52 protein-coding genes, 2 tRNA genes and 1 riboswitch (1 of these 55 cut by a window edge) are annotated in these 55,591 nt (G+C 72.9%); of the genes, 14 read left to right on the forward strand and 40 right to left on the reverse strand.

What is annotated here, in order from left to right; translation table 11 throughout:
* Nucleotides 1-141: 141 nt before the first annotated feature.
* The 6 genes from ABEB07_RS22000 to ABEB07_RS22025 form a co-directional block, all read right to left on the reverse strand.
* Nucleotides 142-1,635, reverse strand: coding sequence for an MFS transporter (locus tag ABEB07_RS22000; protein WP_345669929.1), 1,494 nt, complete (start codon nucleotides 1,633-1,635; stop codon nucleotides 142-144).
* 177 nt (nucleotides 1,636-1,812) lie between these two features.
* A complete protein-coding gene (locus ABEB07_RS22005; RefSeq protein ID WP_425589051.1) occupies nucleotides 1,813-3,240 on the reverse strand; it encodes a DUF445 domain-containing protein in 1,428 nt (475 codons plus the stop codon).
* Nucleotides 3,241-3,467: 227 nt separating this feature from the next.
* Nucleotides 3,468-4,421, reverse strand: coding sequence for a DUF1707 SHOCT-like domain-containing protein (locus ABEB07_RS22010; RefSeq protein WP_345669930.1), 954 nt, complete (start codon nucleotides 4,419-4,421; stop codon nucleotides 3,468-3,470).
* Nucleotides 4,422-4,454: 33 nt separating this feature from the next.
* Complete coding sequence (locus ABEB07_RS22015) at nucleotides 4,455-5,558, reverse strand: ABC transporter ATP-binding protein (protein ID WP_345669931.1); 1,104 nt, start codon at nucleotides 5,556-5,558, stop codon at nucleotides 4,455-4,457.
* A gap of 18 nt (nucleotides 5,559-5,576) precedes the next feature.
* Nucleotides 5,577-6,452 carry an ABC transporter permease gene (locus tag ABEB07_RS22020; RefSeq protein ID WP_345669932.1) on the reverse strand — a complete coding sequence of 292 codons (876 nt, stop codon included), beginning with the start codon at nucleotides 6,450-6,452 and terminating at the stop codon, nucleotides 5,577-5,579.
* A complete protein-coding gene (locus tag ABEB07_RS22025; RefSeq protein ID WP_345669933.1) occupies nucleotides 6,445-7,245 on the reverse strand; it encodes an ABC transporter permease in 801 nt (266 codons plus the stop codon). The genes ABEB07_RS22020 and ABEB07_RS22025 overlap by 8 nt, the downstream gene beginning before the upstream one ends.
* Before the next feature lie 989 nt (nucleotides 7,246-8,234).
* Here ABEB07_RS22025 and ABEB07_RS22030 point away from each other — a divergent pair.
* The gene (locus ABEB07_RS22030; RefSeq protein WP_425589054.1) at nucleotides 8,235-10,742 is read left to right on the forward strand and encodes a transglycosylase domain-containing protein; all 2,508 of its coding nucleotides are present in this window, start codon (nucleotides 8,235-8,237) and stop codon (nucleotides 10,740-10,742) included.
* A gap of 65 nt (nucleotides 10,743-10,807) precedes the next feature.
* On the opposite strand, the gene ABEB07_RS22035 is transcribed toward ABEB07_RS22030, so the two are convergent.
* The 3 genes from ABEB07_RS22035 to ABEB07_RS22045 all read right to left on the reverse strand — a co-directional run bounded on the left by ABEB07_RS22035 (nucleotide 10,808) and on the right by ABEB07_RS22045 (nucleotide 12,054).
* Entirely contained in the window at nucleotides 10,808-11,128 is a 321-nt protein-coding gene (locus tag ABEB07_RS22035; protein ID WP_164588913.1) for a DMT family transporter, read from the reverse strand.
* 62 nt (nucleotides 11,129-11,190) lie between these two features.
* Nucleotides 11,191-11,254: riboswitch (guanidine-III (ykkC-III) riboswitch) on the reverse strand.
* A 71-nt stretch (nucleotides 11,255-11,325) separates the two neighbouring features.
* Nucleotides 11,326-11,682: a GroES family chaperonin gene (locus ABEB07_RS22040; RefSeq protein WP_164588914.1), complete on the reverse strand. Its 357-nt coding sequence runs from the start codon at nucleotides 11,680-11,682 to the stop codon at nucleotides 11,326-11,328.
* 42 nt (nucleotides 11,683-11,724) lie between these two features.
* On the reverse strand, nucleotides 11,725-12,054 hold the full coding sequence (locus tag ABEB07_RS22045; protein WP_176149138.1) for a DUF3618 domain-containing protein: 330 nt from the start codon (nucleotides 12,052-12,054) through the stop codon (nucleotides 11,725-11,727).
* 129 nt (nucleotides 12,055-12,183) lie between these two features.
* Between ABEB07_RS22045 and bcp the strand changes: the two genes are divergently transcribed.
* Nucleotides 12,184-12,651 (forward strand): thioredoxin-dependent thiol peroxidase, encoded by a 468-nt coding sequence (gene bcp / locus ABEB07_RS22050; protein WP_176149139.1) that lies wholly within the window; start codon nucleotides 12,184-12,186, stop codon nucleotides 12,649-12,651.
* Between the two features lie 39 nt (nucleotides 12,652-12,690).
* Nucleotides 12,691-12,774, forward strand: a tRNA-Leu gene (locus ABEB07_RS22055).
* A gap of 51 nt (nucleotides 12,775-12,825) precedes the next feature.
* Here ABEB07_RS22055 and rdgB read toward each other — a convergent pair.
* The 4 genes from rdgB to ABEB07_RS22075 form a co-directional block, all read right to left on the reverse strand.
* Entirely contained in the window at nucleotides 12,826-13,428 is a 603-nt protein-coding gene (gene rdgB / locus ABEB07_RS22060) for an RdgB/HAM1 family non-canonical purine NTP pyrophosphatase (protein ID WP_176149142.1), read from the reverse strand.
* Between the two features lie 52 nt (nucleotides 13,429-13,480).
* Complete coding sequence (locus ABEB07_RS22065) at nucleotides 13,481-13,888, reverse strand: hypothetical protein (protein ID WP_176149143.1); 408 nt, start codon at nucleotides 13,886-13,888, stop codon at nucleotides 13,481-13,483.
* 123 nt (nucleotides 13,889-14,011) lie between these two features.
* A complete protein-coding gene (rph, locus tag ABEB07_RS22070; RefSeq protein WP_164588919.1) occupies nucleotides 14,012-14,746 on the reverse strand; it encodes a ribonuclease PH in 735 nt (244 codons plus the stop codon).
* A gap of 90 nt (nucleotides 14,747-14,836) precedes the next feature.
* Complete coding sequence (locus tag ABEB07_RS22075; protein WP_164588920.1) at nucleotides 14,837-15,070, reverse strand: glucose PTS transporter subunit EIIB; 234 nt, start codon at nucleotides 15,068-15,070, stop codon at nucleotides 14,837-14,839.
* Between the two features lie 174 nt (nucleotides 15,071-15,244).
* Here ABEB07_RS22075 and ABEB07_RS22080 point away from each other — a divergent pair, with 174 nt between their 5' ends.
* Both ABEB07_RS22080 and ABEB07_RS22085 read left to right on the forward strand, forming a co-directional pair.
* Nucleotides 15,245-16,540 (forward strand): PTS transporter subunit EIIC, encoded by a 1,296-nt coding sequence (locus ABEB07_RS22080; RefSeq protein ID WP_345669935.1) that lies wholly within the window; start codon nucleotides 15,245-15,247, stop codon nucleotides 16,538-16,540.
* 194 nt (nucleotides 16,541-16,734) lie between these two features.
* Entirely contained in the window at nucleotides 16,735-17,991 is a 1,257-nt protein-coding gene (locus tag ABEB07_RS22085; protein ID WP_345669936.1) for a PTS transporter subunit EIIC, read from the forward strand.
* An 87-nt stretch (nucleotides 17,992-18,078) separates the two neighbouring features.
* Here ABEB07_RS22085 and ABEB07_RS22090 read toward each other — a convergent pair whose 3' ends face one another.
* Nucleotides 18,079-18,831 carry an MBL fold metallo-hydrolase gene (locus ABEB07_RS22090; RefSeq protein WP_164588923.1) on the reverse strand — a complete coding sequence of 251 codons (753 nt, stop codon included), beginning with the start codon at nucleotides 18,829-18,831 and terminating at the stop codon, nucleotides 18,079-18,081.
* A gap of 212 nt (nucleotides 18,832-19,043) precedes the next feature.
* Here ABEB07_RS22090 and ABEB07_RS22095 point away from each other — a divergent pair, with 212 nt between their 5' ends.
* Nucleotides 19,044-19,499, forward strand: a complete 456-nt coding sequence (locus ABEB07_RS22095; protein WP_164588924.1) for a type II toxin-antitoxin system PemK/MazF family toxin — start codon at nucleotides 19,044-19,046, stop codon at nucleotides 19,497-19,499.
* A gap of 30 nt (nucleotides 19,500-19,529) precedes the next feature.
* Here ABEB07_RS22095 and ABEB07_RS22100 read toward each other — a convergent pair whose 3' ends face one another.
* From ABEB07_RS22100 to clpS, 9 genes are all read right to left on the reverse strand, one after another.
* The gene (locus ABEB07_RS22100; protein WP_345669937.1) at nucleotides 19,530-20,081 is read right to left on the reverse strand and encodes a hypothetical protein; all 552 of its coding nucleotides are present in this window, start codon (nucleotides 20,079-20,081) and stop codon (nucleotides 19,530-19,532) included.
* A gap of 166 nt (nucleotides 20,082-20,247) precedes the next feature.
* Nucleotides 20,248-22,329, reverse strand: a complete 2,082-nt coding sequence (locus ABEB07_RS22105) for a putative Ig domain-containing protein (RefSeq protein ID WP_345669938.1) — start codon at nucleotides 22,327-22,329, stop codon at nucleotides 20,248-20,250.
* A 315-nt stretch (nucleotides 22,330-22,644) separates the two neighbouring features.
* Entirely contained in the window at nucleotides 22,645-23,595 is a 951-nt protein-coding gene (locus tag ABEB07_RS22110; RefSeq protein WP_345669939.1) for a PLP-dependent cysteine synthase family protein, read from the reverse strand.
* A gap of 17 nt (nucleotides 23,596-23,612) precedes the next feature.
* A complete protein-coding gene (locus ABEB07_RS22115) occupies nucleotides 23,613-23,891 on the reverse strand; it encodes a MoaD/ThiS family protein (protein WP_345669940.1) in 279 nt (92 codons plus the stop codon).
* A gap of 118 nt (nucleotides 23,892-24,009) precedes the next feature.
* Entirely contained in the window at nucleotides 24,010-24,105 is a 96-nt protein-coding gene (locus tag ABEB07_RS22120; protein WP_343235944.1) for a putative leader peptide, read from the reverse strand.
* Nucleotides 24,106-24,195: 90 nt separating this feature from the next.
* Nucleotides 24,196-24,618, reverse strand: coding sequence for a M67 family metallopeptidase (locus ABEB07_RS22125; RefSeq protein WP_176149150.1), 423 nt, complete (start codon nucleotides 24,616-24,618; stop codon nucleotides 24,196-24,198).
* 131 nt (nucleotides 24,619-24,749) lie between these two features.
* Nucleotides 24,750-26,171 (reverse strand): amino acid permease, encoded by a 1,422-nt coding sequence (locus ABEB07_RS22130; protein ID WP_345669941.1) that lies wholly within the window; start codon nucleotides 26,169-26,171, stop codon nucleotides 24,750-24,752.
* A 326-nt stretch (nucleotides 26,172-26,497) separates the two neighbouring features.
* A complete protein-coding gene (locus ABEB07_RS22135) occupies nucleotides 26,498-27,103 on the reverse strand; it encodes a DUF2017 domain-containing protein (protein ID WP_164588930.1) in 606 nt (201 codons plus the stop codon).
* 40 nt (nucleotides 27,104-27,143) lie between these two features.
* The gene (clpS, locus tag ABEB07_RS22140) at nucleotides 27,144-27,461 is read right to left on the reverse strand and encodes an ATP-dependent Clp protease adapter ClpS (RefSeq protein WP_164588931.1); all 318 of its coding nucleotides are present in this window, start codon (nucleotides 27,459-27,461) and stop codon (nucleotides 27,144-27,146) included.
* Nucleotides 27,462-27,633: 172 nt separating this feature from the next.
* On the opposite strand from clpS, the gene ABEB07_RS22145 reads away from it, so the two are divergent.
* Both ABEB07_RS22145 and ABEB07_RS22150 read left to right on the forward strand, forming a co-directional pair.
* Nucleotides 27,634-28,980 carry a nicotinate phosphoribosyltransferase gene (locus ABEB07_RS22145; protein ID WP_164588932.1) on the forward strand — a complete coding sequence of 449 codons (1,347 nt, stop codon included), beginning with the start codon at nucleotides 27,634-27,636 and terminating at the stop codon, nucleotides 28,978-28,980.
* An 80-nt stretch (nucleotides 28,981-29,060) separates the two neighbouring features.
* The gene (locus ABEB07_RS22150) at nucleotides 29,061-29,648 is read left to right on the forward strand and encodes a nicotinamidase (protein ID WP_164588933.1); all 588 of its coding nucleotides are present in this window, start codon (nucleotides 29,061-29,063) and stop codon (nucleotides 29,646-29,648) included.
* 47 nt (nucleotides 29,649-29,695) lie between these two features.
* Here ABEB07_RS22150 and ABEB07_RS22155 read toward each other — a convergent pair whose 3' ends face one another.
* Both ABEB07_RS22155 and ABEB07_RS22160 read right to left on the reverse strand, forming a co-directional pair.
* The gene (locus ABEB07_RS22155; protein WP_176149154.1) at nucleotides 29,696-30,046 is read right to left on the reverse strand and encodes a hypothetical protein; all 351 of its coding nucleotides are present in this window, start codon (nucleotides 30,044-30,046) and stop codon (nucleotides 29,696-29,698) included.
* A 121-nt stretch (nucleotides 30,047-30,167) separates the two neighbouring features.
* Nucleotides 30,168-32,516, reverse strand: a complete 2,349-nt coding sequence (locus tag ABEB07_RS22160; protein ID WP_345669942.1) for an immune inhibitor A domain-containing protein — start codon at nucleotides 32,514-32,516, stop codon at nucleotides 30,168-30,170.
* A gap of 413 nt (nucleotides 32,517-32,929) precedes the next feature.
* Between ABEB07_RS22160 and ABEB07_RS22165 the strand changes: the two genes are divergently transcribed.
* A complete protein-coding gene (locus ABEB07_RS22165) occupies nucleotides 32,930-33,280 on the forward strand; it encodes a hypothetical protein (RefSeq protein WP_345669943.1) in 351 nt (116 codons plus the stop codon).
* A 37-nt stretch (nucleotides 33,281-33,317) separates the two neighbouring features.
* On the opposite strand, the gene ABEB07_RS22170 is transcribed toward ABEB07_RS22165, so the two are convergent.
* The 3 genes from ABEB07_RS22170 to ABEB07_RS22180 form a co-directional block, all read right to left on the reverse strand.
* The gene (locus tag ABEB07_RS22170) at nucleotides 33,318-34,088 is read right to left on the reverse strand and encodes an RDD family protein (protein ID WP_345669944.1); all 771 of its coding nucleotides are present in this window, start codon (nucleotides 34,086-34,088) and stop codon (nucleotides 33,318-33,320) included.
* 98 nt (nucleotides 34,089-34,186) lie between these two features.
* Nucleotides 34,187-35,839, reverse strand: a complete 1,653-nt coding sequence (locus ABEB07_RS22175; protein WP_345669945.1) for an RDD family protein — start codon at nucleotides 35,837-35,839, stop codon at nucleotides 34,187-34,189.
* A gap of 278 nt (nucleotides 35,840-36,117) precedes the next feature.
* Complete coding sequence (locus ABEB07_RS22180) at nucleotides 36,118-37,611, reverse strand: FAD-binding oxidoreductase (protein ID WP_425589052.1); 1,494 nt, start codon at nucleotides 37,609-37,611, stop codon at nucleotides 36,118-36,120.
* 126 nt (nucleotides 37,612-37,737) lie between these two features.
* Between ABEB07_RS22180 and ABEB07_RS22185 the strand changes: the two genes are divergently transcribed.
* On the forward strand, nucleotides 37,738-39,378 hold the full coding sequence (locus ABEB07_RS22185) for a tetratricopeptide repeat protein (protein ID WP_345669947.1): 1,641 nt from the start codon (nucleotides 37,738-37,740) through the stop codon (nucleotides 39,376-39,378).
* 32 nt (nucleotides 39,379-39,410) lie between these two features.
* Here the strand turns inward: ABEB07_RS22185 and hppD are convergent, their stop codons facing one another.
* The gene (gene hppD / locus ABEB07_RS22190; protein WP_345669948.1) at nucleotides 39,411-40,559 is read right to left on the reverse strand and encodes a 4-hydroxyphenylpyruvate dioxygenase; all 1,149 of its coding nucleotides are present in this window, start codon (nucleotides 40,557-40,559) and stop codon (nucleotides 39,411-39,413) included.
* Between the two features lie 125 nt (nucleotides 40,560-40,684).
* On the opposite strand from hppD, the gene ABEB07_RS22195 reads away from it, so the two are divergent.
* The 3 genes from ABEB07_RS22195 (at nucleotide 40,685) to ABEB07_RS22205 (ending at nucleotide 42,008) form a co-directional block, all read left to right on the forward strand.
* The gene (locus ABEB07_RS22195) at nucleotides 40,685-41,158 is read left to right on the forward strand and encodes an Lrp/AsnC family transcriptional regulator (RefSeq protein WP_176149161.1); all 474 of its coding nucleotides are present in this window, start codon (nucleotides 40,685-40,687) and stop codon (nucleotides 41,156-41,158) included.
* A gap of 65 nt (nucleotides 41,159-41,223) precedes the next feature.
* Entirely contained in the window at nucleotides 41,224-41,808 is a 585-nt protein-coding gene (locus tag ABEB07_RS22200; RefSeq protein ID WP_176149162.1) for a winged helix-turn-helix domain-containing protein, read from the forward strand.
* Nucleotides 41,809-41,819: 11 nt separating this feature from the next.
* Nucleotides 41,820-42,008, forward strand: a complete 189-nt coding sequence (locus ABEB07_RS22205) for a hypothetical protein (RefSeq protein ID WP_345669949.1) — start codon at nucleotides 41,820-41,822, stop codon at nucleotides 42,006-42,008.
* A 30-nt stretch (nucleotides 42,009-42,038) separates the two neighbouring features.
* On the opposite strand, the gene ABEB07_RS22210 is transcribed toward ABEB07_RS22205, so the two are convergent.
* The 6 genes from ABEB07_RS22210 to ABEB07_RS22235 all read right to left on the reverse strand — a co-directional run bounded on the left by ABEB07_RS22210 (nucleotide 42,039) and on the right by ABEB07_RS22235 (nucleotide 47,999).
* Nucleotides 42,039-42,833, reverse strand: a complete 795-nt coding sequence (locus ABEB07_RS22210; protein WP_345669950.1) for a S16 family serine protease — start codon at nucleotides 42,831-42,833, stop codon at nucleotides 42,039-42,041.
* A gap of 133 nt (nucleotides 42,834-42,966) precedes the next feature.
* Entirely contained in the window at nucleotides 42,967-43,608 is a 642-nt protein-coding gene (locus ABEB07_RS22215) for an IclR family transcriptional regulator (RefSeq protein ID WP_164581609.1), read from the reverse strand.
* A 401-nt stretch (nucleotides 43,609-44,009) separates the two neighbouring features.
* Nucleotides 44,010-45,797, reverse strand: a complete 1,788-nt coding sequence (locus ABEB07_RS22220; protein WP_345669951.1) for a DEAD/DEAH box helicase — start codon at nucleotides 45,795-45,797, stop codon at nucleotides 44,010-44,012.
* A 117-nt stretch (nucleotides 45,798-45,914) separates the two neighbouring features.
* On the reverse strand, nucleotides 45,915-46,304 hold the full coding sequence (locus ABEB07_RS22225; RefSeq protein WP_345669952.1) for a type II toxin-antitoxin system death-on-curing family toxin: 390 nt from the start codon (nucleotides 46,302-46,304) through the stop codon (nucleotides 45,915-45,917).
* Nucleotides 46,301-46,501, reverse strand: a complete 201-nt coding sequence (locus ABEB07_RS22230) for a ribbon-helix-helix protein, CopG family (RefSeq protein WP_176149166.1) — start codon at nucleotides 46,499-46,501, stop codon at nucleotides 46,301-46,303. The genes ABEB07_RS22225 and ABEB07_RS22230 overlap by 4 nt, the downstream gene beginning before the upstream one ends.
* Nucleotides 46,502-46,541: 40 nt before the next feature.
* Nucleotides 46,542-47,999 (reverse strand): MFS transporter, encoded by a 1,458-nt coding sequence (locus ABEB07_RS22235; protein ID WP_345669953.1) that lies wholly within the window; start codon nucleotides 47,997-47,999, stop codon nucleotides 46,542-46,544.
* Nucleotides 48,000-48,203: 204 nt separating this feature from the next.
* Here ABEB07_RS22235 and ABEB07_RS22240 point away from each other — a divergent pair.
* Nucleotides 48,204-48,275 (forward strand) — tRNA-Cys (locus ABEB07_RS22240).
* Nucleotides 48,276-48,349: 74 nt separating this feature from the next.
* Here ABEB07_RS22240 and ABEB07_RS22245 read toward each other — a convergent pair.
* The 5 genes from ABEB07_RS22245 to ABEB07_RS22265 form a co-directional block, all read right to left on the reverse strand.
* On the reverse strand, nucleotides 48,350-49,270 hold the full coding sequence (locus ABEB07_RS22245; protein WP_345669954.1) for an SUKH-4 family immunity protein: 921 nt from the start codon (nucleotides 49,268-49,270) through the stop codon (nucleotides 48,350-48,352).
* A 164-nt stretch (nucleotides 49,271-49,434) separates the two neighbouring features.
* Entirely contained in the window at nucleotides 49,435-51,741 is a 2,307-nt protein-coding gene (locus ABEB07_RS22250) for a xanthine dehydrogenase family protein molybdopterin-binding subunit (RefSeq protein WP_176149179.1), read from the reverse strand.
* On the reverse strand, nucleotides 51,738-53,765 hold the full coding sequence (locus ABEB07_RS22255; protein ID WP_345669955.1) for a 2Fe-2S iron-sulfur cluster-binding protein: 2,028 nt from the start codon (nucleotides 53,763-53,765) through the stop codon (nucleotides 51,738-51,740). Before ABEB07_RS22255 ends, ABEB07_RS22250 begins: the two co-directional genes overlap by 4 nt.
* Nucleotides 53,762-54,655: an FAD binding domain-containing protein gene (locus tag ABEB07_RS22260; protein ID WP_176149181.1), complete on the reverse strand. Its 894-nt coding sequence runs from the start codon at nucleotides 54,653-54,655 to the stop codon at nucleotides 53,762-53,764. Before ABEB07_RS22260 ends, ABEB07_RS22255 begins: the two co-directional genes overlap by 4 nt.
* A gap of 371 nt (nucleotides 54,656-55,026) precedes the next feature.
* A protein-coding gene (locus ABEB07_RS22265; RefSeq protein ID WP_425589053.1) for a beta-N-acetylhexosaminidase crosses the window boundary here: on the reverse strand, nucleotides 55,027-55,591 show its 3' end. The gene runs 1,094 nt beyond the window's last position; 565 of the gene's 1,659 nt are visible here — the last part of the coding sequence; its start codon lies off the right edge, out of view — the gene reads right to left on this strand; it ends in the stop codon at nucleotides 55,027-55,029.

Raw genomic sequence — 55,591 nt, forward strand, 5'->3', positions numbered from 1 at the left:
CCGCGGGAGTCCGGACACCGCGCCCCGGCCCCTTCACACCGCGCCGGACGACAACACCGCGCTGGACGGGTACACCGCCCCGGACGACAACACCGCGCCGGCCGACTGCGCCGACCCTGACGACAACACCGCCCCGGACGGCTACACCGCGCTGGACGACGGCGGTGTGACGCCCGTCTTTCCCGTCACCGCCGTGAGCGGTGCGGCGATGTCCTCCAGCGAGCGGCGTTCCGCGTTGACCGCGAGGAACGCGGCCACCAGTCCCGCCGCGCACATCAGGGCCGCGCCGATCTGGAAGGCGAGGACCGTGTCGCCGACCTTGCCGGTGCCGGTGAGGTCGGCGAAGAGCATCGGGCCGCTGATGCCGCCGGCCGCGGTGCCCAGGGCGTAGAAGAAGGCGATCGACATCGCCCTGGTCTCCATCGGGAAGATCTCCGAGACCGTCAGGTACGCGCTGGACGCGCCCGCCGAGGCGAAGAACAGCACCGCGCACCAGCACGCCGTCAGCGTCGTCGCGTTCAGCGAGCCGCGGTCGAACAGCCAGGCCGTGCCGAAGAGCAGCAGGCCGGAGAGCAGATACGTGGACGAGATCATCACCCGGCGGCCCACCGTGTCGAACAGCTTGCCGAGCAGCAGCGGGCCCAGGAAGTTGCCGACCGCGATCACGGCGAAGTAGTAGCCGGTGTGGCCGGAGGGCACGTCGAAGAACTTGGTCAGGATCGCGCCGAAGCCGAAGGTGATGGCGTTGTAGAGGAAGGCCTGGCCGATGAAGAGGGAGAAGCCGAGCACCGCGCGCTTGCGGTACTTGGCGAAGACGGTGCGGCCGATCTCCAGGAAGGAGACGCTGCCGCGCTGGTGGATGGTCAGCTCGCCGTGCGGCTCGGGCAGCGGCTCGCCCTGCTCCCGCTCGATCTCGCGTTCGATGCCGGAGACCACTTCCTCGGCCTCCTGGTCCCGGCCGTGGATCAGCAGCCACCGCGGGCTCTCCGGGACGTGCCGGCGCACCAGCAGGATCACCAGCGCGAGGACGGTGCCGAGCGCGAACGTCAGCCGCCAGCCCACGTCCGCGGCCAGGAAGTCGGTGTTCAGCGCGAGGATCGACAGCAGCGAACCGCCGACCGCGCCCACCCAGAAGCTGCCGTTGATGATCAGGTCGACCCGGCCGCGGTGCTGCGCCGGGATCAGCTCGTCGATCGCGGAGTTGATCGCCGCGTACTCGCCGCCGATGCCGAAGCCGGTCAGGAAGCGGAAGAGGAAGAACCACCAGGCGTCGAAGGAGATCGCGGTGAGGGCCGTGGCGGCCAGGTACACCGCCAGCGTGATCATGAACAGCTTCTTGCGGCCGTAGCGGTCGGTCATCCGGCCCCAGAACAGGGCGCCGACGCAGGCGCCCGCCACGTACAGCGCGGCGGCGACGCCCGTGACCTGCCCGGAGCTGATCGACAGACCGCTGCCGGGCTCCGACAGCCGGCTGGCGATGTTGCCGACGACCGTGACCTCCAGACCGTCCAGGATCCACACCGTGCCGAGACCCACGACGATCGTCCAGTGCCAGCGCGACCACGGCAGGCGGTCGAGTCTGGCGGGAATGTTCGTGGTCACAGTACGGCCGGTAGCGGCCTCAGCAGTGGCCATGGGCTCCCTCCTCGTCGAGCGGAACGCCATGCGAGTGCCCCCGAAGCCGCCGGATCACGCCCGCCCGGCGATCGCCCGACGCCCCCGGCAGCCGCCCAGCACCCCCGGCAGACGTCCAACACCCCCAGCAGCCGCCCAACGCCCACCAGCCGCAGCCCAACGCCCCCAGCCGCAGCCCTACGCCCCCAGCAGCCGCGACACCGTGTAGATCAGCAGTCCGGCCAGCGAGCCCACCACCGTGCCGTTGATCCGGATGAACTGGAGGTCGCGGCCGATGTGCGCCTCGATCTTGCGGGTGGTGTGCTCGGCGTCCCAGCCCGCCACCGTGTCCGTGATCAGGGAGGTGATCTCCCGGCGGTACGTCGTCACCACGTACACCGCCGCGCCCTCCACCCAGCGGTCGACCTTGCCCTGCGCCTTGGGGTCCTCGGCCGTCCGGTGGCCCAGCGACAGCAGCGAGGCCCGCACCCGCTGCCGCAGCTCGCTGTGCTCGTCCTCCGCCGCCGCGACGATCATCGACCGCACGGCCGTCCAGGCGGAGGCGATCAGGTCCTGGACCTCGCCGCGCCCCAGCACCTCGCTCTTGAGCCGCTCGACCCGCGCCCGCGTGTCGGTGTCGGACTGGAGGTCGGCGGCGAAGTCGGCGAGGAAGCGGTCGAGGGCGCCGCGCGCGGGGTGGCCCGGCATGTCCCGCATCTCGGTGACGAAGCGCAGCAGCTCCCGGTAGACCCGCTCGCCCACCTTCCGGTCCACGAACCTCGGCGTCCAGCCGGGCGCCCCGCCCTGCACCGCGTCCATCACGGAGTCGCCGTGCAGCACCAGCCAGTCGTGCGCGCGGGAGACCACCAGGTCCACCACGCGCCGGTGGCCGCCGTCGGCGACGATCCGCTCCAGCATCTTGCCGAGGCCCGGCGCGATCTCCTGCACCGCCGCCCGGCGGGTGATCGCCTCGCCGACCACCGCCTGCACGTCGGAGTCCCGCAGCACCGTCAGCGCGCCGCGCAGCGCCGTGGCCAGCTCCGCCGTCACCCTCTCGGCGTGCTCCGGGCGGGCCAGCCAGGCGCCCAGCCGGCCGCCGATGCCGACCGCGCGCAGCCGCTGGCGCACGACGTCCTCGGAGAGGAAGTTCTCGCCGACGAACTCGCCCAGCGACACCCCGAGCTGGTCCTTCTTGGTCGGGATGATCGCGGTGTGCGGGATGGGCAGGCCGAGCGGATGGCGGAAGAGGGCGGTGACCGCGAACCAGTCGGCCAGCGCGCCCACCATGCCCGCCTCGGCCGCCGCCGCGACATAGCCCGCCCAGGCGCCGGCGCCGCCGTCCTGGGCCACCTTGGCGAGGACGTAGACCACCGCCACGAACAGCAGCAGCCCGGTCGCGGTCAGCTTCATCCGGCGCACCCCGCGCCGGCGCTCCTCGTCGGCGGGGCTGAACACGTTCATCGCGCGGCGGGCGGCGACGGCGTCCGCCGCGCGCGGGCCGGACTCCGGCGCCGGCACGGCGCTCGCCCCGGTGCGCCGCCCGGTCCCCGCACTCCGCCCGGCCCCCGCCGGGTCCGGGCCGGGGCCGGAGCCGCGGCCGGGGCCCGCCTGTGTCCTTCGTTCCATCCGCTCCACCCGTTCCGCGTTCCCGCACACGTCCCGCGTACGTCTGCGCCCGATTGTCCCCTCCTGGCCTACGCCCGGAACGGAACAGGAGTTCCCGACATCACCCGGAAGAGGCACAAGAAGGGACACAAGGTGACATGAAGCCGGACACGAAGGCGGACACGAGGACAGTCGCGACGGCAGACACGAAGGCGGACAAGGAGGGGGAACGGGAGGAGGAAGCGGAGCTAGAAGCGGCGGCCGCGGTCCTCCCAGCGGTCCCGCTGCCGCTCGCGCCGCTCCCGGTGCCGCTCCTGCCGCTCCTCGCGCCGCTCGCGCTGCTGCTCCAGATGCTCCTCGATGCGCTCGCGGTGCTCCTCGAGGTGGTCCTCAAGGCGTTCGCGGTGCCGCTCCCAGCGGTCCTCGTGGCGCGCGGCGTGCAGTTCGCGGCGCTCCGCCCTGCGCTCCAGCTTCTCTTGGCGGCGCGCCTCCTTCTGCGCCTGCCGCTCCGCACGGGTGAGCTTGCGCTCGACCCCGACACCGCCCCAGAACGCGAACCCGGAGACGATCACGCGCGGCGCGCCCGGCGCGCCCGGGACGCCCTCCTCGCGGTGGTCGAACCCGCCCATGATGCCGATGCCGCGCACGACCACCTCGACGCCGGGCGGCACGATCACGTTCATCCCGCCCATGATCGCCACGCAGTTGATCACGACCTCGCGGTCGGCGAAGTTCGCCTCGCGCAGATCGATCTCGCCGCCGCCCCAGAAGGCGAAGCAGTTGAACTGCCGGGGCACCGTCCAGGCGCCCTTGCGCTGGAACCCGGACATCACCGCGACCGCCCAGGACGACGACCCCTCGCCGCCGGTGATCCGGCTCAGCCAACTCCCGTCCCGCACCGGCTCCTTGTGCAGCGAGACCGGCGGCGCCGAGGGCGCGGCGGGCGCCGCCGCGGTGCCGGCGTCCGGCAGGTCGCGGGTGATCGGCTCCAGGTCGCCGTACGTACGCGCGCTGTAGGTGGCCTCCAGCCGCTCCTCGAACTCCGCCATGTCCAGGCGTCCTTCGGCGAGCGCGTCCCGCAGGACCTCGGCGACCCGTTCCCGGTCGGCGTCGGAGGCGCGCAACTGCCGCGCGTCGGGACGCGCGGCCCGCGGCGCCGGCCGCTGCTGGTCGTTTCCCTCGAAGGACACGGCGTCGGTCATGTACAGCAGCCTACGAGTTCGGCGCGCCGGAGGCTACGAGACCGCGCCTTCCGCCGCGTCCCCCGCCGAGACCGCGCCTTCCGCCCCCTCAGGAGCACCGCCGGGAGCGCCCTCCGCCGCCCCCGGCCCCGGCCGCCCGTACATCCGGGCGATCACCGCCTCGATGTCCGGCTCGCGCACCGACAGGTCCACCAGCGGGTAGCGCTCCGCGATCCGCGCCACCAGCGGCGCCGCCGACTTCCCCGCCGGGAAGGCCAGCCACTGCCGCGGCCCCTCCACCCGCACCACCCGCGCCGACGGCAGCTCGATCGGCGGCAGCTCCCGCTCCAGGTCCACCACCAGGGTCCGTTCGCTCTCGCCCGCCTCGTGCAGCCCGGCCAGCGGGCCCTCGTACATCATGCGCCCGTGGTCGATGACCATCACCCGCGAGCACAACTGCTCGATGTCCTGGAGGTCGTGGGTGGTGAGCAGCACCGTCGTGCCGCGCTCGGCGTTCAACTCGCGCAGGAACTCCCGCACCTTGGCCTTGCTGATCACGTCCAGGCCGATGGTCGGCTCGTCGAGGTAGAGCACCTCCGGGTCGTGCAGCAGGGCCGCCGCGATGTCGCCGCGCATCCGCTGGCCCAGCGAGAGCTGCCGCACCGGCACGTCCAGCAGGTCGCCCAGTTCCAGCAGCCGGACGCAGCGGTCGAGGTTCTCCCGGTAACGGGCGTCGGGGATGCGGTACATGCGGTGCGTCAGCCGGTAGGAGTCGATCAGCGGCAGGTCCCACCACAGCGTCGTACGCTGCCCGAACACCACCCCGATGCGCTGGGCGAGCCGGGTGCGCTCGCGGGCCGGATCGATGCCCGCGACCCGCAGCCGGCCGCCGGTCGGGGTGAGGATGCCGGTGAGCATCTTGATCGTCGTGGACTTGCCCGCGCCGTTCGGGCCGATGTAGCCGACCATCTCGCCGCGCGCCACGGTGAACGAGAGCGCGTCGACCGCCCGCACCCGCCGCCGCTCGCTCCTGAGGAACCCGGTCCGCTTGCGCACATCGAAGACCTTCTCGACCCGGTCGACCTCGATGAACGCCCCGCCGGGCGCCCCGCCGGGGCCGTCCCCCGCGAGGCCGCCGTCCCGCTCTTCCCTCGCCATACGTCCCTCCGACTCCCCTCAGCTCCCCGTGCTCCGGTACGACCGCAGCCCCGCCCGCCAGGCGACGCCCGCGAGCGCGCAGCAGACCATCGCGACCAGCGGCGAGGCGAACGCCGTCCAGCCCGGCAGCCCCAGCGGATACGGCCGCCCGAGCACGTACGCGGCGGGCAGCCAGTTGACGAACGCCAGCGGCAGGACGTACGTCACCCCGCGCACCAGCTCCGTGGCGAACACGGTCGGCGGGTACTGCAACAGCGTGGTCCCGCCGTACGTGAACGCGTTCTGCACCTCGGAGGCGTCCTGGGCGGCGAACTGGAAGGCCGCGCCCGCGACGAACACCGCGCAGAAGATCCCGCCGCCGCTCAGCGCCATCACCGGCATCAGCAGCAGCTTGAGCGGCGTCCAGTGCAGGTCGAGCCCGGCCAGCGCGTAGCCCGTCACCAGCAGGCCCTGGGTCACCCGGCCCAGTCGGCGCAGCGCGAACCGGTCGGCGGCGACCTGCGCGAGCACCGGCGCCGGACGGACCAGCAGCGTGTCCAGCGTGCCGTCGCGCACCCGCCGGCCCAGCCGGTCCATCGAGCCGATCGCCAGGTCGGCCAGCCCGAAGGAGAGGGTGCTCAGCCCGTACAGGAACGCCACCTCGGGCAGGCGGTAGCCGCCGAGCGCGTCCACCCGGGAGAACATCAGCAGGATCGCCACGAAGTCGAGCGCGGACGCCACGAAGTTCCCGAGCGTGGTCAGCGCGAACGAGGTCCGGTAGGCCATCGTGGAGCGGATCCACATGCCGGCGATCAGGCGGTAGGCCCGCAGGCCCTCACGCAGCCGGCCGCGCTGCTCCGTACGGGTGAGGCCCGCCCCTACGGCGGGGCCGGTGACGTCGACGGGGTCAGCCACCCTGCACCACCACCCGCCGGGTCGCCAGCGACTGCACCAGCCGCCCGGCCGCCAGCAGCGCCACCGCCCACGCGCCCTGGAAGGCGTACGTACCCAGCGGGTCCGCGTGGCCCAGCAGCACGTCGGCCGGGGCCTGGAGCAGCGACGACCACGGCAGCGCCCGCACCGTCTCGCCCAGGACGCCCGGGAAGACGTTCAGCGGCAGCAGCATCCCGGAGCAGAAGAACCCGGCCAGCCACGCCATCTGCACCACGCCCGCCCCGTCCAGCAGCCAGAACGCGCTCAGCGCCACCAGGTACCGGATGCCGAAGCTCACCAGCATCGCCGGCGGCAGCGTGCCGGCGAACGCCAGCCAGGTCACCGGGTCCGCGGGCAGCGCGGCGGGGAAGCACAGCACCCCGAACAGGAACGGCACCACCCCGCGCCCCACCAGCTGGAACACCGCCCGGCCCAGATCGGCCGAGAGCCACCACAGCTGGAGGTCGGCCGGCCGGTACAGATCGACGGCGATGTCACCCGTACGGATGCGCTCCATCAGCTCGTCCTCGACGCCGCCCCCGCCGAGCGCGAGCGTCGAGAGGAACGCCTGCCCCAGCCAGACGAAGGTGACGGCCTGCGCGCTGTCGTAACCGCCCAGATGCGGCCGCTCGTCCCACAGCGCGAGGTAGGTGTACACCAGGATCAGGCCGAACACGGTGTTGGTGAACACCCCGGCCAACGTGGCCGCACGATAGGTCGCGTACCGTCTGAATCCCCCCGCCGCGACGGCCGCGTACAACCGCCCAGCGCCCACGTCACGCCTCCACAAGGTCCGTCGACACGAAGCGCAGGAGCGTAGTGCGCGCGCGGCGTGACGTGCCACGCATTTTCCGGACCACATGCCCGGGAACGGGAACGGAACGCGTGGTGCGTGAGTCTTCATCCGGGGGCGCAGAAGCGCATGAGGGCGTACCGCGACGTACGACGTGAAAACAGGAGTCCGTGCACGACATGAGCGACGAGCCGCAGCCGAAGGCCAAGGCACAGCCCGAGGCCGAGGCGCAGCCGCAGCCGCAGCCGCGATCCGAGCCGGAGGCTCGGGACCAGGGTGACGGCCAGGGCGAGGGCCAGGGATCCGGTCGGCGGAACGGCGACCGGGGCGAGAGCCGTGACCGGGGCCGGGCGGAGGGCTCGGCCGAGGGCCGGGCGGAGCGGGAAGCGCCGTCGGCGGCGGAGCGCGCCGGGGACCGGCCCGCCGCGCGGGACGAGGGGGAGGCCGGGACGAAGGCCGTCCCCCGGGCCCAGGACCGCCCGAAGGGGCCGAGCCAGGACAAGGGTCAGGATCAGGGCAAGGCGCAGTTGCCCCAGCGGAAGCCGCGACCGGCGCGGGGCGCCGGCTCCGGTACGCCGGACTCGGGTACGCCTGAACCGCGTACGCCGGACGCGCGTACGCCGGACGCGGACACCGCCGGCGGTCCCGGCACCCGGGCCGCGACCGGAGGCATCACCTGGGGCACGAACACCTCCGGCGGCCGGGGCCCGGCGGGACGCGCCCCGGGCAACCCGGCGGGACGCGCCCCGGGCAACCCGGCGGGACGCGCGGCGGGCGCCACGGGCGCGGCCGGCGCGGCGAGCGCCGCCGGCGCGGGCGCCGGACCCTCGGGTGCCGGACCGGCCGGTCGTACCGCCCACGGCAGCGGAGCCCACACCACCGGCCCCAACGGGCCCACCCGCTCCTCCAGCCCCGATGGCCCCAGCGGGCCCAGCGGCCCCAGCGGCCCCACCGACCATCCCACCACCCAGCTGGCCGCCGCCTCGCGGCCCGCCGCGGCCGTGCGCACCACCGCCTCCCCCGAGGCCGCCGCCGACGGCGGCCAGTCCGGCCAGTCCGGCCAGTCGAAGGCTCAGTCCAAGAAGGACAAGAAGGCCGCCAAGAAGGCCAAGCGGAAGCGGACCGGGTGGCGGCGGCTGCTGCCGACCTGGCGGATGGTGCTCGGCGGCGTCCTCACCGTCGCACTGCTGATCATCGGCGCGTTCTTCGTCGGCTACTCCCTGGTCAAGATCCCGCCCGCCAACGCCCTGGCGATGAAGCAGGCCAACGTCTACCTGTACGCGGACGGCACCGAGATCGCCCGCGACGGCGACATCAACCGGGAGAACGTCGCGCTCGACCAGGTCTCCAAGGACGCCCAGCACGCCGTACTGGCCGCCGAGGACCGCGACTTCTACACCGAGTCCGCCGTCGACCCGAAGGCGATGCTGCGGGCCGGCTGGAACACCGCGACCGGCAAGGGCAAGCAGTCCGGCTCCACCATCACCCAGCAGTACGTGAAGAACTACTACCTGGGCCAGGAGCAGACCGTCACCCGCAAGGTGAAGGAGTTCTTCATCTCGGTCAAGCTGGACCGCACGGAGTCCAAGGACGAGATCCTGGGCGGCTACCTCAACACCAGCTACTTCGGCCGCAACGCCTACGGCATCCAGGCCGCCGCGCAGGCGTACTACGGCGTCAAGGCCAAGGACCTCGACCCGGCCCGCGCCGCCTACCTCGCCGCGCTGGTCAACGCGCCCAGCGAGTACGACGTCGTCGCCCACCCGGAGAACAAGTCGGCCGCGCTGGCCCGCTGGAACTACGTCCTGGACGGCATGGTCAAGCAGGGCTGGCTGGGCGCCTCCGAGCGGGCCGGGATGAAGTTCCCGAGCCCGAAGGACGCCACGGTGCCCACCGGCATGTCCGGACAGCGCGGCTACCTCGTGCGCGCGGTGAAGGACTACCTCGCGCAGAACAAGATCCTCACCGAGGACGAACTGTCCGCGGGCGGCTACCGGATCACGACGACGATCCAGAAGAGCAAGCAGGACGCGTTCGTGAAGGCCGTCGACGACCAGCTGATGAGCAAGCTGGACAAGAAGAACCGCAAGGTCGACACCTACGTCCGCGCGGGCGGCGCCGCCGTCGACCCGAAGACCGGCGAACTCGTGGCCATGTACGGCGGCATCGACTACCTCAAGCAGTTCACCAACAACGCCACCCGCCGGGACTTCCAGGCCGGCTCCACCTTCAAGCCGTTCGTGTTCACCGCCGCCGTCCAGAACGAGGCCCGGACCACGGACGGCCGCACCATCACCCCCAACACCCTCTACGACGGCACCAACAAGCGCCCCGTCCAGGGCTGGATCGGCGGCTCCTACGCCCCCGAGAACGAGGACCAGCGCTCCTACGGCGACATCACCGTCCGTGAGGCCACCGACAAGTCGGTCAACGCGGTGTACGCGCAGATGGCCGTGGACGTCGGCTCCGACAAGGTGAAGAAGACCGCCATCGACCTCGGCGTCCCGGGCGACACCCCGGAGCTGGTCAGCAGCCCGTCCATCGCGCTCGGCGTGGCCCGGGCCAGCGTGGTCGACATGGCGCAGGCGTACGCCACCCTCGCCAACCACGGCAAGCACGGCGTCTTCACGATGATCAAGAAGATTACCAAGGACGGCGCCAACGCCGTGAAGCTGCCCCAGGACACCGAGACCCAGGCCGTCAGCCGGCAGGCCGCCGACACCACCACCTCGGTGCTGCAGAGCGTCGTCCAGAACGGCACCGGCGCCCCGGCCCAGGCGATCGGCCGCCCGGCCGCCGCCAAGACCGGCACCGCCGAGGAGGACACCGCGGCCTGGTTCGCCGGCTACACCCCGAACCTCGCCACCGTGGTCTCCGTGATGGGCCAGGACCCGGTGACGGCCGCCCACAAGTCGCTGTACGGGGCGATGGGACTGGACCGCGTCAACGGCAGCGGCGCGCCCGGCAGCATCTGGGCGCAGTTCATGGGCGACGCCCTCAAGGGCACCCAGGCCGACGACTTCGACCTCCAGCTCCAGCCCGGCGCGGACGCCAGTCAGGCCCCGCCGAGCGGCGCCGCGACGACGCCGGGCGACGACGGCCAGGACGACGGCGCCAGCCCGAGCACGGGCGCCGGCCAGGACACCCAGGGCCAGGGCGACCAGGGCGGGACGCAGGGGCAGACCGCGGGCCAGGGCGGCACCACGGGCTCCACCTCTCCCACCCCGACCACCGGCGGCGCCGGTGGCGGCACCCCGGGCACGGACGGCGGGACGGGCGCCGGGGGCGCGGGCGGCACGGGCGGCACCCCGCCCACCGGCGGCGGTGACGGCGGCACGGGCGACGCCGGAGGCGGGGGCGGCGGGCGCGGCGCGGGCGGCAACCCCGGCGGGACCCCCACCACGGGCGGCGCCGACGGGGCCGGCGGCACGACCGGCGACGGCGCGACGACGACGGGCGCCGGCCCGGGAGCCCTCTAGCCCCCGGGCCACCGCCTCGGGCCCCCTGTGACCTGGTGACCTGGTCGATCCAGTGACCCGGTGATCTAGTGGCCCGAGGTGGCCTTCAGCCCCACCACGGCCACCAGCAGCAGGCACACGAAGAAGATCCGGGCGGCGGTCACCGGCTCCCCCAGCACCACCATGCCGAGCACCGCCGCACCGGCCGCCCCGATGCCCACCCACACGCCGTAGGCGGTGCCGATGGGCAGGGAACGGGCGGCGTAGGACAGCAGCAGCATGCTGGCGACGATCCCGGCGCCGGTGAGCACACTGGGCACCAGCCGGGTGAAACCCTCGCTGTACTTCATGCCGATGGACCAGCCCACTTCGAGCAGACCGGCGACGACGAGCAGAACCCAGGCCACGACGGGCACCTCCGAGACAACCACGGCGGCCGGCCGCTCGGGCCGACCGCTGCCGGACAACGGGTGCGTCGTCTTTGCCTGCATCCCGGTACGGCGCGTCTCGTCGGGCTCCCTTCCGAGGCTAGCAAAACCACGCCGAAGAGGCCGGTGACGATGGTCACCGGCCCCTTCGGACGCTCACTCGCCGCACGTACCGGCTACAGGTACAGCCCCGTGGAGTCCTCCGACCCCTCGAACCGGTCCGCGGCCACCGCGTGCAGATCACGCTCGCGCATGAGCACGTACGCCGTGCCCCGCACCTCCACCTCGGCCCGGTCCTCCGGGTCGTACAGCACCCGGTCGCCCGGCTCCACGGTCCGTACGTTCTGCCCGACCGCGACGACTTCCGCCCAGGCCAGGCGGCGGCCCACCGCGGCCGTCGCGGGGATCAGGATGCCGCCGCCCGAACGCCGCTCGCCCTCGCTCGTGTCCTGCCGGACCAGCACCCGGTCGTGCAGCATCCGGATGGGCAGCTTGTCGTCGTGGGTGCTGTGCTCGTTTCTGTTGGCGCTCACGCCTCGAACCTACCTGCCTTCAGCACGTCCGTACGCGGTGGGTCAGCCCCGGCGCCTGCGACTGCTCAGGGTGAGCAGCCCGACCACGCCGACGGCCAGCAGCGCGACCGGCACGATCCGCTCGAGACGGGGCGCGCCCTCGGTGTCCACGAACTGCGCCCGTACATCACTGACCACCCGGTTGACCTGCACATAGGCCCGTCCGAGGGTGTGGTCGACGTTGGCGGCGACCTTGGCCCTGGCGTCTCCGACGAGCGTCTTGGGGTGCACCCGCACGCCGATCTCGTCGAGCGTCTCGGCCAGTACCTCGCGCCGGCGCCTGATGTCGGCCTCGATCTCAGCCGGGGTCCTGGTGTCCGCCGTGTCCGCCACCGTACCGCCTCCGATGTCAACTGCTGCCTGTTGTGGACAGTCTGTCAGCTCTTGCCGCGACCGCACGGTCGGCACCCCCGGTTACCCTCGGACCGACACGGTATTGGCACGACGAGGAGACGAACTTCGATGACCGAGCGACTCCAGCCCGGGGACGCGGCCCCCGCCTTCACCCTCCCCGACGCCGACGGCAACGAGGTGTCGCTGGCCGACCACAAGGGCCGAAAGGTCATCGTCTACTTCTACCCGGCCGCGCTCACCCCCGGCTGCACCAAGCAGGCGTGCGACTTCACCGACAACCTCGACCTGCTGGCCGGCGCCGGCTACGACGTCATCGGCGTCTCCCCCGACAAGCCGGAGAAGCTGGCGAAGTTCCGCGAGACGGAGTCCCTGAAGGTCACCCTCCTCGCCGACCCCGACAAGAAGGTCCTGGCGGCCTACGGCGCCTTCGGCGAGAAGAAGCTCTACGGCAAGACGGTCACCGGCGTCATCCGCTCCACGGTCGTCGTGGACGAGAACGGCAAGGTCGAACGCGCCCTCTACAACGTCAAGGCCACGGGCCACGTGGCCAAGATCATCAAGGATTTGGGCGTCTGAGGCGTCTGCCCGGCCAGTAGCATGGCCGGGCAGCGCCGGGCGGCCGTGGTGGAACTGGCAGTCACGCTGGGTTTAGGTCCCAGTGGGGTAACTCCCGTGAGGGTTCGAGTCCCTCCGGCCGCACGCACACGCAGGGGAAGGGGCCGTCCGGATGGGCGGCCCCTTTTGGTGGGTTCAGCCCAGCAGTTCCCGTACCACCGGGACCAGTTCGCGGAAGGCCTTGCCGCGGTGGCTGATGGCGTTCTTCTCCTGGGGGGTCAGTTCCGCGCAGGTGCGGGTCTCGCCGGCCGGCTGGAGGATCGGGTCGTAGCCGAAGCCGTGGGCGCCGGCGGGCGTGTGGCGCAGGGTGCCGGGCAGGCGGCCCTCCACGACCCGTTCCGTGCCGTCCGGGAGGGCGAGGGCCGCGGCGCAGGCGAAGTGGGCGGCGCGGTGCTCCTCGGCGATGTCGGAGAGCTGGGCCAGCAGCAGGTCCAGGTTGGCCCGGTCGTCGCCGTGACGGCCCGCCCAGCGGGCCGAGAAGATGCCGGGCGCGCCGCCGAGGACGTCGACGCAGAGGCCGGAGTCGTCGGCGACCGCCGGGAGTCCGGTGGCCTGGGCCAGGGCGTGTGCCTTGAGCAGGGCGTTCTCGGCGAAGGTGACGCCGGTCTCCTTGACGTCGGGCACTTCGGGGTAGGCGTCGGTGCCGACGAGTTCGTGGGGCAGGCCGGCGTCGGTGAGGATCGCCCGGAGTTCGGTGATCTTTCCGGCGTTGCGGGTGGCGAGGATCAGGCGGGTCATGCCCACCAGTATCGACGCCCGCCCGCCGGTCTCCTGCTTGCGCCCGGTGCGCTCAGGGGGTGCAGACCTTGGTGAGTTCGCCGGCGGCGTCGGTGACGGGGCCGACGTCGGGGGTGCGGTCGCCGTCGGCGAGGGCCGTGCGGACGTTCTCCACCGCCGTGCCGAGGTCGTCGACCGCCTTGTTGACGTCCGTGTCGTCGGTCTTGTCGCCGATGCTCTTCAGGTTCCGCTCGATCGACCGCAGGGCCTGGTCGGTCCGGGCGGGGTCGTCCGCCGCGTTCCGCACCGCCTGCTGGAGGTCGGTGACGCTGTCGGCGATGGAGTCGGCGCTCTGGACGCAGTCCAGGGCCTTGTTCATCGCGTCGCAGCCGGTCAGGGCGGAGAGTGTGAGGGCGACGGCGGCCGTGGTGGCGGCGATGGCGGTACTGCGGCCCAGGCGTCGGTGGCGGCTCGCGGCCATGCGTGGGTTCCCTCCCCGTGTCGTGGCCGGGCGTACGGCGGTGTGCCGTGCGCCCGTATCCACAGGGACGCGGGGAGGGCGTCCGCGGGTTGCCCCCGGCGGACGCCCTTCTTGGGGCGCCCTTTACTTTTCGAGCGGTTCGAGCGCGGCCCGCTGGAACGCGGCGAGGTCGGTGCAGCCGGCGACGGCGAGGTCGAGCAGGGCGTTGAGTTCGTCGCGGGCGAAGGGCTCGGCCTCGGCGGTGCCCTGGACCTCGACGAAGCGGCCGTCGCCGGTGCAGACGACGTTCATGTCGGTGTCGGCGCGGACGTCCTCCTCGTAGCGGAGGTCGAGGAGCGGGACGCCGCCGACGATGCCGACGGAGACGGCGCTGACGGTGCCGGTGAGGGGCTGGCGGCCGGCCTTGATCAGCTTCTTGCCCTGGGCCCAGGCGACGGCGTCGGCGAGGGCGACGTAGGCGCCGGTGATGGCGGCGGTGCGGGTGCCGCCGTCGGCCTGGAGGACGTCGCAGTCCAGGACGACGGTGTTCTCGCCGAGGGCCTTGTAGTCGATGACGGCGCGCAGCGAGCGGCCGATGAGGCGGCTGATCTCGTGGGTGCGGCCGCCGATGCGGCCCTTGACGGACTCGCGGTCGCCGCGGGTGTTGGTGGCGCGGGGCAGCATGGCGTACTCGGCGGTGACCCAGCCTTCGCCGCTGCCCTTGCGCCAGCGCGGGACGCCTTCGGTGACGGTGGCGGTGCACAGGACCTTGGTGTCGCCGAAGGAGACGAGGACGGAGCCCTCTGCGTGCTTGCTCCAGCCGCGTTCGATGGTGACCGGGCGGAGTTGTTCGGGGGTGCGGCCGTCGATTCGAGACATGGCGCCGAGCCTAGCCTCCCGTGCGCGAGGGGCTCCTCCCGCGGTGGGAAGAGCCCCTTGCGAGTGAACCGCGGTGCGCGGTTCACGGATTCACATCATGTCTTCGATCTCGGCCGCGATGGGGTCGGCGTCGGTGCCGATGACGACCTGGATGGCGCTGCCCATCTTGACGACGCCGTGGGCGCCGGCGGCCTTGAGGGCGGCGTCGTCGACCAGCGAGGGGTCGTGGACCTCGGTGCGCAGGCGGGTGATGCAGCCCTCGATCTCGTCGATGTTGTCGATGCCGCCGAGTCCGGCGACGATCTTCTCAGCCTTGCTGGCCATGTTCCTTCTCCCTGATCCGAACCGCTTGGTCGCAGTAACCCACAGTTGGCCCATCTTCGCGAGCGGTCGCGCCGTGGGTGTGCCGATGATGGCGTTCACGACGGCGGAACCGTCCGCCGACTGGTCTACACCACCGTCGGTGCGGTGGCCAAACGCGGTGCGGGGAGGACGTCCATGAGTGCCGGCGGCGCGGAGATCGGGCCTTCTTCGCTGCGGACGCGCTGGAACACGCTGTTCCAGGGCTTGCAGAAGATGGGCCGCAGCTTGCAGTTGCCGATCGCGGTGCTGCCGGCGGCGGGCATCCTGAACCGGCTGGGGCAGCCGGACGTGTTCGGGAAGGACGGTCTGGGCTGGACCGCCGTGTCGAAGGTGATGGCGGGGGCGGGTGGCGCGCTGCTGGACGGTCAGCTGGGGCTGCCGTTGCTGTTCTGCGTGGGCGTGGCCATCGGGATGGCGAAGAAGGCGGACGGTTCGACGGCGCTGGCGGCGGTGGCGGGTTTCCTCGTCTACTACAACGTGCTGCGCCAGTTCCCGGTGGACTGTCCGGCGGGCGCGCGGGTGATCGCGACGGGGTGCCAGGCGGCGGACGGGACGGCGACGCCGTTCACGTACCAGAATCCGGGGGTGTTCGGCGGGATCGTGATGGGGCTGCTGGCGGCCTACTTCTGGCGGCGGTTCCACCGGACGCGGCTGGTGGACTGGCTGGGCTTCTTCAACGGGCGCCGGCTGGTGCCGATCGTCATGGCGTTCGTGGCGATCCTGTTCGCGGCGCTGTGTCTGTGGGTGTGGCCGCCGGTGGGGCGCGGTCTGGAGAGTTTCAGCGACTGGCTGAGCGACGCGGGGGCGTGGGGCGCGGGGATCTTCGGGCTGGCGAACCGGGCGCTGCTGGTGATCGGGCTGCACCAGTTCCTGAACGTGCCCATCTGGTTCCAGTTCGGCAGTTACACGAAGCCGGACGGGTCGGTGGTGCACGGTGACATCAACATGTTCCTGGCGGGCGATCCGCACGCGGGGCAGTTCACCTCGGGTTTCTTCCCGATCATGATGTTCGCGCTGCCCGCGGCGGCGCTGGCGATCACGCACACCGCGCGGCCGGAGCGGCGCAAGGAGGTGGGCGGGCTGATGCTGTCGGTGGCGCTCACGTCGTTCGTCACGGGGATCACGGAGCCGCTGGAGTACTCGTTCCTCTTCATCGCGCCGGTGCTGTATGCGGTGCACGCGGTGCTGACGGGGGCGTCGATGGCGGTGACGTGGGCGCTGGGGGTGCACGACGGGTTCAGCTTCTCGGCGGGGCTGATCGACTACGTCATCAACTGGAACCTGGCGACCCGGCCGTGGGGGATCATTCCGATCGGGCTGTGCTTCGCCGCGGTGTACTACGCGGTCTTCCGGTTCGCGATCACGCGGTTCGATCTGCGGACTCCGGGGCGTGAGCCGGAGGACGAGGTCGAGGACACCACGAAGGCGTGAGCACCGGTCGTCCGGCGGGGTCCGAGACCGGTCCGCGATCGCCCCGACACCGGGCGGTGACCGCCCGCGCGGACCCGTACGCCGCGTAGTGATTCCGTAGCGGATTCGCGGGTTCCTTACGCCACCTTCATCGTGCTACAACAGGTCTACACCACTGAGTGGTGTAGACCACCACCCGATGGAGGACGGACGTTATGAGCACCGCCACCGCCGAACAGAAGGCGGCGCCCGCGAAGAAGCGGGGTTCAGGCCTGTTCCAGGGCCTGCAGAAGATCGGCCGGAGCCTGCAGCTGCCGATCGCCGTGCTGCCGGCGGCGGGCCTGATGGTTCGGCTCGGTCAGCCGGATGTCTTCGGGGCCGACGGCCTCGGCTGGGACAAGGTGGCGTCCGTCTTCGCCAACGCGGGCAGTGCCATCACCGGCAGCCTCCCGATCCTCTTCTGCATAGGTGTCGCCATCGGCTTCGCCAAGAAGGCCGACGGCTCCACCGCGCTCGCCGCCCTGGTGGGCTTCCTTGTCTACAGCAAGGTCCTCCAGTCGTTCCCGGTGACGGAGGCGAAGGTCCAGAGCGGCGCGGACATAGTCGCGACCTACAACGACCCGGGTGTCCTCGGCGGCATCATCATGGGTCTGCTGGCGGCCGTGCTGTGGCAGCGGTTCCACCGCACCAAGCTGGTGGACTGGCTCGGCTTCTTCAACGGCCGCCGGCTGGTGCCGATCATCATGGCCTTCGTCGGCATCGTGGTGGGTGTCTTCTTCGGCCTGGTCTGGAAGCCCATCGGTGAGGGCATCAGCAACTTCGGCGAGTGGATGACCGGCCTCGGTTCCGTCGGCGCCGCGCTCTTCGGCCTGATCAACCGCGGCCTGATCCCGATCGGCATGCACCAGTTCGTGAACACCGTGGCCTGGTTCCAGCTCGGCGACTTCAAGGACGCCACCGGCCAGATCGTGCACGGCGACTACGGACGCTTCCTGGCCGGCGACCCCTCTGCGGGCATGTTCATGTCGGGCTTCTTCCCGATCATGATGTTCGGCCTGCCGGCCGCCGCGCTCGCCATGGCGCACACCGCTCGTCCGGAGCGCCGCAAGGCAGTGCTGGGCATGATGACGTCCCTGGCCCTGACCTCGTTCGTCACCGGTGTCACGGAGCCGATCGAGTTCTCCTTCATGTTCATCGCCCCGATCCTGTACGTGATCCACGCGGTGCTCGCCGCCGTGTCCCTCGCGGTGACGTGGGGTCTCGGTGTCCATGCGGGCTTCAACTTCTCCGGCGGACTGATCGACTACGCCCTCTACTGGAAGTTGGACACCAGGCCATGGCTGATCATCCCGATCGGCTTGGTCTTCGGAGCGATCTACTACGTGGTGTTCCGCTTCGCGATCGTCAAGTTCAACCTGAAGACCCCGGGCCGTGAGCCCGACGAGGAGGTCGAGGACCTCACCAAGGCGTGAGTCCCGCCGCAGCGTGACGAGGCCCCCCGAGCCGGAGAAACCGCTCGGGGGGCCTCGTCGTACCGTCGTCGCACGGCCCGCGCGGACTCAGATCTCGTACGTCGCTCCCGGCGCCGCCAGCGCCACCGGACCGGGGTAGGCGGCGCGGGCGTGGTCCAGGTTGATCTGCGGGTCGGTCCACGGGGGGATGTGGGTGAGGACCAGGCTGCGCACCCCGGCGCGGGCGGCGGCCTCGCCGGCCTCGCGGCCGTTGAGGTGGAGGTCGGGGATGTCCTCCTTGCCGTCCGTGAAGGCGGCCTCGCACAGGAACAGGTCCGCCTCGCGGGCGAGTTCGTCCAGGGCCTCGCTGACGCCGGTGTCGCCCGAGTACGTCAGCGTCCGGCCGCCGTGCTCGATGCGGATGGCGTACGCCTCCACCGGGTGGGCCACCCGCTCGGTGTGCACGGTGAAGGGGCCGATCTCGAACGTGCCCGGCTTGACCGTGTGGAAGTCGAAGACCTCGCTCATGGAGGAGGCGGAGGGGGTGTCGGCGTAGGCGGTGGTCAGGCGGTGCTCGGTGCCCTCGGGGCCGTAGACCGGGAGCGGGTCGCAACGGCCGCCCTCGTGGCGGTAGTAGCGCGCGACGAAGTAGACGCACATGTCGATGCAATGGTCGGCGTGCAGATGGCTCAGGAAGACGGCGTCGAGGTCGTAGAGACCGCAGTGGCGCTGCAACTCGCCCAGGGCGCCGTTGCCCATGTCGAGGAGCAGCCGGAAGCCGTCGGCCTCTACGAGGTAGCTCGAACAGGCCGATTCCGCGGACGGGAACGACCCCGAGCAGCCGACGACGGTGAGCTTCATGAAGCAGAAACCTCCGCTGGCGGGATGGATACAGAAGGTGACGGGGGTCGTGCGGTCCGTCGAGCGTAAGGCGCGAAACGGCTGGTCGCTCCTCCGGCAAGGGCGGTTGTGGGCGAACTCACCTGCGGTGTCACCGGTTCGGCTGGACGTGGGGCGCATGAGGTACGCGAGAGGGCGCGCGCCGAGTCTCGCGCGCCGGTAACGTCGTCCTTATGGACACGTCCTGGTGGCTGGCGCTCGCGGCGGTGGTGCTGTTGGCGCTCGTCGCCACGCTCGTCGACGGGTGGGGGCGGGGCCGCCGGCCCGCGGGCCGCAGAACGCGCCCGCCGGGGCGGCCGGAGGGCCGGGCGGCCGCGGCGCGGCCGCGCCCGGCGGAGATCTGGTGGGCCAACGTGCCCTACGAGGACGGTCCCGGCTCCAAGGACCGGCCGTGCCTGGTGCTGTCGGTGCACGGCAAGCGGGCCCGGGTCGCCAAGATCACCAGCAAGTTCCATGACGAGCGGGCCGGGGTGATCCCCCTGCCGCCCGGCTCGGTGGGGGACGGACAGGGGCGGACCAGCTTCCTGGAGACCGACGAGGTGCGCGAGGTGCCGGTGTGGGACTTCCGGCGCCGGGTGGGGGTCGTGGACCCGGTCCTGTGGGACCAGGTGCGCTACCTGGCCGGCTGAACCGCGGCCCGGGGGCCGCGGGTACGGCGCTCATGGCCGGGTCACCTTCACGGTGACCGTCCACTCCTGGATGCCCTTGCAGGAGATCTTGCCGGGGCCGGTCGCGCACAGCGGGCGGGAGGCGGACAGGCGGGCGGTGCCGGGGGTGGGCGCGGTGAACGCGGCGAGGGCGTCGCCGGGCAGGATCACGATGCCGGCGTTGGTTCCCTTGAGGATGCCGCCGTCGGCCCGGACCGGGCTCCAGGGGCGTTCCTTGGTGCCGTCCAGGTTCATCCGCACCGACCCGCCGGCGGTCAGGCACACGGTCCGCCCGGAGTCGGCGGCGGTCAGCTCGACGTGCCGCACGCAGTCGGACGGGGAGCCGGAGGCCGTGGGGGAAGCCGAGGCCGTGGGGGAGGCGGACGGCGATCCGGAGGCCGGCGCGGACGCCGCGCCGCTCGACGCCCCTGGACCGCCGCCCTTGCCGTCGTCGTCCTGCGTGCCGCAGCCGGCGAGCAGCAGGGCCGCGGCGACGGCTGCCGCCGCCGTGGCGGCGAGGGTGCCGCGGTGGTGCGTGCGCGTGGAGAGCGTCGTACGGCGCATGGGGCGTCCGCCTTTCGTCGACCCGGTCGTCGGGTGTCCAGTGCCCTGATGCCGGTGTGACGTTCCTCCAGCACATCAGGATCCCTCCCCCGGCGCACGCCGGGGCCCCGGCCGCTGTGCCGGCCGGGGCCCCTGCCCGCGTGGTGCGGGTCGTGCGAGGCGTGGATCAGCTGGTCGTCAGGGCGGTGTCGTCCACGACGAAGCTGGTCTGGAGCGAGGAGTCCTCGACGCCGTTGAACTTCAGGGTGACCGTCTGGCCCGCCAGCGAGGACAGGTCGAAGGTCTTCTGCGCGTACCCGGTGGCCTTGTTGAGGTTGGAGTAGGTCGCCAGGGTGGTCGATCCGGCGGTGACCGTCAGCTTGTCGTACGCGGTGCTGCCGGTCTCGGCGGTGTCGACGTGCAGGTAGAAGGTGAGCGTGGCCTTGCAGCCGGCCGGGATGGTCACCGACTGGGACAGCGTGTCGGTGTGGGTGGAGCCGTAGCCGTCGAGCCAGGCCTTGTAGGAGCCGCCGTGCGCGGCCTCACCGCTGTCGTTGGTGATGACGCCGCTGGTGCCGGTCCAGCCGGTGCTGCCGGACTCGAAGCCCGGGTTGGCGAGCAGCTGGGTGGCGGAGCAGGTGCCGCCGCCGCCGGAACCGACGGTCCAGGTGAAGGAGGTGGAGCCGGTGGCGCCGGTGGAGTCCTTGGCGGTGACGGTGACCTGGTAGGTGCCGGCGGTGGTGGCGGTGCCGGTGATCAGGCCGGTGGAGCTGTTGATGGACAGGCCGGTGGGCAGGCCGGTGGCGCTGTAGGTGAGGGCCGCGCCGGCGCTGTCGGCGGCCTTGATCTGGAGGCTGGCCGAGCCGCCGGTGGTGGTCGACTGGCTGCCGGGGTTGGTGACGGTCACCGTGTTGCCGGTGCCGCCGCCGCCCGAGGTGAACGCGGCGGTGCCGTTCGGGGTGCCCCAGCCGGTCGGGCCGTCGTAGCCGGTGGTCGCCTTGCAGAAGTACGAGGTGGAGCAGGAGCCGTTGGAGCCGCTGGTGACGTCGTACAGGTTGCCGGTGTGGCTGTAGGGGTACTTCGCCGGGTAGTCGGCGCTGCCCGGGGTGCCCGCGAGGGCGTAGACGCCGGCGATGATCGGGGCGGAGGCGCTGGTGCCGCCGTAGACCGCCCAGCCGGAGCCGCCGTAGGTGTCGTAGACCGCCACGCCGGTGGCCGGGTCGGCGACCGCGGAGACGTCGGCCTCCATGCGCTTGGAGCAGCCGGTGTCGGTCTGCCAGCTCGGCTTGGGGTCGTAGGCCGAGCAGCCGGAGCCGGTGCCCTCGGTGGAGTTGGTGTTCCACACCGACTCGCTCCAGCCGCGGGAGCCGGAGGAGGTGGTGAGCGCGGTGCCGCCGACGGCGGTCACGTACTGCGAGGTGGCCGGGTACTCGGCGCCGTAGCCGGAGTCGCCCGCGGAGACGGTGATGGCGACGCCGGGGTGCTTGAAGTACTGGGTGTCCTCGGTGGTCTGGTTGGACGCCTCGTCGCCGCCCCAGCTGTTGGAGACGAACTTGGCGCCGAGGGAGACCGCCTCGTTCTCGGCGATGCCGAGGTCGGTGTCGTTGGCGGAGTTGGCCTCGACCAGGATGATGCTGCAGTTCGGGCAGACGGCGCTGACCATGTCGACGTCGAGCGCCTCTTCGCCGGCCCAGCCGCTGTCGTTGGTCGGCAGCGAGGTGGTGGAGCCGGTCTGGCTGACCTGCTTGAAGCAGCCGTTGGCCTTGGTGCACGCGGACAGGCCGAACTGCGAGCGGTAGGTGGCGAGGTCGGACTCGGCGTTGGGGTCGTTGTAGGCGTCGACCACCGCGACGGTCAGGCCGGAGCCGCCGGTGCTGGGCAGGTTGTAGGCGCTGTGCAGGTTGGCCGGGGAGAGGCCGGAGGGCGCGGCGGCGGCCACGGCCGCGGCGAGCCGCTGCTTGATGTCGGTGCGGCGCTGGGCGAAGCAGGACGCGTGTCCGGGCTCGGCGGTGGCGCACAGGTGCTGGGTGGGCACCTTCTGGCCGGCCGTGCCGGTGGTGTGGAAGGTCTGCCGCTCGGGTGCGGTCAGGGCCTTGGCGTTCTGCGTGACGCGGGAGGTCTGGTGCGCGGGAGCGGCCGCGGCCGCGGTCTGGGCGCCGGCGGTGGGCGCCGCCGCGAACCCGGCGACGGTGAGGGCGAGCGCGGGGAAGGCGAGGGCGAGGAGCCTGGGCAGGCTCCGTCTGGGCGCGCTCGGGCGTGACTCACGCATGGGGTGCTGCCTCCATCGGGAAGTGGGGTTTCGCTCTGTTTGGGGCAGGCCCGTGACGCGCGTAGCGGCGGCGAGACCGCGCAGTCATGAGCATGACACTTCAGGCCCCCGTCATGCCGATGAGCGTGACATGACAGGTGCGGAAGGAACGTAGCCCCGGCCCGACGGGGACCGGCAGGGGCGGAGGGAATTCTTTGCCCCTCCATAGGATGCGGTTGGCCCCCTCGTGGGAGGGGGCTGGCGCGTGCTTGATTCAGCGCCCGGCCGGACGTCCGGCCGGCCCGGTCCGGCGCCCCGGCGGGGGCCCGGCCGGCCTCAGGCCCACAGCTGGCCCTGGAGCGTCTCGATGGCCTCCTCGGTGGTGGCCGCGGTGTAGACGCCGGTGGAGAGGTACTTCCAGCCGCCGTCGGCGACGACGAACGCGATGTCCGCGCTCTCCCCCGCCTTGACCGCCTTCTGGCCGACGCCGATCGCCGCGTGCAGCGCGGCGCCCGTGGAGACGCCCGCGAAGATGCCCTCCTGCTGGAGGAGTTCACGGGTGCGGGTGACCGCGTCGGCCGAGCCGACCGAGAAGCGGGTGGTGAGCACGGAGGCGTCGTACAGCTCGGGGACGAAGCCCTCGTCGAGGTTGCGCAGGCCGTAGACCAGGTCGTCGTAGCGCGGCTCGGCGGCGACGATCCGGACGCCCGGCTTGTGCTCGCGCAGATAGCGGCCGACGCCCATCAGGGTGCCGGTGGTGCCCAGGCCCGCGACGAAGTGCGTGATGGAGGGCAGGTCGGCGAGGATCTCGGGGCCGGTGGTGGCGTAGTGGGCGCCGGCGTTGTCCGGGTTGCCGTACTGGTAGAGCATCACCCAGTCCGGGTGCTCGGCGGACAGCTCCTTGGCCACCCGTACGGCGGTGTTGGAGCCGCCGGCGGCCGGCGAGGGGATGATCTCGGCGCCCCACATGCCGAGCAGGTCCCGGCGCTCCTGCGAGGTGTTCTCGGGCATCACGCACACCATGCGGTAGCCCTTGAGCTTGGCCGCCATGGCCAGCGAGATGCCGGTGTTGCCGGAGGTGGGCTCCAGGATCGTGCAGCCCGGGGTGAGCCGGCCGTCCTTCTCCGCCTGCTCGATCATGTGCAGGGCGGGGCGGTCCTTGACCGAGCCGGTGGGGTTGCGGTCCTCCAGCTTCGCCCAGATCCGGACGTCGGCGGACGGCGAGAGCCGCGGCAGGCGCACCAGAGGGGTGTTGCCCACCGCGGCCAGCGGGGAGTCGTAGCGCATCGCTGCTCAGCGGCCGATCAGCGCATGCCGCCGGCCACGGCCGGCAGGATCGTCACGTTGTCGCCGTCGCCGAGCTTGGTGTTGATGCCGTCCAGGAAGCGGACGTCCTCGTCGTTCAGGTAGACGTTGACGAAGCGGCGCAGCTGGTCGCCGTCGACGATGCGGGCCTGGATGCCCGGGTGCCGGGTCTCGAGGTCGGCGAAGAGCGCGGCGAGCGTCTCCCCGTTGGCCTCCACCGCCTTCTGGCCGTCGGTGTAGGTGCGGAGGATGGTCGGGATGCGGACCTCGATGGCCATGGTGGCGGGCTCCTGTCAGGAAGGATGTCGTCGGTTCGGGTGGACGCGCGTGGGGGCTCCCGGCCGTCGGGCGCCGGGCGGGGCGCCGCGGCGCGGGGCCGTACGGCGGCAGGGAACGTCAACAGATGGCGCTGTTCAACCTGCACAGGTCGACGTGCAGCCGCGCCACGAGCAGCGTGCCCGGGATCTCGTCGCTCACGTCGTTCAGAACCATGCGCTCATCGTAACGATTCCCGGGCCTCGCCCCGGAGTGTGATCTCGCCCCTCGGACAGTTTCCGTCCGACCGGCGAGACCGGCGCTTCCTCAGCGGTCCGCGACGACCTCGACCTCCTCCTCGGTGACCTCGCCCTCCACGATGCGGAACGAGCGGAACTGGAACTCGCCCGCGCCGTCGGCGTCGGCGGTGGAGACCAGGACGTAGTGGGCGCCGGGCTCGTTGGCGTAGGAGATGTCGGTGCGCGAGGGGTAGGCCTCGGTCGCGGTGTGGGAGTGGTAGATGACCACCGGCTCCTCGTCGCGGTCGTCCATCTCGCGGTAGAGCTTGAGCAGGTCCTGCGAGTCGAACTCGTAGAAGGTGGGCGAGCGGGCCGCGTTCAGCATCGGGATGAACCGCTCGGGCCGGCCGGCGCCCACGGGCCCGGCGACCACGCCGCACGCCTCGTCGGGGTGGTCCGCGCGCGCGTGCGCGACGATCTGGTCGTGGAGCGACTGGGTGATGGTGAGCATGGGCCACAGAATAGACAGAGGGCCGCTCCGTACCGGGGAGTGGTACGGAACGGCCCGTATCGCGGACGTCCTGAGCGGCGGCGGGAGCGGCGTCCACGAGTGTCCGCTCCCGCCGGACGTCCGCGCGGGGGCTACCGCCGGTTGAAGGCGGCGGCCTCCGGGTTGCGGCGCTTGAGCACCAGATAGGAGACGCCGAGGATCAGGCCCCACAGCGGCGCGCAGTACAGCGAGACGCGGGCGTCCTTGTCGATGCCCATCAGCACGATGACCATGGCGATGAAGGCGAGCGCGAACCAGCTGGCGAACGGGGCGCCGGGGGCGCGGAACTCCGACTTGGGCAGCTCGCCGCGGTCGGACTTGGCGCGGTACCGGATCTGGCAGACCAGGATGACGATCCACGCCCACATGCCGGAGATGGTGGCGAAGGAGACGACGTAGTCGAACGCCTTGCCCGGCCACTGGTAGTTGATCCAGACGCCGACCAGCATCAGCGCGGCGGAGAACGTGGTGCCCACCAGCGGGGTGCCGCTGCGGGTCAGCTTGGTGAAGAACTGCGGGCCCTGGCTGTTGAGCGCGAGGTCGCGCAGCATCCGGCCGGTGGAGTACATGCCCGAGTTGCAGGAGGACAGCGCGGCGGTGAGCACCACGAAGTTCACGATGCCGGCGCCCGCGGGCAGGCCCATCTTCTCGAAGGCGACCACGAAGGGGCTCGCGCCGGCGTGGAAGCTCGTCCACGGCACGACGGACAGGATCATGATCAGCGCGCCGACGTAGAAGACGGCGATGCGCCACGGCACGGTGTTGATCGCGCGGGGCAGCACGGTCTTGGGGTCCTTGGACTCGCCCGCGGTGACGCCGACCAGCTCGACGGCGAGGAAGGCGAACATGACCATCTGGAGCGTCATCAGCGTGTTGCCGACGCCGTGCGGGAAGAAGCCGCCGTCGCTCCACAGGTGGGTCATGGAGGCGGTGTCGCCGGCGTCGGAGAAGCCGATGGTGAGGATGCCGGCGCAGATCAGGATCATGCCGATGATGGCGGTGACCTTGACCATGGAGAACCAGAACTCCAGCTCGCCGAAGAGCTTCACGGAGATCAGGTTGGCGGCGTAGAGCACGACGGTGAAGATCAGCGCGGACACCCACTGCGGGATGTCGAACCAGTACGTCATGTAGGCGGCGGCCGCGGTGACCTCGGTGATGCCGGTGACCACCCAGAACAGCCAGTACGTCCAGCCGGTCACGAAGCCCGCGAAGGGGCCGATGAACTCGCGCGCGTACTCCGAGAAGGAACCGGAGACCGGGCGGTACATCAGCAGCTCGCCGAGCGCCCGCATGATGAGGAAGATGACGAAGCCGGCGACGGCGTACGCCAGGATCAGGCTGGGGCCCGCCTTGGAGATGCCCTTGCCCGCGCCGAGGAACAGGCCGGTGCCGATGGCGCCGCCGATGGCGATCATCTGGATCTGCCGGGCGCCGAGACCGCGGTGGTAGCCCTCGCCGTCCTGCACGGCCTCTTCGCCGGATTGTGCTTGTTTGACCTGCGCTGAGGTCATGCGTGGTGCGCCTTTCTCCATGCCGACCCGGACCGTTCGTCGGCCGCGGATCGGGTTTCGATCCCCCCGGATGATGGAGTCATGCCTGGCCGGCGGTCGCCGGCTCGGTGGCGCACCCGGCCGAACGTGGGTGGTGTTCGCCGGGCGTCGTGAAGATGTACCACGCCCGGACCGCTGATCGCAGGTGCCGAATGTGACGCACGGCACGGAATGAAACGGACAATACCCGCCACAATGTGACCATACTGGTCACAAAGGTGACGGGATCGTTATCCGGATTTGAGCGTCCTCTGAGCGAACACTCAATCGGCATAAACCGGCGGATGTCAGGGCAGCAATGTGGAGACCAGCGTCTCCTGGAGCCCGCCCAGCCACAGATAGGCCATCACCATCGGCTTGCGCGGGTCCTCGTCGGGCAGCCCGTACAGCACGTCGGCGTCGTCCTCGTCGGTGATCTCCAGCCGCGCCGCGATGGCCAGGCGCAGGTCGTTCAGCGCGCCGAGCCAGCTCCTGGACTGCTCCGGCGACAGCTTCAGCACCGCCGCTCCCCCGCCGCCCGCGGACAGCTCGTCCAGCGAGCGGATCACCGCGAGGGCGCTCTCCCGCTTGCCGGCCCTGAGGTCGTTCTCGGTGTAGCGGCGGAACTCGGCGGAGTGGTCGCGTTGCTCGGCGGCCCGCTCGGGGTCGGCCGCCGGCTGCCCGGGGTCGCCGTAGGCGTCCGGGAACAGGCGCCGCAGCACCGGGTCGGCGGGCGGCTCGCTGGGGCCCTCGGCGAACAGCTCGGCCAGCGGATCGGCCGGGGCGTCCTCGGCCGGCCCCGGGCCGATCAGCTCCAGGAGCTGCACGGCCAGCGAGCGGATGATGGAGATCTCTACGTCGTCGAGGGCGACGGCCGCGCCGCCGCCGGGAAGCGGTTCGAAGTGTCCTGGCATGGAGGGGGTCGCTACTTCCGGGTCCGGGCGGTCGGGCGGGCTACTTGCGGTCCTGCTGGAGGGTGGCCCACAGACCGTAGCCGTGCATGGCCTGCACATCCCGTTCCATCTCCTCGCGACTCCCGCTGGAGACGACCGCCCGCCCCTTCTGGTGGACGTCGAGCATGAGCTTGGTGGCCTTGTCCTTGGAGTAGCCGAAGTACGTCTGGAAGACATACGTCACGTAGCTCATCAGGTTGACGGGGTCGTTGTGGACGATCGTCACCCAGGGGACGTCGGGCTCGGGTACGGCGAAGACCTCCTGAGCCGACTCGGTCTTCTCGATCTCGATGGGTGCGGCTGCCGTCACATGGCCCATGCTGCCACCACAGGGGGGTAGGAGCACAAACGAGCAGGCCCCGCGACCCCAAATCGTCAGACTGACGAAATGGGAGTACGATCCTTCGCCAGGCTGCACACACCGGGGACCGACCCCCGGAGGACAGGCGCGCGGCGCCGGAGAACCGCAGTTTCACGGCTAGGAGAGTTTGGTGGGCGTAGCGGACCTTGGGCTGCCGGTCGATGTTCCCTCGACGGCGCTCTTCACCGATCACTACGAGCTGACCATGCTGCAGGCCGCCCTGAAGGCCGGGACGGCCGAGCGGCGCGGGGTCTTCGAGGTGTTCACCCGGCGGCTGCCGCACGGGCGCCGCTACGGCGTGGTGGCCGGGACCGGGCGGGTGCTGGACGCGGTGGAGAACTTCCGCTTCGACGCCGGCGTCCTCGGCTACCTGCGCGAACGGCGGGTGGTGGACGAGCCGACCCTCCAGTGGCTGGCCGACTACCGCTTCAGCGGCGACATCTGGGGCTACCCCGAGGGCGAGGTGTACTTCCCGGGCTCGCCGATCCTGCGGGTGGAGGGCTCCTTCGGCGAGTGCGTGCTGCTGGAGACGGTGATCCTCTCCATCCTCAACCACGACTCGGCGATCGCCGCCGCCGCCTCCCGGATGGCCTCGGCCGCCGGCGGCCGTCCGCTGATCGAGATGGGCGCCCGGCGCACCCACGAGCTGGCCGCGGTGGCCGCCTCCCGCGCCGCCTACGTCGGCGGCTTCACCTCCACCTCCGACCTCGCGGCCGGCTTCCGCTACAACATCCCCACCGTCGGCACCTCCGCGCACGCCTTCACCCTGCTGCACGACCGCGAGCGCGACGCCTTCCAGGCCCAGGTCGACTCGCTCGGCCGGGACACGACGCTGCTGGTGGACACCTACGACGTCACCGAGGCGGTGCGCACCGCGGTCGAGGTGGCCGGTCCCGAACTGGGCGCCGTGCGCATCGACTCCGGCGACCTGCTGCTGGTCGCCCACCGGGTGCGCCAGCAGCTGGACGAGCTGGGCGCCCGCGACACGAAGATCGTCGTCACCTCGGACCTGGACGAGTACGCCATCGCCTCCCTGGCGGCGGCGCCCGTGGACGCCTACGGCGTCGGCACCCAGCTGGTCACCGGCTCCGGCCACCCGACCGCCTCCATGGTCTACAAGCTGGTCGCCCGCGCCGAGTCCGCCGACCCGAGGGCGCCGCTCAAGGCGGTGGCGAAGAAGTCCAGCGGCGGCAAGACCTCCATCGGCGGCCGCAAGTGGGCGGCCCGCCGGCTGGACGCGGACGGGATCGCCGAGGCCGAGGTGGTCGGCACCGGACCGGTCCCCGCCGAGCTGGCCGGCCGGCAGCTGCTGGTCGAGCTGGTCAAGGGCGGCGAGGTCGTCGGGCGCGAGCCGCTGGACGCCGCCCGGGAGCGGCACGCCGCCGCCCGCGCCGCCCTGCCGCTGTCCGCGACGCAGCTCTCGCGCGGGGAACCCGTCCTTCCGACGGAGTACGCGACCGAGGGCTCGGGTAACTAAAGCGGGTGCCCGTCCGTACCCCTCCGTCCGGCCCGCGCCGGCCCCGACAGCCCTGACCCGACAGCCGAAGGACACCCACCATGCGCCGCGCACTGATCGTCGTCGATGTGCAGAACGACTTCTGCGAGGGAGGCAGCCTCGCGGTGTCCGGCGGCTCCGACGTCGCCGCCGCGATCACCGAGCTGATCGGGCAGGCGCCGGCCGGCTACCGGCACGTGGTGGCCACCCGCGACCACCACATCGCGCCCGGCGGGCACTTCGCGGACGACCCCGACTACGTGCGCTCCTGGCCCGCGCACTGCGTGGCGGGCACCGAGGGCGTGGGCTTCCACCCGAACTTCGCGCCCGCCGTCGCCTCCGGCGCGATCGACGCCGTCTTCGACAAGGGCGCCTACTCTGCGGCCTACAGCGGCTTCGAGGGCGCCGACGAGAACGGCGTGTCGCTGGCCGACTGGCTGCGGGACCGGGAGATCGACGAGGTGGACGTGGTGGGCATCGCCACCGACCACTGCGTGCGGGCCACCGCCCTGGACGCGGCCCGCGAGGGCTTCCGCACCCAGGTGCTGCTGGACCTCACCGCCGGGGTGTCCGCCGCGACCACCGAGCGGGCGCTGGAGGAGCTGCGCGAGGCCGGCGTCGAGCTCACCGGCAAGCCGGTCCTCGCGTAGCGGCGCCCGCCCGGATCACACCCGGACCGCGTGCGGCGCGTGGCCGCTCACGCCCCGGCGCCGGCCGGTGCGGGCCGGCGCAGCAGTGCCCTGATCGGCTGCCACAGCTGCGGCGGGCCGGCGCAGGCGCCGACCGCGCCGTCCTGGGCGGTGCGCCATATCAGGCCGTCGGGGTGGTGCAGGACCGCGGTGATCTCGTCCGGGGTGGGCGGGGCGCCGTTGCCGCGCAGGTAGACCGCGCGCAGGCCGAGGTTGCGCAGCCGGGTCAGGGCGCGGGCGCGGTTGTGGGCGTGCACCAGCACCCGGACGCCGCCGGCGCCGTCGGGGGCGGTGCCGGGCAGGTTCAGGGCCACCACCACCCGGCCGTTCGGCAGCTTGCAGAAACCTCCTGCGGCCATGCGGTCACGTCCCCGTTCCGGTCGGTGTCAATAAGCGAGTCACAGCAGGCACCTAAACACGATCGGCGGCAACCCGCCAGGGGGTTGCCGCCGATACGTCTGTGACCTGCGGTTTTATTGACTACTTGACCGCGCGGCCGACCTCGAGCTCGATCGTGGAGCCGTTCTTGGCCTCCTTGGTGATCTTGATCTTGGTGTTGGTGTCAGTGACCTTGACCCCGGCCGCCGGGTTCGCGGCGTCGTAGTAGGAGCTGGTGTGGTCGTTGAAGACCGACACGCCCTTGGACGACTTGATCTTCGTCGCGACGTCCGCCTTGTGCAGCGTGATGCCGTCGGTGGCGAAGGTGCTGAACGGGGAGTCGTAGGCCTGGACGCGGTTGCGCATCAGGGTGCCGTCGGTCCACTTCAGCAGGTTCGGGTGCGAGTCGATCGGCAGGATCAGACCGGAGCCCGGGTGGGTGCCGGTGTTGTTGTCCACCTGGGAGGTGTCCCACTTCCAGATCAGCAGGCCGTTCTGGTACGGGTAGTGCTCCACCCAGTCGGGGCGCTTGGCCGAGCCGAAGTTGTACGGGCCGGTCTTCAGCGTGGTGTCGTACGAGACGTACTGGCGGTTCTCGGCGATGTAGTACTGCTTGTAGTCCTTGGTGAAGGACGCGCCGATGCGGGAGAAGCCGTTCGCCGTCCAGGCCGCGTCCGCGCTCTCGGCGTCGTCGGCGAAGACGGTCGCGCCGTCCGCGGTCAGCGTGATCTCGTCGGCCGCGAAGCCCTTGAGCGCCACGCCGCCGTCCGTCTGGTAGCGGAAGCGGAGCTGGAACTTCTGCCCGGCGTAGGCGTTCAGGTCGTACGACAGCTTCTGGTAGGCGTCCGCCGAGCCGGTCAGGGCCGGGGTGCCGCTGGCGTCACGCGGGATCGGCTGGCCGTTCGCGGTGCCGTCCAGGGCGGTCCAGTTGGCGCCGCCGTCGGTGGAGACCTCGGTGTAGAGGTAGTCGTAGTTGGCCTCGATGTCGTACCAGCCGTCGAGCGTGAGGGCGGCCGACTTCTTGCCGGTGAGGTCCACGGACCGGGTCAGCGTGTTCTTCAGGTCGTTGGCGCTGCCGCTCCACCACTGGGTGGAACCCTGCGCGGGGGCGACGACCTCGGTGGTGACCGCCTTGTCCGGCAGCGAGACGACCAGCGCCTGCTTGTACTTGGTGTTGTACTCGGACACGCCCAGCTTGTGCCAGGAGCTGACGCCCGCCTTGGCGGTGTCGTAGTTCAGCCAGCCGAGCTGGAGCTTGTCCCAGGCGTTCATGTCGCCGGGCAGGTCGCCGATGGCGTCCTCGCCGCGGCCGAGCCAGGAACCGGAGGACATCAGGGTCCAGAAGCCGGTGGAGTTCTCGCCGCCCGCGGTGTCGTACTCGTCGGGCAGGCCGAGGTCGTGGCCGTACTCGTGGGCGTAGACGCCGAGTCCGCCGTTCTCCGGCTGGATGGTGTAGTCGCCGACCCAGATACCGGTGTCGCCGACCTGGGCGCCGCCGAGCTTGTTGTCGCTCGGGCCGGTGGCGCCGGCGTCGGTGCCGAAGGCGTACCAGCGGTGCGCCCAGATCGCGTCGGTGCCCTGGACGCCGCCGCCCGCGGACTCGTCCTCACCGGCGTGCACGATCTGGAAGTGGTCGACGTAGCCGTCGGGCTCGTTGAAGTTGCCGTCGCCGTCGTAGTCGTAGCGGTCCCACTGGTCGTACTTGGCCAGGTCCGCCTTGATGTCGGCGTCGGACTTGCCGGCCGCCTTCTGCTGGGCGACGTAGGCGTTCAGACCGTCGCTGACGACGTTCCACACGCTGGGGCAGTTGGTCGAGCCGCAGGCGTTGTTGCCGTAACGGGCCTCGTTGTAAGGCACCTTGACCCAGTCGGCGACCTCGCCGTCGACCGAGTAGCGGCCCGAGGACTGCGTCTCGTAGTACTTCTTGACCGACTCGGTCTTCTTGCCGGTGCCGAAGTACAGGTCCTGGAAGTGCTTCTGGTTGTAGTCCTTCTGCCAGGCCGTCGAGTTGTCCGTCTTGCGGTCCGGCGCGGCTATCTGGTTGTGCAGGGGGCCGGCGGTGCCGCCGAACTTGGGGTCGGTCTTGTCCCCGAACTCCACCAGGATGGTGAAGATCTTGTCGGTCTTCTCCCGGCCCAGCTCGACGTACTTGGAGTCGCCCTTCTTGCCCTTGAGCTGGACGACCTTGGAGCCGTTGCGGTCCTGGACCTTGCTGCGGCCGTCGATGACCTGGTTCAGGGCCTCCTGGCGCTGGGCGTCCTGCGTCTTGCTCAGCGGACCGTCGAGGTCGTGCTCCTGCTGCTTCTCCGGCTGCGGGTCGTGCCGGTGCACGGAGGCGGCGGCGTCCGTGGTGGCGGCCTCCGCGACGGCGAACGTCGAGAACGCGGCGGTGGCCGACGCGAGCGCGACGCCGATCGCGGCCGCTCTGAACGTCCAGGTTCTGCTTGTCACTTGATGTCCTCCCCTGACGCGTGTCCGTCCGCGCGGAAGGGGGGATGGGGTGAGGTGCGAGTCCGCGCGCGATCAACGCGTTTAGCCAAGTGACGCTATTTGACTAGAGGTTTACGAGAAAAGACAGACCTTGACTTGAACAGATCAAGTGCACTATGCGGAGCCGACGTTCGCTTTACGGACGCGGACGCGGCACGGACGGGCCCGTGGGGGGCGCGGCGTGACTCCGTGCGCCCCCTGTGCACCGGCACCGTGGGTTAGGTCACGCTTACCGCCCGCTCCGCTCGGGCATGGAGGCGAATAGAGTCGACGGTCGGACGCCCGGAACCGGCGGAACGCCAGGCCGTCGCCGTGGTCCTGGTCATCCCGGTCAGCCCGTCGTACTCCGAACCCCTTCCGAGGACACGATTGCCATGCCTCGTCCGACCGCCGCACAGCTCGCCTACGGTTCCTGCACCGTGATCCTGTCGACGCTCGCCATGCTGCTGCTGTCGCAGACGGAGTCGGGCGTGGGGATCGCCGTCATCGCCCTGGCGGCCCTCGCCCTGGGACTCCTGGTCGCCCTGACGGTACCGCTGCCGAAGGCGCCGGAGACGGCGGCCGGGACGGCGGGGGCCGGGGCGGCCGCGGGGACCGCGGGGGCGGGCGCGGCTCCGGGGACCGCCGGGGCCGGGGCGGCCGCCGGGCGGGAGCGGGCGCCGCAGCGGCGGGAGGCCGTCTCCGCGGGCGCGGACGCGGGACGGCGGCGGACCTCGGCGTCCTGAGGCAACGCCGTCCCCGGACTCCTCCGCCCTCGGCGCGTCACTCGGTGCTGACCACCACCGTCTTCGCCGCCTTGTCGTGCAGGCCCTGCTTGTAGGGCCGGTCGAAGAAGCTCCAGCCGCCGCAGACCGCCAGCCACAGACAGGCGCAGCAGAACCAGAACGGGATCCAGAGCACGGCGGCGCGCGCGAGTGAGGTCGCGACGGACGGCGTGGAGCCGTCCGACAGGTTCGCCACCCGCATCCCGAGCCACTTCTTGCCGAGGGTCTGCCCCGACCGGGCCGTCATGAAGGTGTCGTAGGCGAGGTACAGCACCAGGCCGACCGCCGACTGGCCGAGGGACCTGCCGACCTCGATCTGGTCGGCGTTCATCGCGTACTCGTTGACGTGCAGGGCCCAGGTGAGCAGCCAGGCGATCACGCCGATGATGATCAGGTCGATGATCCGGGCGAGGGTGCGGCGGCCGCTGTCCGCGAGCGGGGGCATGCCGGCGAGGGGATCACCGGGGTACGGGCCACCGCCGCCGTACGGACCTCCGCCGCCCCCGTACGGGCCACCGCCGCCGTCGTACGGGCCACCGCCGCCCGGGGCGCCTCCCCCGTAGGGGCCACCGCTCTCGTACGGGCTGCCGCCGCTCTCGTACGGGCTGCCGCCGCCCTCGTACGGGTTGCCGCCGCCCGGACCGGCGCCGCCGTCGCCCTGGCCGCCGCCGTGCGGCGGCTCGTCGTACGGGTTGCCGCCGCCCCGGTGCGGGGGCGGGGTTCCGGAGCCGCGGGGTGGTTCGGAGCCGGGGGGCGGTTCGGTGCTCATGCGCCGAGTGGATCTCGAAGACGCCCGCACCGCATCCGGCGAGCACCCGTACGGATGACCCGGACGACGCCCCTAGCCCGTACCGGTACCGGTACGGGTCACGCCGCGACGAACGTGTGCGCCGCCTTGTCGTGCCAGCACTGGTGCCACGGCCGGTCGAACAGGCACCACAGGACGCCCAGCAGCCCGATCCCGAGCAGTCCGGGCACGCTGTAGACGAGCCAGCGGCGCAGCGCGGCCCCGAACGAGGGCGGCTCGTGCGCCTCGATGTCGCGCACCTGGAGGCCGCACAGCTTCTTGCCCAGGGTGCGGCCCCACTTGGCGGTGGGCAGCGCCTCGCAGACCACGCCGGAGAGCAGCAGCACGGCCAGCACGACGCCGAGACACGTCGCCGTCGTGCCGTCCAGCAGCCAGACGGTGACCGTCTGTCCGGAGAGCCTGGCCGCGTCGAGCTTCGCGTCGACGTGGTCGACCGCCTTGGCGCCGAGCGGTACGGCGGCCACGGCGGTGACGGCGCCGAGGACGAGCGAGTCGACCAGCCGGGCGGCCAGCCGTCTGCCGAGACCGGCCGGCCGGGCCTCCGCCTGCCGGCGCGCCGCCGCCTGGAACACGTCCTCGACCGGCGGCTTCCAGGGCGCGACCGGCTGGTCCTCCCCCGTCCCGGCGAGCTGGTGCACCTGCTGCGCCCAGGACGCCTGCCCGCCGCCGGGGCCACTGGTCACGGGCGCGGGTACGGCGGCGGCCGGGGCGGACTGGGGCAGACCGGGTTGAGGCAGGCCGGACTGGTGGGGCAGCGCGGGGGCCGACGGCGCGGAGGGGAGGGACGGTCCGGGCGGCGCGGAGTGCAGGGCGGCGGGCGGCTGCCCCTGCGGGTGTCCCTGGCCCTGTCCCTGGGCGGGGCCCTGCGGGTGGTGCGGGTGGTGCGGGGTCTGGCCCGGGACCTGGCCCGGCGCGGCCGAGGCGCGGGCGGCGGCGGCCTTCCCGGCGCCGAAGCCGGGGGCCGCGGGCAGCTCGGGCGCGCCCACCGGACCCTGCGGGGCGGTGCCCGCCGGCCGGGGCGACCCCTGGGCGGGCACGGACGGCGACCCGGCACCGGCCGGACCGCCGTGCCGGGCCGGGCCGGGCACCGGGCGGAAGGTCATGGTGCCGTCGTCGGCGCGGGGCCCCGCCGGGCCCGGGATGCCGTGTGCGGAGGCGGTCCCGCCCGGCGCGTCGTCGTCCGTGGGACGGCGGAACACGAAGGTGCCGGGCTCCGACTGCCCGGGCGCTGACGCGTCCTGACCGTGCGGCAGGGTGTGGCCCGGCACGTCGGCCCGCGCCTCGGGCGCGAGCGCCGGACCGTCGCCGCGCGGGAGCCGCGGGTCGGCCGCGGGGTCGGGCTCGCCCCAGGAGACCCGGCGGTCCTGGTCGCCGCCGAAGCCGGACTGCCGGGACCGGTCGGCGCCCCAGGCCGCCGCCGGTTCGGGACGGGCTCCCCCGCCCTGACCGGCCGGTCCGGACGGTTCCGGCTCCTCGACCGGGTCCTCGTCGAAGAAGTGCGGGCCGGTCTCCTCCAGCGCCGGGGCCGCGGGACGCGCGGGTCGCACCCCGGGCGGCGGGCTGAGCGGCTCGCCGTCGGCGGGCGCCGGCCGGCTGGTGCCCGGCACCCAGGAGGCGCCGTCCCAGTACCGGACGTAGCCGGGGATGGACGGGTCCGGGTAGTACCCCTCGCGGGGCCTGTCGTCACCTGGTGCCGGGGTTGGGGCGCTCATGTCCGTCGTCCCGTATCTGCTCGGGGGCCGTCTTGGGGGCCTCCACATCTATCAGACCCGCGCACCCCGCAGCGCCAGTCCCGCCGGACCCACTCCTTTCCGGGCAACCTCGGGCACGTACTTCGCATCGGCGTAAGCAGGGGGACGCCGGTGGAAAAGGGTGGGCAAAGATCCGTCGGGCGGCGTAATCCGGGACCGCCCGACGGGGTTGGTCCCACGGGACCGGAGGCAGGGGTCCGGGGGCCGCCGCCCGGAGTTCGGGGGCCGCTGCCCGGGGTTCAGAACAGCTTGCCCGGGTTGAGGATGCCGAGCGGGTCGAACACCTGCTTGACCGCGCGCTGCATCTCGACGCCCACCGGGCCGATCTCGCGCGCCAGCCACTCCTTCTTCAGCACGCCCACGCCGTGCTCGCCGGTGATCGTGCCGCCCAGGCGCAGCCCGAGGGCCATGATCTCGTCGAAGGACTCGCGGGCGCGCCGGGACTCGTCCGCGTCCTGGGCGTCGAAGCAGACGGTCGGGTGGGTGTTGCCGTCCCCGGCGTGCGCGCAGACGCCGATGGTGAGCCGGTACTTCTCGGCGATCCGCTCGATGCCCTCCAGCATCTCGCCGAGCCGGGAGCGCGGCACGCACACGTCGTCGATCATCGTCGTGCCCTTGACCGCCTCCAGCGCGGTCAGCGACAGACGCCGGGCCTGGAGCAGCAGTTCGGACTCGGCGGCGTCGTCGGCGGGGACGACCTGGGTGGCGCCGGCCGCCTCGCACAGCGCGCCGACGGCGGCCAGGTCGGCGGCCGGGTCCGGGGTGTCGAAGGCGGCGAGCAGCAGCGCCTCGGTGGTCTCGGGCAGGCCCATGTGGGCGAGGTCGTTGACGGCCTTGACCGTCGTACGGTCCATGAGTTCGAGCAGTGAGGGCACGTGGCCGCCGGCCATGATCCGGCACACCGCCTCGCAGGCGTCGGCCGCGGAGGCGAACTCGGCGGCGAGGACGAGCTGCTGCGGCGGCTGCGGCTTCAGGGCGAGCACGGCCCGTACGACGATGCCGAGCGAGCCCTCGGAGCCGACGAACAGCCGGGTGAGGTCGTAGCCGGCGACGCCCTTGGCGGTGCGGCGGCCGGTGGACATCAGGCGGCCGTCGGCGAGCACCACGTCGAGACCGAGGACGTACTCGGCGGTGACCCCGTACTTCACGCAGCACAGGCCGCCGGAGGCGGTGCCGATGTTGCCGCCGATGGTGCACGTCTCCCAGCTGGACGGGTCCGGCGGGTAGTACAGGCCGTGCTCGCCCACGGCGCGGGACAGGGCGGCGTTGACGACGCCGGGCTCGACCACCGCGACCCGGTCGACCGGGTTGATCTCCAGGATGCGGTCCATCTTGGTCAGGGACAGGACGACGCAGCCGTCGGAGGCGTTGGCCGCGCCGGACAGGCCGGTGCGGGCGCCCTGCGGGACGACGGGGACGCGCAGCGCGGTGGCGGTGCGCATGACGTGCTGGACCTGTTCCACCGTGCGCGGCAGCACGACGACGGCGGGGGCGCCGGAGGGGCAGAAGCTCGCCATGTCGTTGGCGTAGGAGGCGGTGACGTCGGGATCGGTGAGGACCGCCTCGGCCGGCAGGCCCGCGAGGAGCCGGTCGGTGAGCTCGCCCCGGGCATGGGGCTCGCCCGGGACCGTGAGATCGCCCTGTGCGGTGGGGCCGCCCCGGACCGTGAGATCGCCCTGGGCGGTGACGCCCTCGTGGGGGTCGGCGTCGGCTTGGATACGGCTCATGATCACAGCCTTGCACTCGGGACCATCCGTGTGAACCCCGCCGCGCGCGCCCCTCCGCCTGCCGGGTGGCGGTCGTCCCGGCCGCCGGGTCGCGGGCCGCCCGGGGGCGGGCGGCGGCGCACAGTGTGCGCCATGGAGAAGCGTCTGCGCCGTCCGGACCCGCCCCTGACGGCCGAGTCCGGACGGCGGTCGCGGCTGCTGCCGAGGGTACTGCTCGCCCTGGGCGTGCTGCTCGTCGTCGCCGGGGCGGCCGGGGTGCCGGCCGTGGTGTGGTGGCGGCCCGTGGAGGCGCCGCAGCGGCGCGCGCAGCGGCCGGCGCCGCCTGCGGCCGCTGCGGCGGGGGTCGGTGCGGCGGGGGCGCTGAGCGCGGTGGCGGCGGGTGCGCCGGTCTCGCCGCTCGGTCTCGCGCGGCTGATCGCCGACCGGGAGCGGCTGGTGCGCGCGCGGCCCGGGGACGCGGGGGCGTGGGCGGTGCTCGGGGCCGCCTACGCGGAGCGGGGGCGGCGCGGCGGCGACACGGCGGACTTCCCGAAGGCCGACGGCGCCCTGCGGACCTCGCTGCGGCTGCGCCCGCGGCGCAACACGGAGGCGCTGACCGGTCTGGCGGTGCTGGCGAACCTGCGGCGGGACTACCGCGGCGCGCGGGAGTGGGGCGAGGCGGCGCTGAAGCCGGATGCGAAGCGGTGGACGGCGTATCCGCCGCTGATCGACGCCTACGGCGGGCTCGGCGACTACCGGGCCGCCCGGCGCGCCCTGGACGAGCTGCTGAAGCTGCGCCGCTCCCCCGCGGTCGCGGCGCGGGCCGCCGACGTCTACTGGGACCGCGGCTGGCGGGAGGACGCGGCGGTCCAGGCCGCGGACGCGGTGGAGCGGGCGGCCGAACCGGCCGAGCGGGCCGTCTACGCCGCCCGGGCCGGGCGGATCGCCTGGGAGCGGGGTGACTTCGCCGAGGCGCTGCGGTACGACGAGGCGGCGCTGCGGCTGGACGGCGGGCAGCGGGAGGCGCTGGCCGGGCGGGCCCGCACGCTCGCCTCGCTGGGGCGTACGGCGCAGGCGCGGGCGGCCTACCGCACCGCGCTCGGCAGCCGGCCGAGCCCCGATGTCCTGCTGGAACTGGGCGAGTTGTACGAGTCGGCGGGCGAGGAGGCGCAGGCGGCGGCGCAGTACGCGCTGGCGCGGGCGCGGGCCCGGCAGGAGGCGGCGGCCGGCGTGGACGACGAGGTGGCGCTCGGGCGGCTGGAGGCGGACCACGGCGACGCGGCGGAGGCGGTGGAGCGGCTGCGCGCGGAGTGGGAGCGCCGGCCGGGGACCGCGGTGGCCGACGCGCTGGGGTGGGCGCTGCACCGGGACGGCCAGGACGAAGAGGCGCTGCGGTTCGCGACGGCGGCGACGGACGCGGCGAAGGGGGGCGGGGTGCGGTCGGCGCTGTACGCGTACCACCGGGGCGCGATCGAACTGGCCCTGGACCAGGCCGGCCCCGCCCGCCGTCATCTGGAGCTGGCCCTGCGCACCAACCCGGCGTTCTCGCCACTGTGGGCCCCGGCGGCGCGGGAGGCGCTGACGGACCTGGGCGACCCGTCCCTGACGGACGCCCCGGCGGGCGTGGAACTGGCGGCTCCGCGGCCGACGGCTGGAGCGGGCGGGGCGGGCGGGGCGGGCGGGGCCGCTGGAGCAAGTGGGCCCGCCGGAGCAGGTGGGGCCGCCGGGACGCCCGGAGCCGCAGGTACTGCCGGGACAGCCGGAGCGCCCGCGCCCGGCGCGGGCACTCCGTAGGAGACCCGCACCGGGCGCCGGGCGCCGGGGCGTCAGAGGTTGCCGCGGCGCTCCTGCTCGCGCTCGATCGCCTCGAAGAGGGCCTTGAAGTTGCCCTTGCCGAAGCCCATCGAGCCGTGGCGCTCGATGAGTTCGAAGAAGACGGTCGGGCGGTCCTGGACCGGCTTGGTGAAGATCTGCAGCAGGTAGCCGTCCTCGTCGCGGTCCGCGAGGATCTTCTGCTCGCGCAGCGTGTCGATCGGCACCCGGGTGTCGCCGACCCACTCGCCGAGCGTGTCGTAGTAGCTGTCCGGCGTGTCGAGGAACTCCACGCCCGCCGCCCGCATCTGCCGCACCGTCTGCACGATGTCGTTGGTGTTCAGCGCGATGTGCTGGACGCCGGCGCCGCCGTAGAACTCCAGGTACTCGTCGATCTGGGACTTCTTCTTGGCGATGGCCGGCTCGTTGATCGGGAACTTCACCTTGAGCGTGCCGTCGGCCACGACCTTGGACATCAGCGCGCTGTACTCGGTCGCGATGTCGTCGCCCACGAACTCCTTCATGTTCGTGAAGCCCATGACCTTGTTGTAGAACTCCACCCACTCGTTCATCCGGCCGAGTTCGACGTTGCCGACGCAGTGGTCGACGGCCTGGAAGGAGCGCTTGGCGGGCGGCGCGACGATCGGCTTGGCGGCGGCGTAGCCGGGCAGGTACGGGCCGGTGTAGCCGGAGCGGTCCACGAGGGTGTGCCGGGTCTCGCCGTAGGTGGCGATCGCGGCCAGGACGACCGTGCCGTGCTCGTCCTTCACCTCGTACGGCTCGGCCACCGAGCGCGCCCCGTGCTCGACGGCGTAGGCGTACGCGGCGCGCGCGTCCGGCACCTCGATGGCGAGGTCCACGACGCCGTCGCCGTGCTCGGCCACGTGCTGGGCGAGGAACTCGCCCCAGGGGGTGGCGGGCTTGATCACCGAGGTGAACACGAAGCGGGCGGAGCCGCTCTCCAGGACGTAGCTCGCGGTCTCCCGGCTGCCGTTCTCCGGTCCGGAGTAGGCGACCAGGCTCATGCCGAAGGCGGTCGAGTAGTAGTGCGCCGCCTGCTTGGCGTTGCCCACGGCGAAGACGACCGCGTCCATTCCCTTGACCGGGAAGGGGTCGGCCTGCCGAGCGGTCACATCGGGAGTGTGCTCTGTGGTCTGCGTCATAGCGGAAGGGTCACCCGGACCCGCAAGGTGCGCAATAGTTCGCGTATCCACTGGGCAATATGCGCAGTGAACGACCCGTACCGACGGGCTTTCTGTACAGGATGACCACCCAAGGAGGCGGGCCGGTGGCGATCGATCACCTGGACGGCCGCATCATCGTGCTGCTGGCGCGCGAGCCGCGGATCGGCGTGCTGGAGATGTCCCGGCGGCTCGGGGTCGCCCGCGGGACGGTGCAGGCGCGGATGGACCGGCTCCAGTCGAACGGGGTGGTCCGCGGCTTCGGTCCGGAGGTGGACCCGGCGGCGCTGGGCTATCCGGTGACGGCGTTCGCCACGCTCCAGATCCGGCAGGGCCAGGGGGCGGGCGTACGGGCCCATCTGGCGACCGTGCCGGAGGTGCTGGAGCTGCACACCACCACCGGCACCGGAGACATGCTGTGCCGGCTGGTGGCCCGCTCCAACGCGGACCTCCAGCGGGTGATCGACCGGGTGGTGGGGATCGAGGGCATCGTGCGCGCGTCGACGGCGATCGTGATGGAGAACCCGGTGCCGCTGCGGATCATCCCGCTGGTGGAGCAGGCGGCGGAGGAGGAGGGGTAGGGGGCGGCGGCCAAGTTACAAAGACTCCGTTGCAAAGAAGGCTTTGCAACGCTATCTTCGGATGCATGGACGAGTTCCAGCACCCCGATGTTCGCCCGCTCGACGCCCACTCACTGCGCGGTCTGGCCCATCCCCTGCGGATGCGGCTGCTGACCCTGCTGCGCCACGGCGGCCCCGCCACCGCGTCACAACTTGCCGCCAGGCTGGGCGAGTCCAGCGGCGCGACCAGCTACCACCTGCGCCAGCTCGCCGCGCACGGCTTCGTCGAGGACGCGCCGGAGCACGGCAAGGGACGCGAACGCTGGTGGCGGGCGGCCCAGCGGGGCGTGAGCTTCGACGAGGGGCTGCTCGAACACCCCGACCCCCAGGTGCGGGGCGCCGCGGACCTGTTCCTGCACGAGACCGCGAGCAACCGCACCCAGGAACTGGCCACCTGGCTCGCCAACCGGAACGACTGGTCCGAGGACTGGCGGCACGCCTCGGACCTGAGCGACTTCACGCTGCGTCTCACGCCCGAACAGGCCGTCGACCTCATCCAGAAGATGCACGAACTGGTCAACAGCTACCGCGCGTGGGCCCCCGAGGCCGACGCGGCGGACACCGAACAAGTCCGCGTCCACACCCACGTCTTCCCCACCCGTACGGACTGAGAGGCCCCGCGATGCATCCCGAGAGCCACCTGATCCTGCACCACGCCCGCGCCGCCGAACTCCACGCCGCGACCCGCGCGCGCCGACAGGCCGCGGACGCCGGGCGTGCGGGTGAGCTGCGTGCCCGCCTCGGCTGGACCCTCGTGGAGGTCGGCCTGCGCCTGGCCACCGCCCCGCAGCCGGCGCTCGCCCACGCCTGAGAGCCGTACCGGACCCGTAAGGGCCGTCAGTCAGCAGCTCGGGATCGAGCCCTTGCCCTTCTCCAGGGCCGTCAGGGCGTTCACGGCGCCTTTGAGGGTGGTCACCGGAATCAGCCGCAGCCCCTTCGGCAGCTCCGCCTTGGCGTCGGCGCACTCGGCCTTCGGGACCACGAAGACGGTGGCGCCGTCCCGGCGGGCGGCCTGCGTCTTGAGGGCGACGCCGCCGACCGCGCCCACCGTGCCGTCGGCGTCGATCGTGCCCGTACCGGCGATGGTGCGGCCGCCGGTGAGGTCGCCGCCGGCGCCGTCGCCGTTCAGCTTGTCGATGATGCCGAGGGTGAACAGCAGGCCCGCGCTGGGGCCGCCGATGTCGGCGAGCTTCAGCGACACCTTGATGTTCTTGTCGCCGCTGCGGCCCAGGTACTTCAGCGCGGCCTCGGTCGCCGCGTCCTGGGACTGCTTCATCTGCTCGCTGTTGTGCCGCTCGATCTCCTTGACGGTGTCGCCGCTCGGATAGACCGCGTCGCGCGGCATGATCGCCCGGTCGGTGGCGAACCAGCCGTCGATCACGTCGGTCAGCGAGACGTGCGCGTCCGGGCCGGTCGCCACGATGGTCGTCATCCGCAGCTGCCCGCTGGTGTGCCGGACGGGCGTGCCGGAGACGGTGATCACCTGGCTGCCCTTGAACGACCCGAGCACGTTCGCCGTCGACCCCGGCTGCGCCACCGAGAACGGCAGCGGCGCGAAGGCGGCCGTGGCGATCAGGGCCACGACGGGCAGCGCGCAGACGGCTACGGCCTGGGGGCGTGTGAGGCGAGAGAGCACGGGGTCAATCTACGCGACCCCCGCTCACGCCCCCGCGCCGACCGTGAGCGACGACTCGGTCACTCCGGCCCTCGGCACCCACCTCGACTCCCCGGCCACCTCAACGCCCCGGCCGCCGCACCTCGCCGCCGCCTCAGCGCAGCGCCTCGGCCACCTCGCGGGCCGCGTCCATCACCCTCGGGCCCACACGCTCGGGTACGGAGTCGGCGAGCATCACCACGCCCACGCTGCCCTCGACGCCGGTCACCCCCAGCAGGGGCGCCGCCGCGCCGCACGCGCCGGCCTCCAGCTCGCCGTGGGTGAGGGTGTAGCCGGGCTCGGCCAGGGGCGTGCGGCGGGCGGACAGTATCGCCTTGCCCGCGGCGCCCCGGTCCAGCGAGTGACGGAACCCGGCGCGGTAGGCGACGTGATAGTCGGTCCAGGTGGGCTCCACCACGGCGACGGCCAGCGCCTCCGCCCCGTCCACCAGCGTCAGGTGGGCCGTCGCGCCGATGTCCTCGGCCAGCGAGCGCAGCGCGGGCAGCGCGGCCTCGCGCACCAGCGGATGCACCTGCCGGCCCAGCCGCAGCACCCCGAGCCCGACCCGGGCCCGGCCGCCGAGGTCGCGGCGGACCAGGGCGTGCTGTTCCAGGGTGGCCAGGAGCCGGTACACGACGGTACGGTTCACGCCCAGCTTGAGGGACAGCTCGGTGACGGTCAGCCCGTGGTCGGTGTCGGCCAGCAGTTTGAGGACCCTGAGGCCCCGGTCGAGCGTCTGAGAGGTCTCCGCGGTCACGACGCCCACTCCTTCATTGGTGAGGTCGGCGGCGACCGTCGCGGCGGTCACGTCACCGAGTCCCGTCAGTGACGCGCGCGACAGAGGCCGCCGATCGGCCGGCGGTCCGGCCGTCCCGGACTCGGTCGCGCTTCACGGCTGCGCTCCGCGGCGGCGCTGCCACGGGGCGTGTGCGTAGCCGGACAGTAGCGAAGCCGGTTCGCTGAGCGGAAGTCTCAGTCCAGAATCCGGGCAGGGGCGGCCCCGGCCTGCCATCATTCGTCCGCATACGGTCCGACGGGCGGCACGGAACGAACGTGGGACGACCGCGGGGCGACCGCGGGGGTGACCGCGGGGGCGAAAAGGAACCGCCCCAGGACCCTTACGGGCTCTCAGGGCGGTGTCCCGGGGCGCCGGGGGCCTCACCGCATCCGGGTCGCCCACTCCTGCACCTTGGCGATGCGCTGGCGCAGTTGCCCGGCCGTCGCCTCCGCGCTCGGCGGGCCGCCGCACACCCGGCGCAGCTCGGTGTGGATCACGCCGTGCGGCTTGCCGCTCTGGTGGACGTAGGCGCCGACCATGGTGTTGAGCTGCTTGCGCAGCTCCATCATCTCCTTGTGGGTGACCACCGGCCGCCGCTCGGCGGGCAGTTCGAGCAGATCGGCCTCGTCGTCCGGCTTCTTGCGGCTGTGCGCGATCTGCCGCGCCTGCCGCTTCTGGAGCAGCATCTGCACCTGCTCGGGCTCCAGCAGTCCGGGGATGCCGAGGTAGTCCTGCTCCTCCTCGCTGCCCGGGTGGGCCTGCATGCCGAACTCGGCGCCGTCGTAGAGGACCCGGTCGAAGACGGCGTCGGACTCCAGCGCCTCGAAGGGCAGCATGTCCTGCTCGCCGGTGTCCTCGTCCTGCTCCTTGTTCGCCTCCTCCATCTCCTTCTCGGACTCGGCGTACGGGTCCTCCTCGCCCTCCTTCTTCGGCTTGTCGAGGGCGTGGTCGCGCTCGACCTCCATCTCGTTGGCGAAGGTGAGCAGGTCGGGGACGGTCGGCAGGAAGACGGAAGCGGTCTCGCCGCGCCGCCTGGACCGTACGAAACGGCCGACGGCCTGGGCGAAGAACAGCGGGGTGGAGATGGTCGTCGCGTACACCCCGACGGCGAGGCGGGGCACGTCGACGCCCTCGGACACCATGCGCACGGCGACCATCCAGCGGTCGTCGCCGGCGCTGAAGTCGTCGATCTTCTGGGACGCCCCGGCGTCGTCGGACAGCACGACGGTGGGCCCCTTGCCGGTGATCTCGCGGATCAGCTTGGCGTAGGAGCGGGCGGAGTCCTGGTCGGAGGCGATGACGAGCGCGCCGGCGTCCGGGATGGCCTTGCGGACCTCGGTGAGGCGCTGGTCGGCGGCGCGCAGCACGGCCGGCATCCACTCGCCGCGCGCGTCGAGCGCGGTGCGCCAGGCCTGGCTGACCGCGTCCTTGGTCATCGGCTCGCCGAGCCGGGCCTCGATCTCGTCGCCGGCCTTGGTGCGCCAGCGCATGTTGCCGCTGTAGGAGAGGAAGATGACCGGGCGGACGACGCCGTCGGAGAGGGCGGAGCCGTAGCCGTAGGTGTAGTCGGCGGAGGAGCGCCGGATGCCGTCCTGGCCCTCCTCGTACGTCACGAACGGGATCGGGTTGGTGTCCGAGCGGAACGGGGTGCCGGTCAAGGCGAGCCGGCGGGTGGCGGGCTCGAACGCCTCCAGACAGGCCTCGCCCCACGACTTGGAGTCACCGGCGTGGTGGATCTCGTCGAGGATGACGAGGGTCTTGCGCTGCTCGACGCGGTTGCGGTGCAGCATGGGGCGCACGCCGACGCCGGCGTACGTCACGGCGACGCCGTCGTACTCCCGTCCCAGCGGGCCCGCGCTGTACTCCGGGTCCAGCTTGATGCCGACCCGGGCGGCGGCCTCGGCCCACTGCTTCTTCAGGTGCTCGGTGGGCGCGACCACGGTCACCTGCTGGACGACGTGGTGGTGCAGCAGCCAGGAGGCGAGGGTCAGCGCGAAGGTCGTCTTTCCGGCGCCGGGGGTGGCGACCGCGAGGAAGTCGCGCGGCTGTTCCTGGAGGTACCTGTCCATCGCGCCCTGCTGCCAGGCACGCAGCTTGCTGGCGGTGCCCCAGGGGGCACGGCCGGGGAAGGCGGGCGAAAGGTGGTGGGAGGGGGCGGTGGTAGTCACGGTCTCCGGTTCGCAGTACTGAGGGCTCGGCTACGTATGACAACCGGGCCACCCTACCGGCGGCCCGGCGGTGCCGACGCGCGAACAGCGCGGCGCGACTCCGGGATGGGACTCAGCTCACACAGCTCGCTCCACGAGCTCCCGCAGCGCCTCGCCGATCGCCTTCACCTCGTCCAGCGAGCCGGTCGCGACCGCGATGACCAGGCGTTCCGCCGCGTCGATGTCGGGTCGCAGCTGCACGCCGTTCAGGGCCAGGAACACCACGCAGGAGGTCCAGGCGGTGCGCTTGTTCCCGTCGACGAAGGGGTGGTTGATCGCCAGGGACTGGAGGAGCGCCGCCGCCTTGTCCAGCAGGTCGGGGTACGCCTCCTGCCCGAACATCGCGGCCGAGGGCCGGTGCACGGCGGACTCCAGCAGTCCGGCGTCCCGTACGACGACGTCCTGGTCATCGACGGCGAGCGCGGCGATGCCCAGGACGTCCTCGGCGGACAGATAGACGGATGTCACTTGAGCCGCTCCAGCAGTTCGGCCCACTTGGCGGTCTGCTCCTTGGCGGCCTTCCGGACCAGGGCCTCGTGTGCCGTCCTGGCCAAGTAGTCGTCCACGGCCCGCAGCACTATGGCGTGCATGCTGACGCCCTCCTGCTCGGCGCGCGCCTTCAGGGCTTCCGTCTGGTCGTCGCGGAGACGCAGGTTCATAGCCATACCAAAACGGTACCAGGCGATGGGGCCAGAGTGGTACCACTCACGGCTGGGCGTGCAACCGCCTCGTCACCCAGACCCCCGCCAGCGCCACCGCCGCCATCGGCAGGAACACCGCCGCGAAGGCGGCCGGGTGGGCCGGGGCGGCGGTGGCCGTCGCGTGCGCCACCGTGCCGCCGCCCAGCGCGGCGAACGCCGCGCCGCCGACCGCCAGCAGGACGACGTTGGACAGCGCGTCGGACATCTGGAGCGCCGCCGAGTTCGCACCGGCCTCCCGCGGCGCCGACAACTGGAGCAGCAGCACGCTGGTGGAGGCGATCACCAGCCCCATCCCGAAGCAGCCGAAGCCCCAGGCGACGGCGACCGTCCAGACCGGAACGGAGTGGATCAGCACACTGGGCGCGGCGGCGATGGCCGCCGCCACCAGTACCATCCCGAACGTCATCAGCCGCTCCCGGTGGGGCGCCGCGGCCGGCCGCGACTGCACCCAGGAGCCCAGCGCCCAGGTGGCCCCGCCGGCCGCGAGGGAGAAGCCGGCCAGCGTCGGGGAGAGGCCGCGCTGGGTGACCAGCATCAGCGGCACGAAGGACTCGGCGGCGATGAAGGAACCGGCCGCGACCCCGCGCAGCAGCACCACCGAGGGCAGGCCGCGCGCCGCCCGGTAGGTGCCGCGCGGCAGCAGCCCCCGCACCGCGGGCACCAGCAGCGCGGCCCCCGCGGCTCCGGGCAGCAGGGAGATCCAGCGCAGGTCCTGCGCCGCGTACTGGAGGAGCCCGGCGCCCAGCGAGATGCCGAGGGCGAGCCGGATGCGCCGCGCGTCGAACGGCTCCCCGGCGTCCTCCCCCACCGGGCCGGCCGCGCGCCGCCGTATCTGCGGCAGGGCGATCGCCAGCGGGAACACCACCAGCACCGGGATGCCGATGAAGACCCAGCGCCAGCCCAGGTGCTCGGTGACCGCGCCGGCGGCGAGCGGGCCGACGATCGACGGCACCACCCAGGCCGCCGCGAACGCCGCCATGATCGCCGGGCGCAGCCGCTCGGGGTAGGCGCGGCCGACGACGACGTAGAGGGCGACGATCACCAGGCCGCCGCCGAGCCCCTGCACGGCGCGCCCCAGGATGAACACCCACATCGTGCCCGCGGTCCCGGCCAGCAGCAGCCCCGCCGCGAACGCCGCGATCCCGGCGGTGAGCGCGCCCAGCGGGCCGCGCCGGTCCGCCCACTGCCCGGCGAGGACCATCCCGAACAGGCTGGTGGTGAAGTAGCCCGAGAACGCGAACGCGTACAGCGGCACCCCGTGCAGCTCGCGGGCCGCGACCGGCATCGCCGTGCCGACGGCGGTCGCCTCGAAGGCGATCAGCAGCACGACGGAGACGATGCCGACGCTGAGCGCCCGGTAGGCACGGCCGAGCACGGTGTCGGTGGGCGCCTCGCGCAGGTCGGAGGCGTCGGGCAGGGCGGCGGCCGCGACGTCGGTGTCGCGTGGTTCGAGCACGGTCATGAGCGCCAGAGTAAGGGGCGCGGCCGACTTTGACCCCTGTCGGGAGTCCACACCCGGCTACGACCTTGGTCGTACGCCCCCGGCCCCGTTCATGAACGGCGTATGGCGGTCCCGTTGCGGCCCCCGCCCTTCCCTTGAGCCACCCCGACCCCGCGCCCTACGGTCGACGTACCGAGTTCGGCCGGGCCCACAGCCCACCGACACGGCCGTGTGCCCGAGTGGCCTAGGGACTCGCCTGCAAAGCGAGGCACGCGGGTTCAATTCCCGCCACGGCCTCTGGAGAGCGGGCGGTGCGCTTCGGGCGTGCCGTCCGCTCTGTCGTGTCAGGGCGTGCCGTCCGCTTCCTCGTGTCAGGGAGTGTCGGCGAGCAGGCGGGTCCAGAAGGTCCAGTCGGTGTCCGGGGCCGCGGGCGGCGGGGATATCGCGGTGAGGGCCTGGAGCAGCAGGAGTGCCAGGCGGTCGTACGCGTCCGGGGTCTGATGGTCGTCGTGCAGCAGCCACAGGGCGTACGTGAAGGTGGAGAGGTCCCTCGCCAGGGGGTGCAGGGTCGCCTCGGGGACGGTCCAGATCCATACCTCGCCCGTGGCGCCGTCCACCACCGCCTCCGTGTCCTCCGTCAGCCCGCCCAGGCGGATCAACCGGTGGGCGTGGGAAGGGAGGCCGTGGGGCGCGGGGGACTCGGCGATCGTCGGCAGGGGGGCGTCGTCGTCCGGGTCGGGCAGGGGGGCGGTCTGCGGCAGGCCCGTCTCGCGCAGGAAGCGTCGGGTCGGCTCGTGGGTGAGGGCGGGCGGGAGGTCGACGTCCTCGAAGCGGATGACGTTCGCCGCGCCGAACTCCCGCGCCAGGAGGCGGTGCGCCAGGTCGACGGTCAGGCCCGAGCGCGGGGCCGGGTCGGGGGCGGACAAGGACAGCGGGCGGATCAGGGCCGTCGCCTTGCGGTACTGCGGGGCCGTACCGTCGGCGTCCGCCGCGAAGGCCGCGAGGAGGAGGCGGGTCGCCCCGGCTGCCGCCTCCGGGCCGCAGTGGGCCGCGCGGGACGCCAACTGGGCGCGCAAGGAAGCCAGTTCCTCGGTGACCGCCACGAAGCCGAGCAGTCTCTTCAGGGGCGGTGCGAGCGGGCGGGCGGCGCCCGGGACGCCGGCCGTCCCCGGGGCGAACCGGGGGCACGGGCCGTAGGGGCCGGACGGGTCGAGGGCGGCCGTCAGCTCGGCGGTCGGCCCGGCCGTCGGCCCGGTGGTCGGCCCGGTGGTGGTGCAGGTCGTCGTGGTCATCGGTCCCCCGGGCGGATCGGTTCACGGGCCCGGGCCCACGCCGCTCCCGGGCGGGGGACGCCGCGCCGGCCGACCTCGGCCGGCCCTCGTCCCCACTGACCGGAACACTACGCCGCACCACTGACAACGCCCCCGACCTGGCGGAACACCGGTGGAACGGCCGGTCACGCGCCGGTGACCACCGCGGCCTGCGGGCGGATCGGGAGGCGGTTGACGGGGCGTCCGGTGGCCGCGCGCACCGCCGAGGCGATCGCCGCGGGCGAGGTCACCACCGGCACCGCGCTGACCGCCTTCGCGCCGAACGGCGCCACCACGTCCCGCTCCTCGACCAGCTTCACGATCCGGATGTCGGGGGTGTCCAGCGCGGTGGGCAGGGCGTAGCCCGTGAGGTCGGGGTGGCGGACCAGGCCGCGCGGGGCGCGCAGGTTCTCGGTGAGGGCGAGGCCCACGCCCTGGGTCACCCCGCCCTCGATCCGGGAGACCAGCTGCGCGGGGTTCAGGATCCGGCCGACGTCCTGGGCGACGGTCAGCTCCACCACCCGCACCGAGCCGATCTCGATGTCGACGTCCACCACCGCGCGGATCGCGCAGAAGGCGAGGCCGACGAACGCGTCGCCCTGGCCGGCCTCGTCCAGCGGTTCGGTGGGGTGCGGGCGGCACTGCGCCGTCGCCCACAGTTCCTTGCCGTCCAGCGCCTCGGTGACCGTGGTCGACAGCACGCCGTCGTAGGAGGTGATCTTGCCGTCGGTGATCTGGAGCAGTTCGGTGGACATGCCGAACTTGTGGGCCAGCGGCTGGAGCAGCTGGGTGCGGACCATCTTCGCCGCCCGCTCCACCGCGCCGCCCGACACCCAGGTGTGCCGGCCGCGGCAGCCCGCGCCCGCCGGGGGCTGGTCGGTGTCGACCGGGGCCACGTGCACCTCGTCGACGCCCAGCGTCTCCTGGACGATCTGCCGGGCCAGCGTGGTGAAGCCCTGCCCGGTCTCGACCGCCGCGCACAGCACCGTCGCGACGCCGTCGTGCACCTTCACGGTGGCCGTGGAGACCTCGTCGGCGCCCTCCGCGCCCAGCATGTGCACCATGCCCAGGCCGTAGCCCACGCCCCGGCGCACCGCGCCCGGTTCGCCCGCGCCCTCGGGGCCGCCGGGCAGCAGCCACTCGTCCTCGGGGGTGTCCTTGGGCAGCGGCGGCAGCGGGTGCTCGCGCACGGCCTGGAGGAGTTCGGCGACCGGGGCCGGGCAGGTGACCGTCTGCCCGGTGGGCAGGACGTCGCCGGTGGCCAGCACGTTGCGCAGCCGCAGTTCGGCCGGGTCGGCGCCGAGCTTCTTGGCCAGCTTGTCCATCTGCGCCTCGTAGGCGGCGCAGACCTGCATGGCGCCCTCGCCGCGCACATGGCCCGAGGGCGGGTTGTTGGTGCGCACCGCCCAGCCCTCGATGAAGGCGTTCGGGACGACGTAGGGACCGCAGGCGAAGGAGACGGCGGCGGCCAGCGCCTCGGCGGAGGTGTCGGCGTAGGCGCCGGCGTCCAGCAGGATCTGCGCCTCGACCTTGACGAGGCGGCCCTCGGCGTCGGCGTGGTGGCGGTAGCGCAGCAGGGTCGGGTGCCGGTGCGCGTGGCCGAGGAAGGACTCCTCGCGGGTGGCGGTCAGCTTCACCGGGCAGCCGGTGCGCAGCGCCAGCAGGCCGAGGGGCAGCTGGAAGCTCTGGTCCTCGCGGTCGGCGGTGGCGCCGGGCACGCCGGTGACGACGATCTTGACGTGCTCGGGCGCCAGGCCGTAGCAGGCGGCGAGGGCGTCGCGGTCGGCGTGCGGGTCGGTGGAGGCGACGTACAGCTCGACGCCGCCGTCGGGGCGGGGCACCGCGAGGCCGGCCTCGGCGCCGATGGGGGCCGGGTCCTGGCGGCCGATGCGGTACAGGCCCTCCACGACGACCTCGCCGGCCGCCTCCGGGTCGCCGTGCCGCAGCGGGATGTGCCGGATCAGGTTGCCGTCCGGGTGCAGCGGCTCGGCCTCGAAGGCATGTTCGGGATCGGTGACCGGTTCGAGCACCTCGTACTCGACGATCACGGCGGCGGCGGCCATCCGCGCGGTGTCGGGGTGGTCGGCGGCGACGGCCGCGATGGGCTCGCCGTGGTGGCGCACCACGTCGGAGGCGAACACCGGGCGGTCGGCCCGGCCGCGGCCGTGCAGCGGACTGCCGGGCACGTCCTCGTGGGTGACGACGGCGCGGACGCCGGGCATCTCGCGCGCGTGGCTGGTGTCGATGGACACGATGCGCGCGTACGGGTGCGGGGAGCGCAGCACCGCCGCCCACAGCAAGCCCTCGGCCCACAGGTCGGCCGCGTACGGGAAGGTGCCCTCCGTCTTGGCGCGGGCGTCGGCGGCCGGCAGCGAGGAGCCGATGCCGTGCGGCAGCGGCTCGGGCGCGGGGGCGCTCTCCGGTGCGGCAGCGGCGACGGCTTCGTTGCTCACGCCTGGCCTCCGTTTCCGTCCTGGCCGTAGGGGTCGTGCGGGTGCTGCTCGTGCTGCTCGTGCTGCGCGTGGTGCGGGTCGAACACCGAGGCCGCCGAGGGGTGGACGCCGCCGGCGCCCGGGCCCGCCTGACGGGGAATACGCGGCTCGTCGCCGTCCGGTTCGACCGCGTCCTCCCCGGTGTCCGCGGCGCGCTCGGCGACGACCTCGCGGACCGCGTCCAGAACGCCCCGGTAGCCCGAGCAGCGGCACAGGTTGCCGCACAGCGCCTGACGCGTCTCCAGTTCGGTCGGGTCCGGGTTGCCCTCCAGCAGGTCGTGCACGGTCATCGCCATGCCAGGCACGCAGAAGCCGCACTGCACGGCGCCGCACCGGGCGAGCGCCCGCTGCACGTCGGAGGGCTGCCCGTCGGCGGCCAGGCCCTCGACCGTGCGGACCTCGCTGCCGGCCGCGGTGACGGCGGGCACCAGACAGGAGGCGACGAGCCGGCCGTCGACCTGGACGTTGCAGGCGCCGCACTCGCCCTGCGAGCAGCCGTCCTTGGCGCCCGCGAGGCCGAGCCGCTCGCGCAGCACGTACAGCAGCGACTCGCCGATCCAGGCGTCGGTGACGGGCCGGTCGGCGCCGTTGACGCTCAGCACGTAGGAGGCGAGCGGGTGTTCGTCCTGCGGGGGGGCGGGGGGCGGGTCGTCGTGCGCGAGGCCCGGCGCGGCGGCGGGCTCGGGGGCCTCAAGTGCGGACTCGGCGGCGGGCTCGGCAGGCGTGGCGGCCGCTTCCGCGGCCCCGGGCCCGGGGGCGGTGTCCTCGGCGCCCGCGGGGCCGGCGGACGGCTCGGCGGTGCCTTCCGCGGCCGCTACGGCGCCTTCGGGGGCGTCGCCGGGCGCGTGGCCGGACTCGGGCGCGTCGTCGTGCGGGTGGGCGGACTCGGGCGCGTCGTCGGGCCGGTGGGCGGCGTCGGGCTCGGGTCCGTGGTCGGCCTCGGCGGCGTAGTCGTCGGTGTGCTCGGCGGCATACTCGTCGGCGTACCCGTCGGCGGGCTCGGCGGCGTGCTCCCGCAGGGGCTGGACGGTGTGTCCGTCGCCTTCCGGTACGGCCTCGGGCGCGGCCGGAGCGTGCTCGCCGTGCTGCTCGCCGTGCCGGCCGTGCTCCGTGTGCTCGGCGGTCTCGGCGGTCTCGGCGGGGCCGGGGTGCCCGGCGGGTTCCGGGTGGCCGGGGCTCTCCGGGTGCGCTGCGGGCTCCGGGTGCGCGGCGGGCTCGGGGTGGTCGTCGTGGCCGGGGGCCTGGTGGCCGCCCGGTGCGGGCGTGTCCGTGCCGTGCGCGTGCGCCGGCTCCTCCGCGTGCGGGTCGGCGACCGAGGGGTCCGCCCGGTACGCCTCCGCCGCGGGCCGGTCCTCGTAGGCGCCCTCGGCGTGGTCGTCCTGTCCCGGCCGGCCCCACGGCTGGGCGGGCGGCTGGGTCGCCCACGGCGCGGCCGCGCCGCCGGGCAGCGTGGCCGGCGGGGTGCCGCCCCACTGCTGGACCAGCGAGGAGGTGGTGAACTCGCCGGACTCGTCCGGGAGTTCGCCCCCGGCGACCGGGATCGACCACTGTCCGGTCACATCGTGTCCGGGCGCCGCCGGCTGACCGGCCTGGGTGTCGTGCTGCCCCGGCGACTCCTGGAAGTTCCACTGCTGGGTGGCGCCCGGGTGGTACGTGAACCGGTCGCCGCCCCCGTCGCCGCCGTCCTGCGGCAGCGCGTTCGCCTCGGGCCAGCGCGCGCCCTCGGCGGGCGTGCCCGGCACGGCCCAGGCGCCGGTGGCCGCCGGGTCGGCGGCCTCGGGCGGGGCGGAGGCGGCCGTTATCCGCGGCGGCACATAGCCGTGGCCGGGCGCGGCCAGCGGGCTGTCGGCGGCCAGGAGGGCGTCGATGCCGCCCTCGGGGAGCTTGACGAACGCGGTGGCGCCGTCGTCGTAGTCGCCCTGCGGCAGCGGGTTCCAGCGGCCGCCGTTCTCGGGCGTGCCCTCCGCGTGCTGGTCGTCGGTCACGACAGCGCCCTCCCCAGTGCTCGTCGGGCCAGCGCGGCGACGGTGCGCCGCAGGTGCAGTACGGCGGGCGGGAGCTGCTGCACGGAGCCGTCCGCCTCGGGGGCCGGGTCGGGGATGCACGCCTGGGCGACGTACTCGCCGAAGGCGGTCAGCGCCTCGGGGACGATCGCCCGGTTGTTGTCCCAGTCGATGAGCTGCGCCACCCACTGCTCGGCGTCCAGCGGCCTGAGCGGCATCGGCGCTATGGCCCCGACCGCGCAGCGCACCCCGCGCCGCGCCGGGTCCAGGACCAGCGCCACGGAGGCGATCGCGCGGCCCGGTCCGGTGCGGCCGGTCGCCTTCAGGAAGACCTGGGGCGCGTGCAGCAGCGGTACCCGCACGTAGCCGATGAGTTCGCCCGCGCGCAGCATCTCCACGCCGGCCAGCAGGTGCGAGACCGGGATCTCCCGGCGGGCGCCGCCGGGGCCCGCGATGACCACCGTGGCCTCCAGGGCGGCCAGCACCGGCAGCGCGTCCCCGGTCGGGGCGGCCGAGGCGATGTTGCCGCCGAGGGTGCCGGCGTTGCGGATGTGCGGCGGGCCGGCGGCGCGCGCGGCGGCGGCGAGCGCCGGGATCAGCGCGGCGAAGTCGGGGCGGCCCATGCGGGCGTGGGTGAGGCCGGCGCCGAGCAGTCCGTGGCCGTCCTGGTACTGCCAGCCGCGGATCTCGCTGATCCGGCCGAGGCCGACCAGCGCGGCGGGCCTGAGCTGCCCGGAGTTGACGGCGGCCATGAGGTCGGTGCCGCCGGCCACCGGCACGGCGGCGGGCATGGCGGTGAGTGCCGCCACGGCCTCGTCCAGCGTCGTGGGCAACGTGACGGCCTGCGCCGTCCGCGGTGCGTGCGTGGTCAAACCGGCTGCCCCTTCCCGCTGCCCCACTGGTCCCGCCTGTGTTGCCGTACGGTACGACCTGACAGGGCGGACGTGGCAACTCTGGCACATCTTCGCAGGGCTCGCGGACACGGGTCCGACACGGGGCGATCGCCCACCTCATCGGGGACATGGCCCGTTTTGGCACGGCATCACCGATGCGGGCGAATTGACGCTCTTCGCTGACTCCCGCGGGGCTTTGTCCGACGCCGGTCCGCTGTGGGGCCGGTACGGGCGGCGGTGGGGAGAATCGTTCCTCGGAGGCCGCCCGCACCCCGCCGCCCGTGGTCACCGCTACGACGCACCGCTGCGGCTCACCGCTACGGCTCACCGCCACGACGCACCGCTACGGCTCACCGCTGCGGCGGCGGTCCGTCCAGGGGGCGGCCGAGGATGCCGGGCCGGCGCTGCCAGGGGTGGGGTCCGGCGGGCGGGCGGTAACCGACGCCGAGGGCGTCCAGGCGCCGGTAGTGGGCCGTCATCCGCTGTTCGAATCCGGTGAAGTCCCGCTCCCCCGGGGCGGGCAGCGCGCTCCAGGCGACCTCGGCGAAGGCGGCCAGGCGGGGGAACGCCTGGTAGTCCACGCGCTCCTGGCTGTCCAGCACCTCGCTCCACAGGTTGGCCTGCGGGCCGAGCACATGCGCGGCGGCCTCGGCGTCGAGCCCGGCGGGAACCGGCTCGAACCGGTAGACGTCCTCCAGGGTGCGCACGAAGCCGATGGGCACCGGCTCGTCCTCTCCCAGGGCCTGCCGGTGGTCCAAGTACACCTGCTGCTCGGGGCACATGACGACGTCGTGGCCGGCCCGCGCGGCGGCGACGCCGCCCGCGTAACCGCGCCAGGACGACACGGCGGCGCCCTTGGCGAGCCCGCCCTCCAGGATCTCGTCCCAGCCGATGAGCCGGCGTCCGCGCTCCGCC

It is taken from the genome of Streptomyces similanensis (assembly GCF_039543625.1).
Classification (GTDB): Bacteria; Actinomycetota; Actinomycetes; order Streptomycetales; family Streptomycetaceae; genus Streptomyces; species Streptomyces similanensis.

Excerpts from the sequence above, each read along its gene's own strand:
- ABEB07_RS22000 (WP_345669929.1), bottom strand. The coding sequence starts at position 1,635 with ATGGCCACTGCTGAGGCCGCTACCGGCCGTACTGTGACCACGAACATT.
- ABEB07_RS22005 (WP_425589051.1), bottom strand. The coding sequence starts at position 3,240 with ATGGAACGAAGGACACAGGCGGGCCCCGGCCGCGGCTCCGGCCCCGGC.
- ABEB07_RS22010 (WP_345669930.1), bottom strand. The coding sequence starts at position 4,421 with ATGACCGACGCCGTGTCCTTCGAGGGAAACGACCAGCAGCGGCCGGCG.
- ABEB07_RS22015 (WP_345669931.1), bottom strand. The coding sequence starts at position 5,558 with ATGGCGAGGGAAGAGCGGGACGGCGGCCTCGCGGGGGACGGCCCCGGC.
- bcp (WP_176149139.1), top strand. The coding sequence starts at position 12,184 with ATGACCGAGCGACTCCAGCCCGGGGACGCGGCCCCCGCCTTCACCCTC.
- rdgB (WP_176149142.1), bottom strand. The coding sequence starts at position 13,428 with ATGACCCGCCTGATCCTCGCCACCCGCAACGCCGGAAAGATCACCGAA.
- ABEB07_RS22065 (WP_176149143.1), bottom strand. The coding sequence starts at position 13,888 with ATGGCCGCGAGCCGCCACCGACGCCTGGGCCGCAGTACCGCCATCGCC.
- rph (WP_164588919.1), bottom strand. The coding sequence starts at position 14,746 with ATGTCTCGAATCGACGGCCGCACCCCCGAACAACTCCGCCCGGTCACC.
- ABEB07_RS22075 (WP_164588920.1), bottom strand. The coding sequence starts at position 15,070 with ATGGCCAGCAAGGCTGAGAAGATCGTCGCCGGACTCGGCGGCATCGAC.
- ABEB07_RS22080 (WP_345669935.1), top strand. The coding sequence starts at position 15,245 with ATGAGTGCCGGCGGCGCGGAGATCGGGCCTTCTTCGCTGCGGACGCGC.
- ABEB07_RS22085 (WP_345669936.1), top strand. The coding sequence starts at position 16,735 with ATGAGCACCGCCACCGCCGAACAGAAGGCGGCGCCCGCGAAGAAGCGG.
- ABEB07_RS22090 (WP_164588923.1), bottom strand. The coding sequence starts at position 18,831 with ATGAAGCTCACCGTCGTCGGCTGCTCGGGGTCGTTCCCGTCCGCGGAA.
- ABEB07_RS22095 (WP_164588924.1), top strand. The coding sequence starts at position 19,044 with ATGGACACGTCCTGGTGGCTGGCGCTCGCGGCGGTGGTGCTGTTGGCG.
- ABEB07_RS22100 (WP_345669937.1), bottom strand. The coding sequence starts at position 20,081 with ATGCGCCGTACGACGCTCTCCACGCGCACGCACCACCGCGGCACCCTC.
- ABEB07_RS22105 (WP_345669938.1), bottom strand. The coding sequence starts at position 22,329 with ATGCGTGAGTCACGCCCGAGCGCGCCCAGACGGAGCCTGCCCAGGCTC.
- ABEB07_RS22110 (WP_345669939.1), bottom strand. The coding sequence starts at position 23,595 with ATGCGCTACGACTCCCCGCTGGCCGCGGTGGGCAACACCCCTCTGGTG.
- ABEB07_RS22115 (WP_345669940.1), bottom strand. The coding sequence starts at position 23,891 with ATGGCCATCGAGGTCCGCATCCCGACCATCCTCCGCACCTACACCGAC.
- ABEB07_RS22120 (WP_343235944.1), bottom strand. The coding sequence starts at position 24,105 with ATGGTTCTGAACGACGTGAGCGACGAGATCCCGGGCACGCTGCTCGTG.
- ABEB07_RS22125 (WP_176149150.1), bottom strand. The coding sequence starts at position 24,618 with ATGCTCACCATCACCCAGTCGCTCCACGACCAGATCGTCGCGCACGCG.
- ABEB07_RS22130 (WP_345669941.1), bottom strand. The coding sequence starts at position 26,171 with ATGACCTCAGCGCAGGTCAAACAAGCACAATCCGGCGAAGAGGCCGTG.
- ABEB07_RS22135 (WP_164588930.1), bottom strand. The coding sequence starts at position 27,103 with ATGCCAGGACACTTCGAACCGCTTCCCGGCGGCGGCGCGGCCGTCGCC.
- clpS (WP_164588931.1), bottom strand. The coding sequence starts at position 27,461 with ATGGGCCATGTGACGGCAGCCGCACCCATCGAGATCGAGAAGACCGAG.
- ABEB07_RS22150 (WP_164588933.1), top strand. The coding sequence starts at position 29,061 with ATGCGCCGCGCACTGATCGTCGTCGATGTGCAGAACGACTTCTGCGAG.
- ABEB07_RS22155 (WP_176149154.1), bottom strand. The coding sequence starts at position 30,046 with ATGGCCGCAGGAGGTTTCTGCAAGCTGCCGAACGGCCGGGTGGTGGTG.
- ABEB07_RS22165 (WP_345669943.1), top strand. The coding sequence starts at position 32,930 with ATGCCTCGTCCGACCGCCGCACAGCTCGCCTACGGTTCCTGCACCGTG.
- ABEB07_RS22170 (WP_345669944.1), bottom strand. The coding sequence starts at position 34,088 with ATGAGCACCGAACCGCCCCCCGGCTCCGAACCACCCCGCGGCTCCGGA.
- ABEB07_RS22175 (WP_345669945.1), bottom strand. The coding sequence starts at position 35,839 with ATGAGCGCCCCAACCCCGGCACCAGGTGACGACAGGCCCCGCGAGGGG.
- ABEB07_RS22185 (WP_345669947.1), top strand. The coding sequence starts at position 37,738 with ATGGAGAAGCGTCTGCGCCGTCCGGACCCGCCCCTGACGGCCGAGTCC.
- hppD (WP_345669948.1), bottom strand. The coding sequence starts at position 40,559 with ATGACGCAGACCACAGAGCACACTCCCGATGTGACCGCTCGGCAGGCC.
- ABEB07_RS22200 (WP_176149162.1), top strand. The coding sequence starts at position 41,224 with ATGGACGAGTTCCAGCACCCCGATGTTCGCCCGCTCGACGCCCACTCA.
- ABEB07_RS22205 (WP_345669949.1), top strand. The coding sequence starts at position 41,820 with ATGCATCCCGAGAGCCACCTGATCCTGCACCACGCCCGCGCCGCCGAA.
- ABEB07_RS22230 (WP_176149166.1), bottom strand. The coding sequence starts at position 46,501 with ATGGCTATGAACCTGCGTCTCCGCGACGACCAGACGGAAGCCCTGAAG.
- ABEB07_RS22235 (WP_345669953.1), bottom strand. The coding sequence starts at position 47,999 with ATGACCGTGCTCGAACCACGCGACACCGACGTCGCGGCCGCCGCCCTG.
- ABEB07_RS22245 (WP_345669954.1), bottom strand. The coding sequence starts at position 49,270 with ATGACCACGACGACCTGCACCACCACCGGGCCGACCACCGGGCCGACG.